The 55,823-nt window shown below is 34.7% G+C and carries 68 protein-coding genes and 1 tRNA gene (1 of these 69 running past the window's edge); 26 read left to right on the top strand and 43 right to left on the bottom strand.

Annotated features, from left to right (window positions below; translation table 11 throughout):
• Both ACW9W3_RS07730 and ACW9W3_RS07725 read left to right on the top strand, forming a co-directional pair.
• Positions 1-1,319, top strand: the 3' portion of a protein-coding gene (locus ACW9W3_RS07730) for an SLC13 family permease (protein ID WP_457765573.1). It extends 100 nt beyond the left edge of the window; 1,319 of the gene's 1,419 nt are visible here — the last part of the coding sequence; its start codon lies off the left edge, out of view; its stop codon occupies positions 1,317-1,319.
• A 43-nt stretch (positions 1,320-1,362) separates the two neighbouring features.
• Complete coding sequence (locus ACW9W3_RS07725) at positions 1,363-1,839, top strand: universal stress protein (RefSeq protein ID WP_457765572.1); 477 nt, start codon at positions 1,363-1,365, stop codon at positions 1,837-1,839.
• Between the two features lie 41 nt (positions 1,840-1,880).
• Here the strand turns inward: ACW9W3_RS07725 and ACW9W3_RS07720 are convergent, their stop codons facing one another.
• Positions 1,881-2,021, bottom strand: a complete 141-nt coding sequence (locus ACW9W3_RS07720; RefSeq protein WP_182130103.1) for a hypothetical protein — start codon at positions 2,019-2,021, stop codon at positions 1,881-1,883.
• A 276-nt stretch (positions 2,022-2,297) separates the two neighbouring features.
• Between ACW9W3_RS07720 and ACW9W3_RS07715 the strand changes: the two genes are divergently transcribed.
• Positions 2,298-3,245: a calcium/sodium antiporter gene (locus ACW9W3_RS07715; protein WP_457765571.1), complete on the top strand. Its 948-nt coding sequence runs from the start codon at positions 2,298-2,300 to the stop codon at positions 3,243-3,245.
• Between the two features lie 131 nt (positions 3,246-3,376).
• Here the strand turns inward: ACW9W3_RS07715 and ACW9W3_RS07710 are convergent, their stop codons facing one another.
• Entirely contained in the window at positions 3,377-3,901 is a 525-nt protein-coding gene (locus tag ACW9W3_RS07710) for an Lrp/AsnC ligand binding domain-containing protein (RefSeq protein ID WP_457765570.1), read from the bottom strand.
• Between the two features lie 276 nt (positions 3,902-4,177).
• Between ACW9W3_RS07710 and ACW9W3_RS07705 the strand changes: the two genes are divergently transcribed.
• Positions 4,178-4,513, top strand: coding sequence for a winged helix-turn-helix domain-containing protein (locus ACW9W3_RS07705; RefSeq protein WP_457765569.1), 336 nt, complete (start codon positions 4,178-4,180; stop codon positions 4,511-4,513).
• On the opposite strand, the gene ACW9W3_RS07700 is transcribed toward ACW9W3_RS07705, so the two are convergent.
• Positions 4,499-4,834: a hypothetical protein gene (locus ACW9W3_RS07700; protein WP_457765610.1), complete on the bottom strand. Its 336-nt coding sequence runs from the start codon at positions 4,832-4,834 to the stop codon at positions 4,499-4,501. The genes ACW9W3_RS07705 and ACW9W3_RS07700 overlap by 15 nt on opposite strands.
• Positions 4,835-5,579: 745 nt before the next feature.
• On the opposite strand from ACW9W3_RS07700, the gene ACW9W3_RS07695 reads away from it, so the two are divergent.
• Together ACW9W3_RS07695 and ACW9W3_RS07690 are read left to right on the top strand one after the other, a co-directional pair.
• On the top strand, positions 5,580-5,744 hold the full coding sequence (locus tag ACW9W3_RS07695; RefSeq protein WP_457765568.1) for a DUF1059 domain-containing protein: 165 nt from the start codon (positions 5,580-5,582) through the stop codon (positions 5,742-5,744).
• Between the two features lie 22 nt (positions 5,745-5,766).
• On the top strand, positions 5,767-6,423 hold the full coding sequence (locus ACW9W3_RS07690) for an EMC3/TMCO1 family protein (protein WP_457765567.1): 657 nt from the start codon (positions 5,767-5,769) through the stop codon (positions 6,421-6,423).
• Positions 6,424-6,442: 19 nt separating this feature from the next.
• On the opposite strand, the gene ACW9W3_RS07685 is transcribed toward ACW9W3_RS07690, so the two are convergent.
• A complete protein-coding gene (locus ACW9W3_RS07685; RefSeq protein WP_457765566.1) occupies positions 6,443-6,598 on the bottom strand; it encodes a hypothetical protein in 156 nt (51 codons plus the stop codon).
• Positions 6,599-6,681: 83 nt separating this feature from the next.
• Between ACW9W3_RS07685 and ACW9W3_RS07680 the strand changes: the two genes are divergently transcribed.
• Complete coding sequence (locus ACW9W3_RS07680; RefSeq protein ID WP_457765565.1) at positions 6,682-7,170, top strand: cupredoxin domain-containing protein; 489 nt, start codon at positions 6,682-6,684, stop codon at positions 7,168-7,170.
• Here ACW9W3_RS07680 and ACW9W3_RS07675 read toward each other — a convergent pair.
• Both ACW9W3_RS07675 and ACW9W3_RS07670 read right to left on the bottom strand, forming a co-directional pair.
• Positions 7,160-7,468 carry a hypothetical protein gene (locus ACW9W3_RS07675; RefSeq protein WP_457765564.1) on the bottom strand — a complete coding sequence of 103 codons (309 nt, stop codon included), beginning with the start codon at positions 7,466-7,468 and terminating at the stop codon, positions 7,160-7,162. The genes ACW9W3_RS07680 and ACW9W3_RS07675 overlap by 11 nt on opposite strands.
• 57 nt (positions 7,469-7,525) lie before the next feature.
• Positions 7,526-7,813 (bottom strand): hypothetical protein, encoded by a 288-nt coding sequence (locus ACW9W3_RS07670; protein WP_457765563.1) that lies wholly within the window; start codon positions 7,811-7,813, stop codon positions 7,526-7,528.
• 86 nt (positions 7,814-7,899) lie between these two features.
• Here ACW9W3_RS07670 and ACW9W3_RS07665 point away from each other — a divergent pair, with 86 nt between their 5' ends.
• Together ACW9W3_RS07665 and ACW9W3_RS07660 are read left to right on the top strand one after the other, a co-directional pair.
• A complete protein-coding gene (locus ACW9W3_RS07665) occupies positions 7,900-8,367 on the top strand; it encodes a hypothetical protein (RefSeq protein WP_457765562.1) in 468 nt (155 codons plus the stop codon).
• Entirely contained in the window at positions 8,364-8,771 is a 408-nt protein-coding gene (locus tag ACW9W3_RS07660; RefSeq protein WP_457765561.1) for a DUF6659 family protein, read from the top strand. Before ACW9W3_RS07665 ends, ACW9W3_RS07660 begins: the two co-directional genes overlap by 4 nt.
• On the opposite strand, the gene ACW9W3_RS07655 is transcribed toward ACW9W3_RS07660, so the two are convergent.
• Positions 8,763-8,996, bottom strand: coding sequence for a hypothetical protein (locus ACW9W3_RS07655; RefSeq protein WP_457765560.1), 234 nt, complete (start codon positions 8,994-8,996; stop codon positions 8,763-8,765). The genes ACW9W3_RS07660 and ACW9W3_RS07655 overlap by 9 nt on opposite strands.
• 62 nt (positions 8,997-9,058) lie before the next feature.
• On the opposite strand from ACW9W3_RS07655, the gene ACW9W3_RS07650 reads away from it, so the two are divergent.
• Positions 9,059-9,295, top strand: a complete 237-nt coding sequence (locus tag ACW9W3_RS07650; protein WP_457765559.1) for a hypothetical protein — start codon at positions 9,059-9,061, stop codon at positions 9,293-9,295.
• Between the two features lie 200 nt (positions 9,296-9,495).
• Positions 9,496-9,681: a hypothetical protein gene (locus ACW9W3_RS07645; protein ID WP_457765558.1), complete on the top strand. Its 186-nt coding sequence runs from the start codon at positions 9,496-9,498 to the stop codon at positions 9,679-9,681.
• Here the strand turns inward: ACW9W3_RS07645 and ACW9W3_RS07640 are convergent.
• The 6 genes from ACW9W3_RS07640 to ACW9W3_RS07615 form a co-directional block, all read right to left on the bottom strand.
• A complete protein-coding gene (locus ACW9W3_RS07640) occupies positions 9,676-10,380 on the bottom strand; it encodes an adenylate/guanylate cyclase domain-containing protein (protein WP_457765557.1) in 705 nt (234 codons plus the stop codon). The two genes, ACW9W3_RS07645 and ACW9W3_RS07640, sit on opposite strands and share 6 nt — an antisense overlap.
• A gap of 72 nt (positions 10,381-10,452) precedes the next feature.
• Positions 10,453-11,085 (bottom strand): trimeric intracellular cation channel family protein, encoded by a 633-nt coding sequence (locus ACW9W3_RS07635; RefSeq protein ID WP_457765556.1) that lies wholly within the window; start codon positions 11,083-11,085, stop codon positions 10,453-10,455.
• A gap of 96 nt (positions 11,086-11,181) precedes the next feature.
• Positions 11,182-11,487 (bottom strand): 50S ribosomal protein P1, encoded by a 306-nt coding sequence (gene rpl12p / locus ACW9W3_RS07630; protein ID WP_457765609.1) that lies wholly within the window; start codon positions 11,485-11,487, stop codon positions 11,182-11,184.
• A gap of 58 nt (positions 11,488-11,545) precedes the next feature.
• Entirely contained in the window at positions 11,546-12,055 is a 510-nt protein-coding gene (locus ACW9W3_RS07625; RefSeq protein ID WP_457765555.1) for a hypothetical protein, read from the bottom strand.
• A gap of 155 nt (positions 12,056-12,210) precedes the next feature.
• Positions 12,211-12,969 (bottom strand): CFI-box-CTERM domain-containing protein, encoded by a 759-nt coding sequence (locus ACW9W3_RS07620; RefSeq protein WP_457765554.1) that lies wholly within the window; start codon positions 12,967-12,969, stop codon positions 12,211-12,213.
• Entirely contained in the window at positions 12,966-15,035 is a 2,070-nt protein-coding gene (locus tag ACW9W3_RS07615; RefSeq protein ID WP_457765553.1) for a plastocyanin/azurin family copper-binding protein, read from the bottom strand. Before ACW9W3_RS07615 ends, ACW9W3_RS07620 begins: the two co-directional genes overlap by 4 nt.
• Positions 15,036-15,241: 206 nt before the next feature.
• Between ACW9W3_RS07615 and ACW9W3_RS07610 the strand changes: the two genes are divergently transcribed.
• Both ACW9W3_RS07610 and ACW9W3_RS07605 read left to right on the top strand, forming a co-directional pair.
• Positions 15,242-16,090: a hypothetical protein gene (locus tag ACW9W3_RS07610; RefSeq protein ID WP_457765552.1), complete on the top strand. Its 849-nt coding sequence runs from the start codon at positions 15,242-15,244 to the stop codon at positions 16,088-16,090.
• 15 nt (positions 16,091-16,105) lie between these two features.
• Entirely contained in the window at positions 16,106-16,843 is a 738-nt protein-coding gene (locus tag ACW9W3_RS07605) for a peptidase (protein WP_457765551.1), read from the top strand.
• Positions 16,844-17,387: 544 nt separating this feature from the next.
• Here the strand turns inward: ACW9W3_RS07605 and ACW9W3_RS07600 are convergent.
• The 3 genes from ACW9W3_RS07600 to ACW9W3_RS07590 all read right to left on the bottom strand — a co-directional run bounded on the left by ACW9W3_RS07600 (position 17,388) and on the right by ACW9W3_RS07590 (position 19,331).
• Positions 17,388-17,891, bottom strand: coding sequence for a hypothetical protein (locus ACW9W3_RS07600; protein ID WP_457765550.1), 504 nt, complete (start codon positions 17,889-17,891; stop codon positions 17,388-17,390).
• Between the two features lie 48 nt (positions 17,892-17,939).
• Positions 17,940-18,953 (bottom strand): hypothetical protein, encoded by a 1,014-nt coding sequence (locus ACW9W3_RS07595; RefSeq protein WP_457765549.1) that lies wholly within the window; start codon positions 18,951-18,953, stop codon positions 17,940-17,942.
• Between the two features lie 90 nt (positions 18,954-19,043).
• A complete protein-coding gene (locus tag ACW9W3_RS07590; RefSeq protein WP_457765548.1) occupies positions 19,044-19,331 on the bottom strand; it encodes a winged helix-turn-helix domain-containing protein in 288 nt (95 codons plus the stop codon).
• A 679-nt stretch (positions 19,332-20,010) separates the two neighbouring features.
• Between ACW9W3_RS07590 and ACW9W3_RS07585 the strand changes: the two genes are divergently transcribed.
• Positions 20,011-20,703, top strand: a complete 693-nt coding sequence (locus ACW9W3_RS07585; RefSeq protein WP_457765547.1) for a hypothetical protein — start codon at positions 20,011-20,013, stop codon at positions 20,701-20,703.
• Positions 20,704-20,754: 51 nt separating this feature from the next.
• Positions 20,755-21,354: a DUF998 domain-containing protein gene (locus tag ACW9W3_RS07580; RefSeq protein WP_457765546.1), complete on the top strand. Its 600-nt coding sequence runs from the start codon at positions 20,755-20,757 to the stop codon at positions 21,352-21,354.
• Positions 21,355-21,638: 284 nt separating this feature from the next.
• Here the strand turns inward: ACW9W3_RS07580 and ACW9W3_RS07575 are convergent, their stop codons facing one another.
• From ACW9W3_RS07575 to ACW9W3_RS07565, 3 genes are read right to left on the bottom strand one after another with little or no spacing between them, the layout of a single operon-like run.
• Positions 21,639-22,415, bottom strand: coding sequence for a DUF2971 domain-containing protein (locus ACW9W3_RS07575; protein WP_457765545.1), 777 nt, complete (start codon positions 22,413-22,415; stop codon positions 21,639-21,641).
• Positions 22,416-22,439: 24 nt separating this feature from the next.
• Positions 22,440-23,129, bottom strand: a complete 690-nt coding sequence (locus ACW9W3_RS07570; protein WP_457765544.1) for a TIGR02391 family protein — start codon at positions 23,127-23,129, stop codon at positions 22,440-22,442.
• A gap of 23 nt (positions 23,130-23,152) precedes the next feature.
• Positions 23,153-23,458 (bottom strand): hypothetical protein, encoded by a 306-nt coding sequence (locus tag ACW9W3_RS07565; protein WP_457765543.1) that lies wholly within the window; start codon positions 23,456-23,458, stop codon positions 23,153-23,155.
• Positions 23,459-23,551: 93 nt separating this feature from the next.
• Here ACW9W3_RS07565 and ACW9W3_RS07560 point away from each other — a divergent pair, with 93 nt between their 5' ends.
• Positions 23,552-23,752, top strand: coding sequence for a hypothetical protein (locus tag ACW9W3_RS07560; RefSeq protein ID WP_457765542.1), 201 nt, complete (start codon positions 23,552-23,554; stop codon positions 23,750-23,752).
• Positions 23,753-23,767: 15 nt separating this feature from the next.
• Here ACW9W3_RS07560 and ACW9W3_RS07555 read toward each other — a convergent pair whose 3' ends face one another.
• Complete coding sequence (locus ACW9W3_RS07555; RefSeq protein ID WP_457765541.1) at positions 23,768-24,484, bottom strand: hypothetical protein; 717 nt, start codon at positions 24,482-24,484, stop codon at positions 23,768-23,770.
• A gap of 174 nt (positions 24,485-24,658) precedes the next feature.
• Positions 24,659-25,876: a hypothetical protein gene (locus ACW9W3_RS07550; protein WP_457765540.1), complete on the bottom strand. Its 1,218-nt coding sequence runs from the start codon at positions 25,874-25,876 to the stop codon at positions 24,659-24,661.
• 417 nt (positions 25,877-26,293) lie between these two features.
• Between ACW9W3_RS07550 and alaS the strand changes: the two genes are divergently transcribed.
• Positions 26,294-28,963, top strand: coding sequence for an alanine--tRNA ligase (alaS, locus tag ACW9W3_RS07545; RefSeq protein WP_457765539.1), 2,670 nt, complete (start codon positions 26,294-26,296; stop codon positions 28,961-28,963).
• 9 nt (positions 28,964-28,972) lie between these two features.
• Complete coding sequence (gene leuS, locus ACW9W3_RS07540) at positions 28,973-31,840, top strand: leucine--tRNA ligase (RefSeq protein ID WP_457765538.1); 2,868 nt, start codon at positions 28,973-28,975, stop codon at positions 31,838-31,840.
• A 261-nt stretch (positions 31,841-32,101) separates the two neighbouring features.
• Here the strand turns inward: leuS and ACW9W3_RS07535 are convergent, their stop codons facing one another.
• Positions 32,102-32,299 (bottom strand): hypothetical protein, encoded by a 198-nt coding sequence (locus ACW9W3_RS07535; protein WP_457765537.1) that lies wholly within the window; start codon positions 32,297-32,299, stop codon positions 32,102-32,104.
• Positions 32,300-32,412: 113 nt separating this feature from the next.
• Between ACW9W3_RS07535 and ACW9W3_RS07530 the strand changes: the two genes are divergently transcribed.
• A complete protein-coding gene (locus ACW9W3_RS07530; protein ID WP_457765536.1) occupies positions 32,413-32,613 on the top strand; it encodes a C2H2-type zinc finger protein in 201 nt (66 codons plus the stop codon).
• Positions 32,614-32,694: 81 nt separating this feature from the next.
• Here the strand turns inward: ACW9W3_RS07530 and ACW9W3_RS07525 are convergent, their stop codons facing one another.
• The 4 genes from ACW9W3_RS07525 to ACW9W3_RS07510 all read right to left on the bottom strand — a co-directional run bounded on the left by ACW9W3_RS07525 (position 32,695) and on the right by ACW9W3_RS07510 (position 34,373).
• A complete protein-coding gene (locus tag ACW9W3_RS07525) occupies positions 32,695-32,871 on the bottom strand; it encodes a hypothetical protein (RefSeq protein ID WP_457765535.1) in 177 nt (58 codons plus the stop codon).
• A gap of 272 nt (positions 32,872-33,143) precedes the next feature.
• Complete coding sequence (locus ACW9W3_RS07520) at positions 33,144-33,278, bottom strand: hypothetical protein (RefSeq protein ID WP_457765534.1); 135 nt, start codon at positions 33,276-33,278, stop codon at positions 33,144-33,146.
• Positions 33,279-33,543: 265 nt separating this feature from the next.
• A complete protein-coding gene (locus tag ACW9W3_RS07515; RefSeq protein WP_457765533.1) occupies positions 33,544-34,140 on the bottom strand; it encodes a hypothetical protein in 597 nt (198 codons plus the stop codon).
• A 56-nt stretch (positions 34,141-34,196) separates the two neighbouring features.
• Positions 34,197-34,373: a hypothetical protein gene (locus ACW9W3_RS07510; protein WP_457765532.1), complete on the bottom strand. Its 177-nt coding sequence runs from the start codon at positions 34,371-34,373 to the stop codon at positions 34,197-34,199.
• Positions 34,374-34,486: 113 nt separating this feature from the next.
• Between ACW9W3_RS07510 and ACW9W3_RS07505 the strand changes: the two genes are divergently transcribed.
• On the top strand, positions 34,487-34,846 hold the full coding sequence (locus ACW9W3_RS07505; protein ID WP_457765531.1) for a hypothetical protein: 360 nt from the start codon (positions 34,487-34,489) through the stop codon (positions 34,844-34,846).
• Between the two features lie 300 nt (positions 34,847-35,146).
• Here ACW9W3_RS07505 and ACW9W3_RS07500 read toward each other — a convergent pair whose 3' ends face one another.
• The 6 genes from ACW9W3_RS07500 to ACW9W3_RS07475 all read right to left on the bottom strand — a co-directional run bounded on the left by ACW9W3_RS07500 (position 35,147) and on the right by ACW9W3_RS07475 (position 38,683).
• Entirely contained in the window at positions 35,147-36,169 is a 1,023-nt protein-coding gene (locus tag ACW9W3_RS07500) for a hypothetical protein (protein WP_457765530.1), read from the bottom strand.
• A 741-nt stretch (positions 36,170-36,910) separates the two neighbouring features.
• Positions 36,911-37,054 carry a hypothetical protein gene (locus ACW9W3_RS07495; protein WP_457765529.1) on the bottom strand — a complete coding sequence of 48 codons (144 nt, stop codon included), beginning with the start codon at positions 37,052-37,054 and terminating at the stop codon, positions 36,911-36,913.
• Positions 37,055-37,134: 80 nt separating this feature from the next.
• Entirely contained in the window at positions 37,135-37,401 is a 267-nt protein-coding gene (locus ACW9W3_RS07490; RefSeq protein ID WP_457765528.1) for a hypothetical protein, read from the bottom strand.
• 62 nt (positions 37,402-37,463) lie between these two features.
• A complete protein-coding gene (locus ACW9W3_RS07485; protein WP_457765527.1) occupies positions 37,464-37,907 on the bottom strand; it encodes a hypothetical protein in 444 nt (147 codons plus the stop codon).
• Between the two features lie 51 nt (positions 37,908-37,958).
• Positions 37,959-38,084, bottom strand: a complete 126-nt coding sequence (locus tag ACW9W3_RS07480) for a hypothetical protein (protein ID WP_457765526.1) — start codon at positions 38,082-38,084, stop codon at positions 37,959-37,961.
• On the bottom strand, positions 38,084-38,683 hold the full coding sequence (locus ACW9W3_RS07475; protein ID WP_457765525.1) for a nitroreductase family protein: 600 nt from the start codon (positions 38,681-38,683) through the stop codon (positions 38,084-38,086). The genes ACW9W3_RS07480 and ACW9W3_RS07475 overlap by 1 nt, the downstream gene beginning before the upstream one ends.
• Positions 38,684-38,984: 301 nt before the next feature.
• Here ACW9W3_RS07475 and ACW9W3_RS07470 point away from each other — a divergent pair, with 301 nt between their 5' ends.
• The gene (locus ACW9W3_RS07470) at positions 38,985-39,998 is read left to right on the top strand and encodes an NAD(P)/FAD-dependent oxidoreductase (RefSeq protein ID WP_457765524.1); all 1,014 of its coding nucleotides are present in this window, start codon (positions 38,985-38,987) and stop codon (positions 39,996-39,998) included.
• On the opposite strand, the gene ACW9W3_RS07465 is transcribed toward ACW9W3_RS07470, so the two are convergent.
• Entirely contained in the window at positions 39,995-40,699 is a 705-nt protein-coding gene (locus ACW9W3_RS07465) for a YkgJ family cysteine cluster protein (RefSeq protein ID WP_457765523.1), read from the bottom strand. The two genes, ACW9W3_RS07470 and ACW9W3_RS07465, sit on opposite strands and share 4 nt — an antisense overlap.
• 35 nt (positions 40,700-40,734) lie before the next feature.
• Between ACW9W3_RS07465 and ACW9W3_RS07460 the strand changes: the two genes are divergently transcribed.
• Complete coding sequence (locus tag ACW9W3_RS07460; protein WP_457765522.1) at positions 40,735-41,055, top strand: hypothetical protein; 321 nt, start codon at positions 40,735-40,737, stop codon at positions 41,053-41,055.
• A gap of 95 nt (positions 41,056-41,150) precedes the next feature.
• Positions 41,151-41,238, top strand: a tRNA-Gln gene (locus ACW9W3_RS07455).
• A gap of 19 nt (positions 41,239-41,257) precedes the next feature.
• On the opposite strand, the gene ACW9W3_RS07450 is transcribed toward ACW9W3_RS07455, so the two are convergent.
• The 10 genes from ACW9W3_RS07450 to ACW9W3_RS07405 form a co-directional block, all read right to left on the bottom strand.
• On the bottom strand, positions 41,258-41,857 hold the full coding sequence (locus ACW9W3_RS07450; RefSeq protein WP_457765521.1) for a 30S ribosomal protein S7: 600 nt from the start codon (positions 41,855-41,857) through the stop codon (positions 41,258-41,260).
• 2 nt (positions 41,858-41,859) lie between these two features.
• Positions 41,860-42,297, bottom strand: a complete 438-nt coding sequence (locus ACW9W3_RS07445) for a 30S ribosomal protein S12 (RefSeq protein WP_457765520.1) — start codon at positions 42,295-42,297, stop codon at positions 41,860-41,862.
• Between the two features lie 3 nt (positions 42,298-42,300).
• Complete coding sequence (locus ACW9W3_RS07440; RefSeq protein ID WP_457765519.1) at positions 42,301-42,765, bottom strand: NusA-like transcription termination signal-binding factor; 465 nt, start codon at positions 42,763-42,765, stop codon at positions 42,301-42,303.
• Positions 42,766-42,828: 63 nt separating this feature from the next.
• A complete protein-coding gene (locus ACW9W3_RS07435; protein ID WP_457765518.1) occupies positions 42,829-43,152 on the bottom strand; it encodes a ribosomal L7Ae/L30e/S12e/Gadd45 family protein in 324 nt (107 codons plus the stop codon).
• A 76-nt stretch (positions 43,153-43,228) separates the two neighbouring features.
• Positions 43,229-44,770: a tetratricopeptide repeat protein gene (locus ACW9W3_RS07430; protein ID WP_457765517.1), complete on the bottom strand. Its 1,542-nt coding sequence runs from the start codon at positions 44,768-44,770 to the stop codon at positions 43,229-43,231.
• A 51-nt stretch (positions 44,771-44,821) separates the two neighbouring features.
• Positions 44,822-46,003, bottom strand: a complete 1,182-nt coding sequence (locus ACW9W3_RS07425; RefSeq protein ID WP_457765516.1) for a hypothetical protein — start codon at positions 46,001-46,003, stop codon at positions 44,822-44,824.
• Positions 46,004-46,047: 44 nt separating this feature from the next.
• A complete protein-coding gene (locus ACW9W3_RS07420; protein ID WP_048117687.1) occupies positions 46,048-46,278 on the bottom strand; it encodes an LSM domain-containing protein in 231 nt (76 codons plus the stop codon).
• Between the two features lie 13 nt (positions 46,279-46,291).
• Positions 46,292-50,083, bottom strand: coding sequence for a DNA-directed RNA polymerase subunit A' (locus tag ACW9W3_RS07415; RefSeq protein ID WP_457765515.1), 3,792 nt, complete (start codon positions 50,081-50,083; stop codon positions 46,292-46,294).
• Positions 50,083-53,430, bottom strand: a complete 3,348-nt coding sequence (locus ACW9W3_RS07410; RefSeq protein WP_457765514.1) for a DNA-directed RNA polymerase subunit B — start codon at positions 53,428-53,430, stop codon at positions 50,083-50,085. The genes ACW9W3_RS07415 and ACW9W3_RS07410 overlap by 1 nt, the downstream gene beginning before the upstream one ends.
• Complete coding sequence (locus ACW9W3_RS07405) at positions 53,430-53,681, bottom strand: DNA-directed RNA polymerase subunit H (RefSeq protein WP_048117695.1); 252 nt, start codon at positions 53,679-53,681, stop codon at positions 53,430-53,432. Before ACW9W3_RS07405 ends, ACW9W3_RS07410 begins: the two co-directional genes overlap by 1 nt.
• 179 nt (positions 53,682-53,860) lie before the next feature.
• Between ACW9W3_RS07405 and ACW9W3_RS07400 the strand changes: the two genes are divergently transcribed.
• The 3 genes from ACW9W3_RS07400 (at position 53,861) to ACW9W3_RS07390 (ending at position 55,605) form a co-directional block, all read left to right on the top strand.
• A complete protein-coding gene (locus ACW9W3_RS07400; protein ID WP_457765513.1) occupies positions 53,861-54,694 on the top strand; it encodes a PEFG-CTERM sorting domain-containing protein in 834 nt (277 codons plus the stop codon).
• A 93-nt stretch (positions 54,695-54,787) separates the two neighbouring features.
• Entirely contained in the window at positions 54,788-55,246 is a 459-nt protein-coding gene (locus ACW9W3_RS07395; protein ID WP_457765512.1) for a hypothetical protein, read from the top strand.
• Positions 55,247-55,320: 74 nt separating this feature from the next.
• A complete protein-coding gene (locus ACW9W3_RS07390) occupies positions 55,321-55,605 on the top strand; it encodes a DUF7220 family protein (protein WP_457765511.1) in 285 nt (94 codons plus the stop codon).
• The last annotated feature ends 218 nt before the right edge of the window (positions 55,606-55,823 follow it).

Below are 55,823 nucleotides of genomic sequence, written 5' to 3'. Positions count from 1 at the left end.
AAGCAGTTTTTGCAATTTCAATATGGATGATTGTATGGTGGATCACAGAAGCCATTCCAGTTTATGCAACAGCTCTTCTTCCAATAGGATTAATTCCGTTACTTGGAGTACTACCAGTCAAACAAATTGCTGCAGAATACATGCATCCAATAATTGTGCTGCTGCTTGGAATGTTTATGATAGCACTAGCAATTGAGAAATCAGGACTGCATAAAAAAATTGCATTTGAATTAATATCGATATTTGGATATTCCCCAAAGAGAATAGTTTGGGGATTTATGATTACAACTGCGTTACTTTCTACAGTTGTGATGAGCACCACAGTTGTTTTGATCTTACTTCCAATTGCAGGAATAATTTTAGCAGCTTTGGATAAAACAAATTTTGTTACTACAAAATTCAAAGTTATCTTTATGCTATCCATTGCATATTCATCATCGATTGGAAGTGTTGCAACATTGATTGGCGCACCTCCAAACTTGCTTTATGCTGCAACTGTAATGGAAATGTTCTCACATAGAGTAACATTTGTTGAATGGTCAATGCTTGGAGCACCACTTGCATTCTCAATGCTAATACTTTGTGGGCTATACATGAACACTCAAATTAAAAAAAGCAGTTCAGAAACCACAAATGAAATCAAACGAACTATTTTGTTAGAAAAATCCCAGGTAGGAAAAACGACCATGGAACAAAAAACAGTGCTCGGAGTGCTTGTTGGAGTTTTGGTTTTAATGTTCACAATTCCTTTATGGCAGCCTGAAGGATCTTTTATCACAAATTCAGTAATTGCAATTTTAGGAGGAATTTCCCTCTTTATTTTACCAAAAACTCGCTCTGAGAGCTTGATGAATTGGGCCGGAATTGAAAAACTACCATACGGGTTGTTATTTTTACTGGGAGGAGGTTTTGCATTATCCTTGGCATTTGTAGATTCAGGATTAGCAAATTGGATTGCAAATTCACTTTCATTTGTTGGAGATTACCCATTTGAATTAGTAATTGTAATTCTTGTTGCAATGATTATGTTTTTGACAAATGTAAAATCAAATACTGCAACAGCTGCAATTTTCATCCCAATTGTTGGAACAATGGCAATGCTAAATGGATGGACACCTTTACCAGTTCTGTTTGCAATTACTGTTGCAACTTCATTTGCATTCTTGCTACCAATGGGTACACCACCTAATGCACTAATCTATGAGAAAGCACAAATTCCAATTAAATCAATGATAAAACACGGTTTTGTTCTTAATATGATGGCAATTGGTTTGATTTCAGCTGTCACAATATTTGTTTCATCTAAAATTCTAATTTGAGAAAAGTTGATGGGTTTATTTACAAGACATCAAATAATTGATCGTGTACAAAACAATTCTTGTACCTCATGGAGGCACAGAAGGAGGAGATGAAGCATTAAAGCATGCTATTTTTGCTGCAAGAGAATCATCTAAAATTATCATTTTACACATTGTAGAGGAAATACAGTCCCCACCATCATTTGCATTATCGTCATCTGAACGAGAAGGGTTACTCAAAAGCATTGATGAGGCAAATGAAGAGATTAGAAAAGACATGGAGAAGAAAATGGAAAAATCAGCTCAGTTATGCAAAGACAAAGGCATTGCAGTAAAAGTCAAAGTGGAGATTGGTGATGCAGCTGAGCACATTTTAGATTTTGTTGATAATAACAAAGTGGATCTGATTGTAATGACAAAGCGAAGAAAGCTCAAAGGAATGAAGAGACTACTTTCACTCGGTAGTGTTTCACGTAAAGTTGTAGAAAATGTCACTTGCCCTGTCACTTTAATTGACATAGAAAAAAGTGGAAAAAAATAGAGACAGAATATTTCATCTGTCCCAGAAAATAGGTATGAAAGCTAAATACTGGTTGCAATAAAGGCACCAATACCCATACCCATTACAACACCAATACCCATACAAATAAGATCAAATTTTACGACCTTTCTGAATGGCGCATGTACCATTTTATCCCATGTGCTGATTTTCTGAGTTTGCATATTTTTCACCTCGGAGACATTCTCTACACAATTAGATAATTAAACAACTAAGGAGTTGATTTAAATCAGAATCAAATCAAAAGATTATCAGTTTAAGAATTCGTTTACCATATGGTATTCTGAGTGAATCGTGATAAGACAGCTGCTCTAAATTGTTGTTTTACATCATTTTCAAAAGTGGGTCTGCCTTCATTTGCATTCACTCTTCAGATTGTTGAGTAATCATTAGCACAAAGAGTATTAGAATCCAAGTTCCTAGGCATTAATGATTCATCAATGGAGTTAATTTTCAACGTTTTATTTGTAGTTGCAGGTTTGGCCATGCTCTATTTTGGAGCAGAATGGTTAGTCAAAGGATCAATTGCCATATCAAACAGACTAGGGGTTAGTCAGTTGGTAATTGGATTGACAGTTGTGGCTTTTGGAACATCGACTCCAGAGCTTGCAGTGAGCATTTCATCTGCAATGCAAGGACTATCAGATGTAGCTTTGGGAAATGTGGTTGGAAGTAACATTGTCAATATTGGTGCAATACTAGGACTATCTGCAATTGTTAGTCCGATAATTGTTTCAAAATCCACCATAAGAAAAGAAGTGCCAATAATGATTGGAGTATCACTATTACTAGTAGCAATAATTATTGATGGGGAAATTGATTTTCTAGACGGAGTATTACTTGTTGTAGGAATTTTTGTTTTTACGTGGTACAGTTATCACAGTTCAAAAAAAGACATCGACATTGCAAGTATTCAGGTATCCCAGATTTTGCAAAAAAATATTTTTTCAAAATCAATTATTTTCATGATTATTGGACTAGGATTACTCACTGGAGGTTCATTTCTTACAGTAGATAATGCAGTAATTATTGGGGCTAGTTTTGGAATATCAGAGTTATTTATGGGATTGACACTAGTAGCAATTGGAACTTCACTTCCAGAATTGATTACATCAATTGTTGCTGCAAGAAAAGGTCATGCAGATCTTAGTGTGGGAAATATTGTCGGAAGTAACATTTTCAACATCATGGCAATACTTGGAATCTCATCACTAATTTCAGGAATTACAGTAAGCGAAAAGGTGCTAATCGATATTGGAATAATGATTGGATTCAGTCTTGTGCTAATTCCTATAATGCGCAGCGGATTTGTCATATCTAGAAAAGAAGGAGTGTTGTTAATTGCAGGGTATGTTGGATATGTGATATTTTTGTTATACCGACAATAGTTCTAAATTATTAAAATAAAAGATTTCCAAAAACTTGAACAAGAATTGCTATGATTCCAAGGATTAGAAGTTTAATACCTAATTTCATCTAAACCCCATCTCATTTTTTGCAATAATTTGATAGAATTTGTTTAACATTGTTCGTTGATTATGTTCAGAGTCATGCTGGATTTGATATGTGGAAGTGCTCGTATAGCTTTGGTAACAATTTTTTCCAATCGGCGATTATCAAAAGTTTCTATTTTACAAATTACATCATAGAATCCAAACACTACATCAGCTTCTTTTACTTCTGGTATATGACTGAGATTTTTTAATATTGGATATTCTTCTCCCTTATCACAGTGAATCACCACATATGCTTGAGCAAGATTTTGTCCAAGCATTGCTCCGATTAATTTCTCAGAAGATCGGAATAACTCTCCTGATTCTGAACGAGTCAAAGTTACAGTAGATTGAATTTTGGGCATTTTACGAATTATTCCAGTAACAATTTGGCGAATATCCTCTTCAGAACCTGATTCAATTTGAGCTACAATATCATAAAGTCCAAGAGTTCCATGAGATTCTTTAATACAATCGATTTTTTTTAGTGATGAGATGACTTCTTTTTCAGAACCCAAATCACAATTCATCATGACATAAGCTTTTGCCATTTTCAGCGTGTTTGTTTTTCACGTTTAGGTTTGGAGTGTGCTTTTATCATGTGTTTTTTTGTTCGTTCCGGATCAGTAAACTCCATATTACAAATTTTACACGTATTTGAAAAAACAGTTTCTCTTTTTAGAATGCTTTTTACCACATTCCGACTAAAAGGCAATTTTGGTTTCACAAAAAAATTAAAAATTTAACATTATAAGGCGTTGCTTAACATTGTTAATCTATCAAGACTGGTAACAATAGTTAAAGTCCCATCAAACATTCAATCAATATTGGCAGAATCCAAAAAATATAGAGACAGAATTTACATTGTAAAAGACATTATTCTCACATTATCAGAATATGGAGAACTGAATCAAACTTCATTATTTAGTTTTTGTGGATTAAACATTACAAAGCACAAAGAGATTTTAGATAATTTAGAAGAAAACGACATTATTCATAGAATAGAGACTGTAGAAGGGAAAAGAACCATAACAATTTTCAAAGTAACCCAAAAAGGGATGAATTTTTGCCATGAAATTCTAGAACCATATGAGCAATTATTCCCAAGAGGCGGAAAATCTTCAGATTCTTCAGTAAATCTAGGTTGTTTATTCTTCGTCTAAATGAAATTTTGATGAGATATCCTTATCCAAATCATCTCGTTTTCTCAGATAATTGTTGTATCTTTGGTTCCAGTTACTAAGGGATCGAAATTGTTGTATTCCTGCAACTAACCAAATTCCAGAAGTTACCAATACGGCAGTCAGCAAAACGGTAAGCAATATTGCAAATTCACCCTCATTTTCTATCAAATGAAGGAATTTTGGATGTGTTAGCATGTATAGCGATATCCCAATTGCAAGGGGTGCTAAAATTACTGCAGAAAATGAAACTCCCAACATCAACCCCTTGAGTTGCTGAATTTTTTCAATGAATAGATCCATTGAGCTTAGGATATTGTTGTGATTATCAGACAAATTCTTCCTCTCGTATATTTTCAAAAATTTGTTTTATGTGTTTTGAATTTTTCATAAATGGTGAAATAGTGAATTTTTCAAGCAATCTATATTCTATTGTATTATCAACTTGAAGTATATAGCAAATACTTAACAATGTTAATTCAGTTTTATTAGAAATTATACCAATTACTAGTATGAAGAAAAAAACAGAAACAGAAGATGATGATTTGGATAAAAGAAATGATGATTGGTGGAGATTAGAAAAGTTCCAAATAGGAAGGAGGCGATTTTGCTAGAGATGACTTTTTGTTGTAAGGGAATATGTGAAAGCTTAGAGTTAACTACAGTTCCAACTTCGTTGCGCTATCAATTAGGGCACAAAAGATGTACAATGTGTTCTATTTTTGTTGAAACAGAAAAACTAAGATGTCCGTGTTGTGGTGTACGGCTTAGAACTAAATCAAGAAACAGGAAATATTCAGAAGAAGGATTATCCCATTAACAATGTTAAGCATTATCTAAATAGTAATTTATCAATTATTAATTAATGCAGAAGCAACTACTCCAAATGGGAAATAAGAACTGTACTGTCATCCTCAATGCATGTCCTAGTTTTCGTTGTCTGCCTCTAAATGCGAGGTAATATTTCCAACTGCTTCTGCATTTTATTTTCTCTATAGTTAACAATGTTAACTGAACTATATTACTAAGAAATTTCCAAAATTGTTCAATGACAAAATTAAGTTGTGGAGATTATGGATTTGAGTGTGATTTTGTTTCAGAAGGAGAAATAGAACATGTTTTAGTAGAGTTTGGAGAACATACTGAAAACGAGCATGGAATAGATTATTCAAAAGAAGCACTGATGCAGTTAATCTTGAGAAAAAGTCGTTGAATGAATTTAAAGTGATGATTTTATGATTGAATGGCTAGATCATAATGTCATATTGTTATTCCTAGATTCTATCTTCTTGCAAGGAGATAATGGTGGAATTTTTGGATTTCTTGGGCAAAATAGAGGCGCATTAGGCAGTGATGATCCAATTGTGAAGGGACTAATTCCAACATTATTTGGCGTTACAGGATTTGGGGTTTTATTGAATTTTTTCAATTCCACTGTCAGGAAAAAATTAGTTGATCAGACAAAGCTGAATCGAATAATGAAGGAAACAAAGGCATGGCAAAAAGAGAGGATGGCTGCAATGAGGGCAAAGGATCAAGCCAAAATTGCCCAACTGAGTAAAAAATCATCTTACATGAACAAGATGTCAATGGAGATGATGCAGATGAACATGAAGCCAATGATGATTACCTTTGTGCCATTAATCTTAATTTTCTATCTTGTACTACCACAGTTATTTGCACATACAGTTGCATTATCTCCAATTCCATTGAATATTTTCCCAGGAGATTTCTTTCATCTTACATGTACTGCATCACAAGCAATGGAGGAAGGCAATGTCTGTTATGGTCATGAAAATGCATTATATCTTTGGGCATGGTATTTTCTTTCATCCATTTCATTTAGTGGAATTATAATGAAGGTGACTAAAACTTCAATGGGTTTATCTTAAGATCAAATAGTTTGGAAATTTAGTCATCACTTCTAAAAGACCATTTTAATTCGCCGCTGCTTTTTACAAATTCTTCTGGTCTAACTTTGTCATGATTAGTTTTGATATGAGACATGTAGTTTTCAAGGGATGCATAGTCGTGTTTGCATATGGGACAAGTTTTAGTAAATACCATAAGAGATATTGATAGATTTTACATTTAGTGCTTCCTTAACAATGTTAATTATTGTATATATTCTCCAAAATCATTTCTCATCATTGAATAAAAAGAAGAAGAAGCAATCAAAGATAACTAGGACAAACATAATTTCAATTGCAGTAGTTGCAGGAGTTATTGTCTTGATTGGCAGTATTGCCCTGAACTCTTTTAGTCCAGTTAATTCAGATGGTTTGGTCTTTGCCCCGTCATCAAATATTTTTCTAAAGGCTGTAAAATCTTCTCACGGAGGATATCATTATCAGCATACCAAAGGAGGCAAGGCACTCCCAACATCAGAGGGAACATCACCTCCAATTTCTGCATCATTGGGGAATCTAATTCAAATCCATTTAATCAATGAAGAAAAAAATGAAGGTGGAAATCCATCAAAGCACAATCTCAACATTGATGAGTTCAATGTGCACATCAAGGATCTAGGCTATTTTCAAAGCGAGTCAGTCACATTTTTGGCAGACAAGGAAGGAAGTTTTGACTATTATTGCACAATTCATCCAGAAATGAGGGGAACCATTACTGTCAGTAATTAATCTGCTTGATTCGAACAGAACTACCTTTTCCTTCTAAGTAGTGACCAATGAAATTAGTCATCTGTTCTCCAATTTTTCGCCCCAATGCACCCTCCATCATCCCAGATTTTTCTATGGTAATTGCCAACTCTTCGCTGATTTGAATATTAAAAAAAGTCCAACCAAATTTCTCAAATGGTTTTTCAATGGTAAAGCCATTTTTCACAAAGCATTCATTTTCCAAATCAGTTAGTGCTTGAGTTACTATTGAGATTTCCTTTTCATAACTTCGAGTGCTAAGCTGAAAAAGAGGATTCAAATAATCACACTCCAAATCATCATATTTTGTCTCAATTGAATTAGTTTTTCATTTATCTTATAACTTGTCATCAAAATGACTAGTGTGTCGAGTAACTCTGTCTTGTGTACTGCCTGATTCTTCAGGATAAGAATCCCTATGAGATCTTTCCCTTAACTCCTCTTCGCGTTCTTTTCGTGCATGGTGTAGTCTATCTTTTTCATGAATGAATTCAGCACCACATTTTTCACATTTTAAAATGGTTTTATGATGTTCATGTCTAACATGAACCACCAAATCATCATGGTTTGAAAATTTTTCTTCACACTGTGTGCAATTGTTCTTTTTACTAAATGGATTTTTCATTGTGGTTATAATACACCTACTCAGGATATAAGGATGGTTTAACTATGTTAATCGAAGGTTAATAGTAAAGTTGCCATAATTATCACATGGAAAAAACAATCAATGAAATTTCAACCAAACCCAAAATAATCAGAAAAGAGATTGTAGATGAAGAAAAATCTGTTTGTGGAGTTTTAAAAGACAATACAATGAAGATAATTCTAAAACTTGAATCAGAAATGCCTCAGTTATTTCAGGAATATTCTGATCTGTATACTAGATATCTGCATTCAATTAAAGACATTTTTGGAAATTGTAGTATAGCTGAAAAGCAATATTTTGACAAAATGAGAATAGATCAAAAAAGTCTAAACATCTATGACAGTTATTTAAAATCAGTTTCTAAAATATATGAATCTCAAATTGATATGGCAACTAATTTTGTAAGATCATATATTCAGTTTAGATTATCAACAATTGATGCTTGGGATAAATTCATGCATACGTCCGTGAATATGTGTGCCAAATCATTTTCAGAGCACCTCAAAAGAAATCTTGGAGATATTCAGAAATGATCCAAATATCAACGCAGTCATCGTACAAAAGAATATGTAAAAAAATTCTAGAAATTGATGAAACCATTAGATTTGCGGGAGTAATTAATGAAAATGGTAGATTAATCACAGGCGATGCCAAAAACAACATCCAATTTTATGTCAAAGAGAAAGACAGAGAGATGCTCTTTATGGAGGCCGCATTACGTACAAAAATGCTATGTGAGTTTGATTCTTCACTTGGACCAAATAATTTTTCCATGTATCACAGAAAAAATGTCATTATTCTAGAATTTCCAACAGGCAATGAAACAATATACGTTTCAGCTGAAAACAATTTTGAATTTACTAAAATACCATTTAAAATAATTCAAGCAATAAGAGAAGGAAATATCCAAAACAATTTTGTCAGCATATCAAACTGACAGAGTCTTTTCAAATTCAATAAATGCATGCTCTATAATATTGATATCATTGCACAAGTTGCCATCACATGAAATCGGTACATCTGAAAACTCTCTTAATTTTGTAATTCTAGGAACATTTAGTGTTTTGATATGATGAGCTGGACCAACTGCTGCCAAAGACACAGACATCAAAATAAGAGGCAAAATTACTAACAATGAGATTTCTTGGAATATCTTTTTCATACAAAAATTATCATGCTTGAATAATTAAACATCGATTAACATTGTTAATCTACAGTTATCTTATGAAACACATGATATCTGTAATGGGGTATTGTTCAGGCAAATGTAAAGAATTCAAAGCAATCAAACCAAGAAAAACTGGAAGGTATGCTGCGGGACAAAAGAGATGTAATTTTTGTGAAATATTCGTATATTTTGACGGATTTGTTTGTCCTTGCTGTAAAAAACAATTGAGATGCATGCCAAGAAGTAAAAAAGACAAAGAAGCATATCATTCTCAAATGATAAAGGTCGTTTGATCATTATTTCTCATTTCATAATTTTGTAATTTTCAAAATCAATAACTTCTATCTTTTAACAGTAATTGGAAGAAAGCCAGTGAATTATTTCTAAATATTGCAAAACAAGAAACTAAGAGCTATGCAGAAGAGGCCAACAAAAGTGTATATCATCTCTTGATGAAAAATATTATGTAACACAGCAATCAGGAGAACCAACAATGAATATTAATCTTACAAGTGATTCTATTGATCTTTTTTTGAATTATACAGTACATGTGCGAGAAAGAAGTGCAGTAAAAACTAGAATTGTCAAGGCCATTTTAGAAGAAATTCAAAAAGATGATGACATTGATACTTCGGCAACACAAGTAGATATTGTTGGTTTCCCAGACGGAAAATTATGATTCTACTGTACTTTGGTAGACTAGATAGTGTTTGTTTTTTAATTGTGCAAAACTCCATTTTTTAGGATCTGTTTTTTTATTTTTGAACAATTTTTTTGTTTTCAGAGTTAGCTTTGAATATACAAATTGACCAATTGTGATTTGATTTGGTTTTGTAATGTTTTGCATTTTTGAAGCTAAATTTAATGTCAAGCCAATCAAGTCTATATGAGACAAATTCTTGTCTGCCCCATATCTTACAATGCTACAATCACCAAAATCAATGGAAACTTTGATTTGTAGTATTGGGAATTTATCATCTTCTAGTACTTGGTTTATCACATTATCAACTACATTGTGCATCATATTGGCACATGAAATTACTCTATCTGCTAAATTTGGTGTTTTTTCTTGAGGGACAAAATAACCCAAGACTGCATCACCCACAAATTTTAGAACATATCCATCAAAACTCTCAATTACATTTGCCATCTCTTGTGAGAATGTTCTAATTATTACATTTAGAATATCTGGGCTCAAATTTGCACTCATCTTAGTAGAGCCGACCAAATCTACGAACATCACATACATTGGCAATCTTTCTGAATCATGTTTTCTAAGAAAGTTGTTTGATCTTGAAAGAGCAAGATGATGATATGCAAAATCACCGTCTAGTGATTTTTTTACCCTTTTTTTAGAAATAGAATCAGAAGAATTCATTATTAATTTTGTTTTTCTAAACATAAAAACAATTTCATTAAATGCAATTCTGAGTAACCCTATTCATTTAACTCAAGATTCTCGTACCTTTGGCAAATTCCAGTTAAACTTCATTGCAAGTAGTCGGATTCCAGTTGTTGCAACAATTCCAATAATTGATGCAAGCTGAATTTCCACACCAGAAGATAGTATAACATAGAATATCACAATTCCAATAATTGATGCAATGGCATACACCTCTTTTACAAATACTATTGGAATCTCGCGAACAAAGACATCTCTGAGAATTCCACCGCCAATTGCAGTAATCATTCCACCAAATAACATGGGCAGGAAATTCAGCCCCACAATCTGAAATGCAATTGATGCGCCCAAGATAGAAAACACTCCCAATCCCACTGCATCAAAGACCAACCAAACATTCATCTGCTTTTTCATTTTTGTAAACAAAAAAAACATCACAACTCCTGCAATTACAGTCAAAGAAACATAAATTGGATCAGAGAACGCAGTTGGGAACCGCCCAAAGATTACATCACGAGTTACCCCACCACCAACACCGACTACAGTTGCCAAAACAATAATTCCAAAAATATCAGCTTTGTGAGATATTGCTTTTGATGCTCCTGTTACTGCAAATGCAATTGTCCCCAAGTAATCTAAAATACTGATAAAGCCATCAATTGGAAAAGAAAAATCTACCAAACAATACTTTGGCAGAAAGATTACTAATAAGATTAATGAAAAGGATCAGATCTAAAAATTAGAAATTAAAAATTAAATTGAAAAAAGTAAAGTTGCTTAGCCAAATAGTGAGGATAATCCTTCCATGGCTGCTTCTTCAGTTTTGCCTTTTTCTTCAGGAGATTCTTCTTTCTTTGCTTCACCACCGGCTGCTGCCTCTGCTGGGGCGGCTGCTGCTGCAACTGCTACAGGTGCGGCTTTAACTGCCTCATCGATGTTAACATCGGCCAAGGCGGCTACCAGTGCTTTAACTTGAGCATCATTAACTTCTGCACCAGATGCTTTTACAACTGATGTGAGGTTTGCTTCGTTAACTTCCTTGTCTAATTTGTGAAGAAGTAAAGCAGCGTAAACATATTCCATTGTATCGAGATTTTCTTGGGGCATAATATAAAACTATGGAGAAATGACGCCTAGAAATTTAATTGAGAATCTTTAGACTTCGGCAAACAGCATAAAGTGTTCGTTTCAGATTTTTATCAATCAAAGTATCCATTCTATTTCGGAGTACTCTTTTTGCCTCATCTCTTTCTGCACCTGGCGGCAATGACAAAACTGCGTTGATAAATTCAGGGAGTGATTCGCGAATCCATCCATCAAGCATATCATAAATTTTTGGTGGCAAGATATCACACTTGTCAACATCAAGATCTAAAATTCCAGTATAATTCTCATGCTCTACTCTATACACTAAAGCCAGTACAACATTGTCCGGAGTTGGATGCTCTAGAATTTCACGGGAGCGCTCACCTGTTTTTCCTTGGGCAATCTTGTTTTTCAGACCAATCGGATTTACAATTACACCATTGACTCCAACTTTTCTTCCATCAACTCCAGTAACTATACCGAAGATAAAGTCATTGAATTCCCCATTTTTTTTGACTGAAAATATTTGAATACCTTCTTTGAGAACAGGTTTCTTGCCAAACATGGAATTACTGGCCTATGTATTCTATTTATTGTTGTTCAATCGGTCATAATTGCTTTCAATTAATTCCAATTCAAAATACCTAAAACCAAAGTAGCATAAAAATTTTTTTTCTGAAGACCTTTTTCCCGCAATATGTCAGATATATTTTTCAGGTATCAGAATCGCTTTTGTATTTTGTAAATTATAATTGCCGGAACTCCGACATACATTCCAAGATTAAGTACAATCAAAGAAATCCCATATCCTAATACGGATTCCTCAGAATCCATATCCACATGGTTCAATATGGAAAGTGAGCTTATCATAGGCGTGATTGCAATCCTTACCATCTCCCTGAATGCAGGATTCTCTCTTTCCATATCAGCAATGTATGGAGAGAAGGAATAGTACAGTTGGTTGAATCCGGCCACAAAGGATTCTCCAGAGTCAGTGTTTAACAATTGATTGTCTCTAATTTCTCTGAGTTGTTGAACTTGGGGTGCCATCTCAGAACCATATGTTGCAGTGGCAATGAGACATCCTCCGCCGCTAGATGAACTTGTGTCAGGAGATTTTGATACGGAATTACTCTGAGTGATTGTTTTAGTTTCAGTTATGGTTTGCTCTCCTTGTTTGGAATTTGCAACAATATCATAACTTCCTGCCTTTCCAGATTCAGGAATTTTGAATTTGAGATAAAACGAACCGCCATCACCCAAAGTAACAGTTCTGATAAGTATGGTTTCCCCGTCTGGGTTTTTAATTTCAAGTGCAACAAAATCACCGGCACTTCCGTTTTCAACACTGCCGTTAATTTCCACAGTATCCCCTCCTGCAAATTGTTCCTTGTTGGTGTTAATTGTAATAGTTTCAGAAAACGAAACAGGTATTGCAGATACCAAAATTATTGCAGCTAAAAACAAAACTATCTTCATTGAATTCTCACCTGTGTTGATGATTCACCTGTAAGTGGAACGCCTCCCTGACTTGGCCAGTCAGAAAACACGTTTGCATAAATGTCCCCATTTCCAGATGATGCGTCATTTGGAATAAAAAAGGACAAGGTCATTTCGGATTGTCCAGAACCCAATGTAGTCTTGAACGATCCAATGCCAAGACTGGTAAGTTCATCATCAAAGAGATTGATTGTTACAAGAGAGCTTGCATTTGAATCCGAATTAAGCATAACTTTGACAAATCCCAGTTTGCCTTTAGTAAATGAAGAAACAGCATTTCCCTGCTGATCAGTTGGCTGTAATGAAACAATATCCATTCTGACAGCGTTTGATTTTACTGTAAATGACATGGAATCTGAAACTTTGTTTCCAGAAATAGTTGCAGTTGTATCAACCCTATAGGTTCCGCTAGCAGATGAATCAGGCAGTTTGAATTGCAAAGAGCCATTGCCTCTAGAATCAGTTGAGACTGATCTTGATACTATGCTGTCACCGTTTGGACCAACTACACTTACTGCTACATTGGCACTTTGTGAAGTAGATACTTTGACTGTCACAAGATCACTTGGACTGTATTGGAAACCATCAGTTGAAACTGAAATTGTTGGTGTAGGGGTTGGTGTTGGAGTAGGGATTGGTGTTGGAGGTGAAGTTATTGGCCCACCACGTTGTACTATAACATATCCACTCATCCAAGGATGAACCATGCAGAAATAGGGATATGTCCCATTATCGCTGAATTTGTGGGAAAATGAATTGCCACTCATAAACAAACCACTGTCAAACTCCCCACTTGGACCGCCTTCAGGAGTGCCGCTAGTTACTGTATGGGCTGCAGTATCTGCATTAAACCACGTAACAGTAGAGCCTACGCCAGCACTAAACTTGTATGGCAGATAACAGGATTGTCTATCTTCACATCCCGGAGCTCCAGTTCCGCTAGGAATTATAATATCAGCACTTGATGGAATAGATGGTGTTGGAACATAGGGTTTTGGAGTAGGAGCAGTATTTACAGGATTAGAAATTACAAAAGTTCCAATAACTTCAATCTCTTCAGCTCCTGCGGGAAATGCTACAGTTAGTATTCTGTTTGTTGACTGAGTTGTTTCATTAAAGTCTACACTTTCCCCATCAATTAAGACAAAGAAATCATCATCACTATTTCCTATTTTTGCATCAATTAACGTTCTAGGCAAATGAAGTTTTAATGATCCATCACTAGTTGCATCGATTGAAACAATCAGAGAGTTTGCATTGATATCAGGTATTATACTGTACAATTTTCCACCAGTCATTGAATAAGACACAGAAATATCAGATACAGTAATTTTTCCACTAGAACTGGATGGCGGTGGAGTTACAGGAGTTCCTGAAAAATAAAAACTACCGCTAGCAGAGATGTTTTCTGTTCCATATTGTGTAACAAAAGTATAGGTTCCAGAAGACTTCATCAAAGTACCACCAGCATCCAGAGTTGCAGAAAATGCACCATTAGATGCTACAGTATGTTGTGAAATAGAAACAAGATTACCATTAGAGGATTTTAAAATTAGGCTGACTGGAATTCCTGATTTCTTATTTGTCACTTTGCCTGAAATTTTTATTGTATCTCCATTTTTGTATGATGATTTATCAGACCAAACAGAAATTGTAGGTTTTGGTTCACTAGATTCTTTTACAATTATCAAACCCTGCATCCAAGGATGAACCATACAGAAATAATTGATTTCCCCTACTGTACTTGGAGAATATTCAAATGAATTTCCTGCCATTAGCAATCCAGTATCAAATTCCCCACTGGGTCCATCCTCACCAGTTCCTGCAGTGAATGTATGTGCTGCAGTATCAGTGTTTTTCATAATTACTTTACCACCAACATCAACAGTTGCAGTGCTTGGATGGTAGCATCCTCCTGCAGATTCACATCCGGGAGCGCCAGAGCCTGCAGCAGTAGATATTGTCACATCAGTTGCAGCATAGGCAGAATTCATTCCAAAAAACAAGACAAAACCTAAAACCAGAATAAAATATGAATTTCTCACTAAATGTTTTTCAGATTGATAGTTTTTAAATGGATCTAATATTATTGGTGAAAACATTATTTTGCAAACGATGAAAAGAATTCTTTATCCTAATTTTATAATGAATTAATTTTCCTCGAGACTCTATGTTGAACAAGGAAGATTGTACTGGTTCATGTTTAGAATGTACCAATTTCGTTTTAATCATAATTGATGTTTTTCATTCAATGACTTTAAAAAATATCTTGATGATATTGCCAATTATATGCGCAGTTTCACTTTTGGTTGTTCCATATGATGCTTATGCACATAACGGTCATAATCATGGTAAAGGCGGCGGATGTACATCATGCACTCCTCCAACTTTGGGTGTGGATGGCGAAGGACAAAGATTGGTCTCAGGCGGAATTACAATTCTTGATCAAACATATGATGTTGAAATGTTCAAGCAGGATCTTTATCCTCAAATTCTCACAGTTGGCGAACCTGCAGAAATCATATTAAAAATATATGATGATGCCGGCTATGCTGCTCTAAAACATGTAGAGTTATCTTTGGGTAATGAAGAAAAGATGATTTCAGGAGTAATGGTTCCTCACAGTCCAGTAACTATTGAATGGGATAGAACATTTGACGGGATTACTACTGTTTCTGAATACAACAAACAAAATCTCATAAAAGATGTTGCAGTGCAGGTTGTGGATAATTCCCCTGTCATAGGAGTAAAATTCACATTTACCCCCACTCAAGAATTTAATGCAAATACAATTCTTGTAAAAACATGGGACCAAGAAAGAAATGCAAGCATAAACTACTTTCATGATGCATTGAACATAGTTTCATCTGAGCCTTTATTGTTAGAAACTCCATCTGAATCGTTACCTACTCTGGATTCTGATAACGACCAAGCAGAATTAACTTCTGATGAATCAGCAATTGATAAAATTAACCTAGAGATTCAATGCAGTTCAGGTCAAGAACGTATGTTGCGAGTGTCTGACAATAGTCCTGTATGTGTTAACGCATACCAGTCATCTGTATTAATTGAGAACAATTGGGCAGTCTATGCTCAATAATTTTTTTTGATTAATATGGCTCCTTTTTTTATTATTCTTTTTTCTGCAGTTTTGATTTTAGGTATGATTCCATTTGCAGATGCACACACTGCCAAAGTTGTTGGTGATTTCAAAATCGACATCGGATGGGAAGTCGAACCCCCAATACAGGGTGTCGATAATTCTATTGTGATTGCCGTGTCAATAGCTGATGAATCAGACAAACTTCTTTATGATATGATATTTTTCAATAAAATTGACAACTCTAATGATGAAACCACAGAACTACATCTTTTGGGTTTGGCTGATACTCTAGAGCCTTATGTCAAAGTAGGAAGTTTGAAAACTCTGTTACAGCTAGAAGAAAACGATATAGTCGGAGTGTATAGTGCAAAATACACTCCTGCAGAGATTGGTACTCCTGCAATTCATCTGTCAGGTGTGATAAAGAATTTGGAATTCGAATTGACATCTAAAATTGAAAAAATAGAAGCATCAGATGTGAATGCAATTCCTGATTGGGTGAAAAACAACGCAAAGTGGTGGTCTGAGGGAACAATCTCAGATGATGACTTTGCAACAGGGATTGAGCACATGATAAAAAATAAGATAATAGACGTGCCATTTACAGAGACAAACAATTTCTCTGCCGAGCAAAAGATTCCCGACTGGGTGAAAAACAACGCAAAGTGGTGGGCTGATGAAATGATTCCTGATGAGGAATTTGTTCGCGGATTGCAGTTTCTAGTCAAAAACGGAATAATTCGAGTTTGACTTTGAAAATGTTGTCTTGAATTGTTAACGAGTAACTTGTTTTAAACAGGAAATCAGGGTCAGTTAGAAAATAAAACAGTGACTTGAATTCAATCAAGGCATCAATTTGAAATCAAAACTGAGCAAGAGGCTTTTTGTTTCCAAAGTAATGCGATATAAAGTGGCCTTTATACAGCAGGCATCTTTTTTCATCATCAGCGCACTTGGCATTGCATCTGTCTGGCGGATTAAACGGCATAGAATAAAAACTCAAATGTCCATATTTAGATCAATCGCTTGGATTTTTTAATTACATGATAGAATCTTTTGTGAATAGATGGTGTGAGGTAAACGGTCTGGAATTAGCCCCCAACCTATCTATTGTGATTGGTATATTTCAAATCACAATAAAAGCAACACGAATGAATCGTTCATACAAGTTCTCAGCATTTGCCAAATACTATTTTATATAATTAATTGTAATTGGAACTCTCACCAAGTATCTGATTTGATTTTGGTCAAGATCTAATAATCAAAATTTTATTTTTTATTATGTTCTTAATAATTATGGTAGAGAGTCATTTTTATCATAAAATTTCTCAGGATAATCGGGATCATTGAAAATCGCAACAGCTTTAATTGGATCAGCATTGGACAAACGCATAACAGAAGAATATTCATCCCTAGTAAATCCATGATTTACATTTTCTTTAATGTATGAATAGTTATCACTTAATCGTTTAAGAATTTCAGGGTATATTTCAGACTTTTTTTCATCTGGAAGATACCCAGTTTCATCATAAAATTTTTGTGGGTAGTCAGGATCATTGAAAATTTCAATAGCCTTATCAGGATCATCATTTACCATATTCATAACCACGTAATACTCACGTTCAAGTAATGCATGATTGGTATTCTGTTTGACATACAAGTAAGTATTATGAGCTTTTGCTATCAACTCATCCATACTTACTTCCTCAACTTTTGGCTCTGACAATGATAGTAATCCAATTACACTTGTAAAAATAATTATTCCCGAGATCATTATCAAAATTAGAATCTTATTCATATCTTGTTTACCTTAGTCCACCATATTAATTAAAAAAAGAAAAAGGAATTAGATTCCCAAGTGACTTGCTACTTGATCCCAAGGAGAGAAATATTTCAGACCACCATTGCCATATTGATCACACCAATATCCAAAGTTGGTACCACTATTGAGATCTACTTCACAAGCTCTTCCGACATGTTGACCTAAGAGTTTGACCGTTGAAGAACCAGTGATACTAAATATAGGAGCTCCACTATCGCCACCAGTACTGGAATAACTTCCAATGACTTGGTCATTTAAAATACCATCTGGATCTCTAGTAGTAACATCTGTATCTAGAATGTAACCACTACTAGTAGTCTGAATTCCTGCAATTCTGATAAATTTGTTATAGGTGATATCAGAGGCGGTTCCATATGTTACAGAGTATGTGTTTCCATTGAATCTTAGAGAGTCATTGATGTAGTCATGATCACAATTTTGATTGTATGTGTCAATACCATAAGCTGCATCAGCGTATGCTCCACTATAGTTATTGTCTTTTGTGATTTTCACTTCTTGACATGATGTGCCACCTACTAATCCTGCATTTACAACATTGTTCAAACTAAAGGCATGGCCAGTAGTTACGATTTTGTCGTTTTTTACTACAGTGATAGTAGCTGCATCAATACCATAGGTTAAAGCATCTCCAGCTCTAAGTGATGATTCTCTTCCAAATTCAAAGTATCTAACTTCTAGATCTGTGTTTGTATCAAGATCAGATTTTACTTCATCTACGGAATATTTTTTATTAAATTCTTTTGCCTTTTTAGCATCTATTCCTACAACTAATTTTCCATTATCTTCGAATATTAGATTGTATGGAATTCCATAGTCTTCTGAAGTATGTTTTGTGTTAGTTTCTTTCTCTTTTTTGTCTTTGTCGACTAATTTTGTCATTTTATCCTTGATTTTTTCCTTAATCAAAGAGTTATCATCTGCTTGCTTTGCGTCTGCAAAATTCATTCCTGAGAAAGGAAGAACCATAGCAGCTATCAAAGAAGCAAACAATATTGTTTTGATTGTTTTTGATGTCATTAATATGCATAACATCATATGTTATTATTATAGTTCGCTCCCTGTAGACATACTCACTGATCACATACTCATCAAACAAAGAGAAAACAATCACACTGTGAATATCATGTTATCTTTTTTTTGAGATTTTACATCAGTTATCTTTTGGAAAAAATTTATCCCTATACTAGTAAGACTGTAAAAGACATTTTTCCCGTTGTCATTCTTTTTGACAAATCCCATCATCTCCAAGACATCAAGATACAACACACACTTGTCATAGCTCATTTTAGAATTTCTTGCAATGTTTGTTTTTTTCTCCTCCACATTTTCGTAAAGAACTAAAATGAGACGCTCCAGTACATCAAGATCGATTCTTTTTATCCTTTTTACAGTCATTTAATATCCTCATAACTTAATATTTTCTAATTTTTGGGCATTTAAAACATTACTGATGTGTTCTACGGAAAACATGGATCAGTAAATAGTATTATTTTTGTTATAATGCATTGGTAATTCTGTAATTACATAGTCAGTTTTGTCCGATCTGAAATGAAATTAATGCTTTGTCAAACTGGAATTTATGATGTTTTTTCTTTCATAATATCATATTTTAATAATTAAAATAACGACACCAACAGATAATGATTGCCTTGAGGGAATTTAAATGCAAAATATGCGGCGTGATATTAACTGGCGAAGGGTTTCTGAGAAGGCATTACAAAGTGGTACATAAAGAAGAAAATGATGTAAAATAAGGGTAGTTTCTATGACAGTTTTTTACCGCATAAACACAAAATTTGAGGCTAAAATCAGGAATCATTACCCATAATCGTCGTCTGTACAGTCAGGATCAATGTTCAAATGGTACAATATCGCATTTCGTTCAGACATTAATGAATATCAAGTGTTTTGATATTTGAGTAAATCCAATAGGTTTCGGCATGCCTTGAGTTGTATATGTAGTCACCATATAAGCAATTACAGCAACATATGCTATAGCATTCATTTTTCAGAAAAACCAAATCCGTTGCAAATTCCAATTAATTACTTTATATTCACCAATTTTTAGTATCTTATGATGTTAAGATTATCATTTTTGTTGGCGATTGTTGTTCTTTCAACCACGGTTATTCCGGCATATGCCAATCACTGCGGTGATCTGGATGTTGTTTGTTGGATAAAGGAGGCCATTGATGGCGTTGAAAAGATACCTAAAGACATAGAGTCTGCGGCAACTGATGTGAAAAATGATGTCAAGAAGGTAGAAGACAAGGTTGACTCTATTGAAAAGTCAATTGGCAGTGATCTTAGCGGTGCTGTAACTGATGTAAAAAATGATGTCAAGAAGGTAGAAGACAAGGTTGACTCTATTGAAAAGTCAATTGGAAAGGACATTGGGGATGAAATAAGTGACATCAAAAAAGATGTGACAGATATTAAAAATGATGCAGAGAGTTTGGAGCATACAGTTGTAAATGAAATTAAAGAGGATGTCAACACCATAAAAGAAGATGTGAACAGAATCAGCGAATTTATAAAAACTGATGAAAAGAAACTTGAAGAGTTTGTAGAGACTGTTGAAAAGCTAGAAAAAATAATAGGCAATGATGTCTTTGAATATTTCTGGTATATTGTAGGAGCTGTAATTGCAATTTTGGCAGGCATCCTTGGAATTAAAATCTATGAGTCATACAGAAAACACGAAGTGATTAATGCCATCTTGGAAATAAACAAAAACTTGGCAAAACTAGCCAACAAAGGCCAATGAGCAGTGTGGGAATTGTGTAACTTTACTTGCATTGCCGGACTATGTGGAATTGTGGGAAATGTTGTCGCAGTGATGGCAATAGTTGTTGCAATGTTTGTGTATCCTTGGTCTGACTTTTCTTGGGATGCAAATTCCATAAGCAGTCTTGGTGCTGTCGGTCCGCCATACCTTAATGGCCATGTTGTTTTGTTTCCTGAAATTTTAGATTACGGATTGATGGTTGCAGGAATTCTATTGGCAATGTTTTCCTTGGGTTTGTTTTTTGGCAGAAATGGAGACGTCAAAGAAATAAAATCCACAGTTGGCAGCCTTGTTTTTTTCGTTTCATCCATAGGTGTTTTTGGTGTGGGATTATTTTCCTTACCTCATGACATACCGCATGGAATTTCAGCTCTTGTGGCCTTTGTCGGCATAGCTGTGGCGCTGTTCTTTTTCTTTAGACAATCCAAAATATTACCTACATTGGCCGGATTGTCCGGAGCAGTATCATTGGTGGGAATAGTGTTATTTGCAGTAGTGGACTTTGTGCCAGGTGTGAAATACGGGTTGGCAGCGCCAGAAATGGTCATTGTGTTTCCCGCAATTTTTTGGGTAATTCCAGTATCAATAGCCATGATTAAAGATAAGATTGGTACATCAGATAAAATATAATTTAACACGTACTTGGGTTCATAATCACATCTCAACATGTTTGAACTTGATAATCAAACGAATTAGATATCTCTGAGGTTCTAGGAGTATTCAAAGAAGATACTGTACAGTATGTGGATTTTCAAAAGAAACTAAGAGACATAATTGAGAAATTGACTTTGGAGAAGGCGTTAGAGATTGGAATTTCTAGAAGAGAGTTTTATTATTTGAAAAAGAAAATTAAGAATATTATACCAATCAGAATAAAAGAAAATCTTCGAAATAAATTATGCTTAATTGACTCACTAATATGGTGATGGTTGTACATCCAATGTTGAATTTATTATTGGCTTGTTAAAACTATATTTCTTACATAATGATTCTACAAGTGGTTTAAACCATGAAGGTGAATTTGGTGCAACTACAATTTTTTCTATTAAATCATCTAGATTGATATTTATTTTCATGCCATTTGGAATTTTTCCCCAATCCACTTTATCCGGATCATCTTTTGTTTTTATTATGTTGTTGGATGGTTTTTCAAGAAATATTGCTCGTAATTCATTTTCATGTGAAAAATTTTTTCGCTTTGTCAAATACTTTCGAAAAAGATTCCCGCTATTATCTTCATTTTCATAATCAATGTAATCAACCATTCCGGCATAGACTATTTCTTGTGTTTTTTTGAATGATTTAATTAATCGATTCCACGAACTTTGAATTGAAATTCCTTCATTTGTTTGAGTATATGTTTTCCACATGTCATATGGTTCATATTCATTTCGATGCCAACAACTGATAAAACATGATTTTTTCCAAAGATCATGCATCATTTTATCATTTTTCATTGCAGATTCAAAAAACGCATTATCCTTATTTAGGAACAATTGTTTCAATGTATCTTTTTTCTTATCAAATGAAAATTTTGTATATGTTCCTTCAAATGAATCTCCCAATAAATCAGATCTGCAAAAGTACAATGCATTGGAATCTAGCATACTTACAAATTTTGTAAAATTCATAAATCTCCATAATTTTGGATTTTTCGACGGTTCTTTGAATTCAGTATGAGTTTCAAACATATGCAAAAAAATAGATGATTGAATTTAAATCGTTGATTCATCTAATCTTTTCATAAGCAAACTGAGAAATGAAAGATACTCTATTGCTTTGAAGGAATCATCAAGTTTTGGATTGTCATGGGATTTTGGATTTTTTATTCCAAGAAATGCCCCCATGAACAAAAATCGAAATCCCTCTCTTTCATCTATTTGCCAACTTTCATCACCCTCCACTATTTTGATTATTGGTGATTCTTTATTGAAAACATGATTGACTAAAGATACACCACTTTTATCTCGAACTCCACTTTTTACTTTAATTTCCTTTTCTAAAATTTTCACAGCTTCAAAAATTGCTTGGGAATAATGTTTATTGTCAAATAATTGTTCACATACCTGTTTTATTTTAGGATGTAATTTCAAACCATCTGGAAGATTACTGTTGTATGTTGATTCTTCTTCTGATTCCTCTAGGTAAACTTGAAGAATTTGTTCAAATCGTTTCAATGCGTTCTGAAGGCTTTCCTGTAATTGATCCTCAGATGCTCCAATGTCTATAGGATAGTATTTTGTTTCGCTGTAAAACTGTGTATAATAATCTGATTCTTCTCCAAATTCATTTTTCAGAAATCGTAAAACCTTATTGATCCAAAGTGGTATTTTTGGATTGCTCCATTCTAGTTGTTTGAGTGCATCTATTTCATCAATTATCTTTTTTAATCGTGTTGAATTCATCAATTTTGCATCCCATTAAATTTTTAAATTTTATTGCCGTTAAGTTTGGATAGAATTTCATCTACTTTGTATTCCATACGAATATCTCTGATGGATTTTTCTTCTTCATGTTTGATATTGATATATCTCGTTAGGATGTTAGCACCTACTGCAATGTAGATAGCAGCAATAATGCCACCAGTCACTGGTGCCATTCCATTACCTTGAGATAACGCAATACCAAACCCAATTCCAACAGCAATTAATAAAATTCCAAAAACTTGAGTTTTCATTCTTAGGTGTTCATAATGTTTTTTTTCTTTAATTATTTTTGACTCTAAGGTTTCCATAGCCACATAAGAAATTGTATGAACTTAAGATTATCTAAATTAGTGCAAAATCTATGGGGCTAACTTATTTACTATTCAGATGTTCATTTTTTATTGAAAACGTGGATCAAGGTTCTCATCATAGGAGTAATCATACTGTTCATCGGCATGATTTTGGCAGGTAATGCCATGAATACAAAACAATTTCAGTATGGAGGACTAGGATGGGGTTTGTTCTATCTTGGGGCAATCTTGATTATGGTTGCTATAATAGCTGCTGCCAAAAGGTTGTTTAGAAGAATGGTTAATGATTAATTTTTACTCTAAAACCTAATCCTTTTTGGATTGATTTTTTATTTTGGAATATTTAGTCAGAGTTTTTTCAATTAAATCAAACCCTTCTATTGGGTAATTATTTGTTCTATCAAATCTTTCAAATAAACTCGGTACTTGTTCAGTCATTTTCTTAGTTTCTTTGAAATCTTCTTTGAACAGATCTACAAACCATGCTGTATTTTCATTTCTAAATTTTTTGAGTTGAGTAACCATGTTGACCACATTTGCAATGCCTAAAAGTATTGCAAATACACCATAATTCTTTACTATTTTTAATTCAATATATCCCAAATCAGCAAAATTAGAAGATACGAATGATTGGGATTCTGCAATATTAATCCGTGCTTCATTAGTAATTTGTGAAATAAAATTGAATGCTTCTTCAATTAGACTTTCTATACGATTAAAAAATATGTAGTTTAAAATTGAGATTCCAGCTAAAATAGCCAGAGATAGATAAAACATCCATTCAGGTATCGAATAAAATGAATGAATACTAAGAATTCCCGTCAATATTACCCCTAAAATAGAAAATCTCCTTTTTCTTTGAGATTTTATTTTTGCTAGAGTTTGTTCTCCAGCTGTTTCAAAGATTCTCTTACTACTTTCGATGCTTTGTAAATTAATTTTATGATAAAGATCAATCCGAGCAATAAACCACTTTACACGTTCCACTTCTGGAATGCCTTTTGGATTATCATTGTCCTCCATTTCTTATTCTAAGTAAAGACGATATCACATAACTTTATTGATATAAATCCTCAAATTTGAAAATTAAGGGATTTTAGTGCAAAATGTGCGGCACCAACTATATCCCCCAACACAAAGTGCTCCCAGTTAAATTTGAACCAATATTCAAATCTTGACAGATTTGCACATGTTTTATTAAAAACATATTTTCTCTGCCCTTCTTGCAACATCTTGCAGATTTTTCTCAGAAGTCTTTGAATACCAGTTTTTTACAACATCAGAACTTCTCCACCCAAAAGAATCTGCAATCTCCTCATTTGTAAAACCTGAATCCTTGAGTTGTTGGACTAGAGTATGCCTTAGCATATGATCAGGTCTTTTCATCATATACTCTCGAGTTTGTGGTGGAACTAGATGAGATATTTTTAAATAGTATTTTTTGAGATTTTGAGACATTTGTAATTGGATTTTGTGTGCTTCGTTTTGGTTTGATGGGTGTGAGGTTTTTTCTGCAAACCAGAAAAAACAGGAATTTGGGGAAATAGTTTTCCATTGAAGTAAAATTTTTCTCAAATCCTCTGGGACATACTTTTGTTTCCACTCGCCGTCTTGGCCCAAATGGATGTGTCCTCTAGGATCTTTGGTCTCGTGCTGTTCTAGTTTGAATGGGTGTGAATCCAGATATACTCGATCCCAAGTCATTGTAGAGATAGCACTGCTTCGTGCACCTGTTCTTAGTGCAATTCTCCACCAGACATACAGCGCAAAGTTACCATCTTCCAGAATCATGTCACTGATCTTTTTTGTGATATCAGATGTGAAATGCACTCCAGCATAAGGTGCAAACCTGTCATGAGATGAGGACAATCCGTAAATTTTGCCCATCCTGTTTGCAAAAAAGATATTGTGTGCCGCAAGGAGATTCTTGTACGTTACCCTGTAGCACTGAGTTCCCTTTGATGGGTGATGTCGTCTGAAATCTGCTGCAAAGGAAACCCAGAACTTTATCGCCATATCCTTTGATGTCAGAGCATTTGAAGGGTTTTCAGACATGAAATTAAAGATAAATTTTGCATAAGAGATGTATCGAGAGATTGTTTTGAATTTCAGCCCACGTGCAAGACATCCGTCAATCCATTGCTTTATCTCCGGAATTTGTACGAATGAATCCCGTGAAATTGTGTTAAAGTTGTGTTTTTTTATCTGGTCTTGGGATTTGTCCAATCTCTTTGAATCAGTAAGTGAGATCATTTTTTGTTGTGACATTGCAACTAGGTAGCGGCGTGTCTGGCGTTCAGAGCGGTTAATTTTTTCTGAGATATCTTTTGTTCGAATTGTTCCATCTGAGATTAGTTCACGAATATGCAACATCAGTTCAAGCTGATCATCTTTTGAATGCATCCTTAATTTCAAAATGCAATCTCCAAAAATGAAATGGTTAATTGTTGAAAAAGGTCATTTCTGAAATTCAGAGAAGGTGAACAGTACATACTCTTTTTCATGAGTGAAAAAACATTGTTTTTCATTCGTGAATTTGTAAAATGAACTGTTTTGAACTTATTTTTCACGCGTGAATTCAGGAATTCAGGAATTCTGAGTTTTTTCATGCGTGAAAATGAACTGTTCAGAAAAGCACTCAAAAGTATTTTGAACAAATGAACAAATGAACTGGTTTTGTTGTTTACGAATGAAAAGTAGTTCAGACAATTATGACAGGTATTATGACAGGTTGAGACACATGGTTTAGGAACATTATGTCCGATTGAACAACAATATTTAATGTATTATTAATCGACAATTCTTAATATCGGAATAGGACAGCCTTCATCGTTGGATAAAAAAGAGATTCTAAAAGAATTTTCATCAGATCCTGATAGATATTACAATGTCAAGTTATTCGCAGAGCAGGGATTTGTCAGAAAATCTTGCACAAAATGTGGCAGATTCTTTTGGACGCTGGATTCAGGGCGAGATTTATGTCCTGATGATGGGACAGACACGTATTCATTCATCGGAGAGCCTCCAACCAAAAAGAGATTTGATTATACTGAATCTTGGAAGCAAGTCGAAGAGTTTTTTGTAAAAAATAATCACAAATCAGTTAGCCGTTATCCTGTAGTTTGCAGATGGCGAGATGACTTATTTTTCACAATCGCATCAGTTGTTGATTTTCAGAGAGTCATGGGTTCAAAGGTAGTCTTTGAGTTTCCTGCAAATCCACTAGTAGTTCCACAGACTTGTTTGAGATTCAAAGATTTAGAAAATGTAGGAGTTACAGGCAGACACTTTTCAAGTTTCTGTATGATTGGACAGCACAGCATTCCAGAAGGAAACGGATACTGGAAAGATGAGTGCGTTGATTTGGATTATAGATTACTTACTGATCAGTTCGGAATAAAGAAAGAAGAAGTTGTTTTTGTTGAAGATGTTTGGGCCGGTGGCGGCTCTTTTGGTCCGTCTTTAGAGTATTTCGTCAGAGGTCTAGAACTTGGCAATGCAGTCTTTACTGAATTTCAAGGAGAGCTTGGACAGCACACAACACTTGACCAGCGAGTAATTGACATGGGTGCAGGCTTGGAGAGATTTGCATGGATTACCATGGGAACTCCAACTGCATATGATTGCTGTTTTGGTCCAATTAATCAAAAATTATTTAACACCATTGGAATTGATTCGGATTCAGAAATTTTAAGAAAATACTTTACAGAAATTGCAAAGGCGTTAGATAGTTTTGAGGATCTAAATGATGTAAGAAGACATGCAATAAAGAAAGCAGGACTAACTGACGACCAACTAAACAAAATGATAACACCACTGGAAGGAATGTATCTGATTGCAGACCATCTTAGAACTTTGATATTTGCAATTACTGATGGTGCACTGCCAAGCAATGTTGGTGGCGGATATAATCTCAGAATGATGTTGCGAAGAATCAATGCAACAATTAGCAAATTAAATTTGAAATTAGACATTGATGATTTGATTGATACTCATATTGATTATCTCAAGGATACATACCCAGAACTTGATGAGAAAAGAGATGATGTCAAAAAAATTCTAAAGATTGAAGCTGGACGATACGAGGAATCCAAAGTCCACATGAAGAAAAAGGCAGAAAAGATTCGAGAGAGAGGAGTTCCAACAGTTGATGAGCTAATCACATTATACGAATCAGATGGAATTACGCCTGAATACCTCAAAGAAGTCAATGCAATTGATGAAATTCCATCTTCTTTTTACTCTAAACTCTCAGACTTGCACCAGTCTGAAAAGAAAAAGGCAATTGCAGAATTGCCACTTGAGGATTTGCCTGAAACGGATACTCTGTTTTACAAAGATGACCCAATGGAGTTTGATGCCAAGGTAATCAAAATATTTGATGATCATGTTGTACTAGATAGAACCTCATTTTATGCCAGAGGCGGAGGACAAGAACCAGACCATGGAAGCATAGCAGGATTCAAAGTGATTAATGTAGATAAACACGCAAACATTATTGTTCACCAGCTACAAGGTGGCACTCCAAAAGAAGGAGATATTGTGAAGTGTATTGTAGACGCAACAAGACGTGCAAACATTACAAAAAACCATACCAGTACCCATATCATTAACGCATCATCTCGAGGAGTGCTAGGTTCATGGATTTGGCAGCACTCTGCATTCAAAGACGATGATCATGCTAGACTTGATATAACTCACCATTCATCACTAACAGATCAGCAAGTACAACAAATCGAAGATGCTGCAAACAAAATGGTAAAACAAAATCTTACAGTAAACATTGATTACTTTGATAGAGGAACTGCAGAGCAAACATATGGATTTAGAATTTATCAGGGAGGAGTAGTTCCAGTAAAGTCAGTAAGAATTGTATCAATTGAGGACCAAGATGTAGAGGCTTGTGGTGGAACACATGTCAAAAAGACTGGAGACATTAAACTAATCAAAATTACAAAGACTAAACGAATTCAAGACGGTGTGGTTCGTCTAGAGTTTGTCTCAGGTCCTAATGCATATGAGTATGTAAAGAAACAAGAGATTATTTTAAAACAAAAAGAGCAAGAAGCTGCTGCCAAAGAAGAACTAGAAAAGAAAAGAGAGGAAAATAAACAAAAAGCAAGAGAGCAAATTCCCATTCTATTAGAAAAAATTCTATCTGGAGAAACAGGAGAACTAGATGGAATAAGTGTCAAAAACAAACTATGTTTTACAGCAAGCGAGAATTATGATGAGTATTTTCATCTCAACTTTGGCAAAAAGATAGTATCTAAAGACAGCACTGCAGCATTTTGCGGGATTTTCGAGGCAGGTCCAACTGTTAGAATTTTGGTGTATGCAGGAGAGCAGTCAGGGATTAATGCAGGCGTGATTGCCAAGGAAATTGCCACAATTTTAGGAGGTTCAGGTGGGGGGGATGCCAAATTTGCCCAAGGTGGAGGAAAAGACACATCTAAAATGGAGCAGGCAATAGCCAAAGCAAAATCAATGATTTTAGGATGAATGAAAAATATGGAAATTAACTGGAATGAAATTGAAGAAAAGTGGCGAAACAAATGGATTGAAAACAAGGACTTTGAGACAGAACCCAATGACAAACCAAAAAAGTTCATTACAGTTGCATATCCGTATCCCAACTCACCTCAACACATAGGACACGGAAGAACATACACACTAGCTGATGTTCATGCTAGATTTTATCGAATGAAAGGCTACAACGTTTTATTTCCAATGGGATTCCACTACACTGGAACACCAGTACTTGGCATGGCAAAGAGAATCCAATCAGGTGAAAAAGAAATTCTAGATGGACTAAGAAACATTTACCATGTTCCAGAAGAAGATATCAAAACATTTGTTGAACCAATAAAGATTGCAGACTATTTTCATGAAGAGATAAAGTCTGGCATGATAGAGATGGGTTATTCCATTGATTGGCGTAGAGAATTTACAACCATAGTTCCAGGTTATCAGAAATTTATCGAGTGGCAAATTACAACACTCAAAGAGAATGGTAAAATCATTCAAGGCAGTCATCCAGTTGGTTGGTGTCCACGAGATAACAATCCAGTGTCACAGCACGATACAATGGGAGACGTTGAACCAAAGATTGATGACAAAAATTATCTAGTTAAATTCCAGTTCGGTGATTTAATATTTCCAATTACAACATTAAGACCTGAAACAATTTTTGGAATAACAAATTTCTGGATTAATCCAAATGTAATTTATAAAAAAGTTACAGTAAATAATGAAAAATGGATAGTATCTGAAGAGTGTGCACACAAGCTAGAGTTTTTCGAGAAAAAGATTACAGTTGATGGAGACATTCCAGGTAGTCAACTAGTTGGAAGATATGTAACATCACATAATGGAGAAGAGATTCCAATTTTACCTGCAGACTTTGTAGAGCCAGCAATAGGAACGGGACTTGTAATGTCAGTTCCAGCTCATGCTCCAAAAGATTACCAGGCATTAATGGATCTCAAGGCCAAAAAGCATGATTTAGCCTCAAAAATAGAGCCCATTCCAATAATTACCATAGAAGGGTATGGGGAAATTCCAGCAAAAGAGATTTGTGAAACAATGGGAGTATCAAACCAAACAGACCAGAAACTAGATGAGGCAACAAATGAATTATACAATAAAGAGTTCACCACAGGAAAATTAAATGAAAAGTGTGGAGAGTTTGCAGGAATTAATGTAGAGTTTGGACGAGATAAAGTAAGGGAACGGTTAGAAAAGAATGATCATCTAGAAAAATTCCCAGTACTTGAGAACGGCCCTGTGCGTTGTCGTTGTGGAACTGAATGTGTTGTAAAGATACTATCAAATCAATGGTTTCTCAATTACGGAGATGAAGAGTGGAAAGCATTGGCAAGACAATGCTTTGATGAGATGAATATTCTACCAAACAAAATCAAAACAGAGTTTCATGATGTAGTTAATTGGTTACATGAGAGAGCATGTGCAAGACAGCAAGGATTGGGGACTAAACTACCATGGGACAAAGATTGGATTGTAGAGTCATTATCAGATTCTGTCATATACATGGCATATTATACCATATCACGATTTGTAAATGAAGATAAAGTAAATCCTGAGAATCTTACAAAAGAACTCTTTGATTTTATTTTACTTGATAAAGGAGACATGACATCAGCTGCCAAATCATCCAAGCTTTCTGAGAATATTGTTAGTGTAATGAAAAAAGAGTTTACATATTTCTATCCAGTAGATTCAAGACACTCAGGACGTGATTTGGTTCAGAATCATTTGACATTTTTTGTTCTCAATCACGTTGCAATATTTGATAAAAAGTATTGGCCACAAGAAATTGTAGTTAATGGTAGTGTCATGATGGATGGCGCTAAAATGTCAAAGAGTATGGGAAATATCATTCCATTACGCACTGCAATTAGAGAGCATGGTGCAGATCCGATTAGACTGGCAATAATATCATCAGCTGAACTACTCCAAGATGCTGATTTTAACATGGAGTCAGTATCAGGCATTCAAAATAAACTGCAATCATTATTGGAGGATTGTAGTAACGTAAAACCAGGAGAAATTGGAAATCTTGAGCCTGAGGATAGATGGATTTTATCGAAAACCCAGAATTTGATTAGTCAAGTTACAGATGCAGTCGAGAAAATGAGATTAAGAGAGGCGCTACATGATATTTTGTTCTCATTTGAATCAGAATTGAGCTGGTATAACAAAAGAGTACAAGCCAAAGGAAGAGAGAACAATTCAGGAATTTTGCATAAAATTAATTCAGACAGAGTTGCAATGTTGTCCCCATTTGCACCGCATGTAGCAGAAGAGATGTGGGTAGCATTAGAGAATAAAGAACTTGTATCAAAGACACAGTGGCCAGAATTCTCAAAAGACAAAGTTGATGCAACTGCAATACAATCCGAAGAGTTACTCAAAGGAACAATTAATGATATTGCAAATATTCTCAAAGTTACAAAAATTACTCCAAAGAAAATTGTAATCTATGTAAATTCAGATGAGATGAAATCCAAAGTGTATCGTAAAGTTTTAGGAATCATGGTTGGCGGTCAAAACAATATGGGAGTAGTGATGAAGGAATTAATTGCAGATCCTGAAACGGCAGAAGCTAAAAAGATGCCAGATTACATACAAAAAGTAATCAAAGACTTGCATTCAGAATCTGAAGATATCAAAAGTATGAAATTAGAATCGGATTCATTTGATGAAAAGGAATTCTTGAAGTCAGAGTTATCAAGTATTGGTAAAAAGGAATTCGATGTAGAGATTTTAGTATTTTCAGAAAATGACGCAGACATCTATGATCCAAAAGGAAAGGCCAAACATGCAAGGCCGTTCAAGCCTGCAATTTTGATTGAATAAAATTCAAGGTTTGAAATCGACAGGACCAGTAGAGCAAGTGGCATCTAGAAAAGATCCACTGCACTGGGACTCATCTACAATTTTGGGAATAAAAATGGATGCAGATAGGTATGAAATTTAATTTATTTTATTCAGACTTTTTTCATTTTTCTAATAATCTTTTTAATTTGTCTATACCCTAAAACTGGAATGATACAAGTAGGACATCCGATTTTAGATATGGAACAGCAACACAGACATTCGCATTCTCCTTTTTCGTGATTACATTCTTGGCATTTCATTTTTTTTACTCCTGGGACTTGATCTTAATCGTGTTTTGCAACATGGACATGTACTTTCTTTTGTCATAAAAAATAATGCGCAAAGGGAGCACCACTTCTGACCAATCTTGTATCGCAGATTGTTTGTAAATGAATTAGGTTTGAATCTATCACATAATCCTGTACATACTTGAGCCATAATCTTGTCAATTCAAAAATATATTTAAGAAAATTGCCAAATTCCTTTCAAATTAATTTATTTTATCATAAATGTGGGAATCATCTTTAGTAATAGAAGATACCAAACAAAGTATGGCAGATTTAGATGTAGATAGTGTAAGGAAACTAAAATGCGATAAATGTGGCTCTAGGTTCAAGTATCCTGAAAGGTTAGAAAAGCATAAGGAAATTGCACATAAAAAGAAAAAGGAAAAATGCAGAGCTTGCGGTGCTGAATTTCACTCTACGGAAAACCTAAGAAAACATAAAAAAGTTTGCAAGGAAAGAGTGTAAGGTTGCAAAATCAAGCGGAATTGATGTAGTCAGTATTCAGATTTTAATGAATTACTAAAACAGTACCAAAAAAGAAATATCCTAGTCTAGTTTTTCCCAGATACCACTGCACTGACCACACTTTGATTTCTCGCACCATTTCTCAAATGTCTTACCAGATGGAATTTTGACTACTGTAATTCGATTACATCCAGTACATTGAACCTTTACGGAATAATTCCCACTGTTATCATCTACAAACCAGTCTTTGAATCCCATGTACACAAATTTATTGCATTTTGAATATACATTTTCTCCTAGAATTAGCCCATAGTAACATAGGACACTACAAGGTAAAGGGCAATTGAAATTAGCATAAATCCACTGATGCCTATTGCTTTTTTGTCATTTACTGTTACTATCATGATGAGACTCAAAAGATAGCATCTTAAGCGTTTGCAACATTATGGGTAAAATGTTCCAATTAAAATCAAAAATCCAACAAGCAAAGACAGTGCAATAATTCTAATCAGAACAGATGACAGGATATTCTAGTATTTTGGCTTTTTTCTTTTCTTCTTTTTTTGCTGCTCGCTTTTGTATTTTTGAACTCGCTGTTTTGCAACAGCTGCCTTTTGTCCCTTTTGCATTCGCCCATCTTTTTTCTTTGGTTTTTTCTCAGTCACAGAATTACTACAACTTTTTCAAACTTAAGCCTGTTGGAATGTCTAATTGTCCGCCCTTTATCTATGAGAAGCCGCCAAGGATATTATGATATCAAAAGAACAAAAATTAGAAATCTTTCAAAGTACATTTGCAAGACTCAGAAAAATAGCCATTACAAACAAAGAAAAACTAGTAGAAAATTATCGAAGACTACCTCTAGCCTAAATTATTTAGATAGTTGTACCACATTGGGATTTATTCAATCAGATAAAAAAGAAAAGAGGCCTAGTTTCCTCTAAGTGATTTTAGTGAGTTTCTAAGATCTTTTGCTAAATCATAGTCACCGTTACTAATTGCATCTCGAATTTGCAACAAGATATCTAAAAATTCTGCCTTGTTATCATCAGGATTGTTAGACAATCTTTCTGATATTTTGTCGATTTTCTGGTCTAGTCGGTCAATCTTTTTTTGAATTCTATCAGTGTTGTCGATTTCTTGTGTTACTGTGGTAACATTGGAAATGTCTGCTGCGTCAACTATATGAAAATATTTTACTCCAGTAAAGGTCTCAGGGTTATACTCTCTTTCAACTACTACCCATACTAGGAATTTGTCATCATTTTCATTAACTACTACTCCAATTCTTGCTCTATTAGAATCAGGATATAGTGAAGATGCTTCACTAAGAGATACTGTTACTTGCTCTCTAAGATCTGCTCGTCTGGTATCTTCTGTGATTTGGATTTTTCCAACAAAGTCAGTTACTTCAATGTGTCGTTGTTTGAAGTGATTTGCATCAGAGTCAGCCATGGCTGATGGTAGACCAACTGATATTATTGCAACCATTGCAATTAGTGAGGTTATTGCTAGTTTTGATTTCATTATTACATAAAATGAAAAATTTGCTTATAATGCTCACGTAGAACTTATCAGTTCCACTATACCCCAAAGGTCTTGTTGCATTTAGGACAAAGCATACCACCCGTCTCAGTTCCACACTTTTTGCATCGCATATTCATGCCGGCAATTTCGCGTGGATTAGTCCTTGTAGCCTTTACAATTAGTACTGCGACAATTAAAATTCCAACTGCAATTCCAATCCAGACTAGCACCATACCATACTAGCATACATCATCAGCATAAAAACCACAAGAATAACAACCAAACATCACCATTTAGTCAAGAAAAATTTTTCCCAGGCTCTAATTTTTCAAAACCAATCAAAACAGTGCAAGTACAAAGACTAGAAAACAGGCTTTGCAGTGAATTTCTCAGCATAGATAGTACCATTAGATTTGTAGGGATTTTATGCAAATGTGGCAGACTAAAAGCATATGACAGAAAAAAAGGAATCACCCCACAGATTACAGTTCCTGAAACAAAGCTAGTACACAGAGAAGCACTACTCAAGGCTAAAATGAACAAAATATTTGATGGTAAGCTGGGCAAAACAAACTGGTCAGTAGAATCAAGGGATAATGTAAAGTGGATTACCGTATATCACGGAAAAGACCTCATATTGATGTCAACCGAGAATTCCTCAGATCACAACAGAATAGTAGATAGAATTTTGCAGATACTAGATTAATCAGACTTTTTTGGCGGTGTAATACCCAAAATTCTTTCATGGAATTCGTAGATGAATTCGTCTACTTCTTCAATGTCCATAATGTTCCATAAATAATTTCAGCATATAGGAAATATTCTGTTCAAATTTTACATACACTTAGCATTCTTGATATACTGTTGATACAATAATCACTCTCATGGACCAGCAAGTTTTCTCATGTGGACATAAACCCATAGTATTTACACGACAGTCAAAACAATTTCCAAACATTACAATGAGATTGTGTCAGGATTGCCTTGACATGGATTGCCAAAATGATTAAACACAAAGCGAAGAGGCTTGTAACTGTACAGTTTTAGTAGATAATACAGAATATTGGTTTGACATTATAATATAGTATTCCCCTGATTCTAACAACAAATCAAATTGGCCAGACTTTACCTTACCGCTATCATAAAATGATAAAGCACTTTGATTATTTTCAAATTTATTAAAATTATAATCATCCATTACAAGTACAATAATGTCATCACCTAAAATATCACTTGCAATAAATCCACCTTCAACTTTGGCATCACAAGGTAAAGTAAACGCAACATAGGTAAAAGATCCTGGACCCACCTCATACATAGAGTCTACAAATTTCTGGCCAGATAAAGACAAATCTAATTTCTGTCCACCAAATAATTCGTTTACAATGCTGCCAAGGGTACTCTCTATGGATTTCCCAACAGAGGAAATAACAGAGTTTTGCATCTTGTTTTTTTGAATTTCCTCATTGATTCTATTTCGCACCTCATCATAGACAGAAATGGTCCTATACGATTCAAATGGAACAGGAATACCTTGCCCGAAGAATTGAAAATATGCAATTCCTTTGACTCTAATCTCCATCACACCTTGGGATTCAATGACTGAGGAAACTGCAGGCATCATACTTTCTTGTGTAATATTTTGAAATGATGAGATAACTTTGATTTGTCCGGGATTAATTACAAGATCAACATTGCTAGTTCCCTTGCCAATTAAGATTCCATTAATCAAAACATCATAGGACAAATCAGGAATGTATACTGGTAGGAGTCCATTATTTGCAATTCCAAAGAATAAATTTAAATTAATTCCTTCAATTAGCTCAAACGCTGCACCAAACCATTCACCAGTTAGAGTAGATAATCCAAGATTGAGTAGTTTATCCCATGTTAGCGGTGCCCAATCTATGCTGTGAAATTTTACATCATTGAGATTAACTGAGAGTTGAGTGTATGAATATACAAACAGTCCAACTATAATCAAAAACATTACAAGAAGAATAACTCCTATTGCAACTAGTTTGCCCATTGTGATTATGAAATAATTATCAAATTAAGTATGTTGATAAAGTCATCTGCGACTAAGAGATAGTTTGTTTTTGAGTTTCCTGGCACGGGGCTTTGTTCGCAGTAATCGCCCACAGCAAGGACACCAAAGGCCCTCCCATAAAATAAAAAGCTCACATTCAGGACATCGCTTTTGGCCTTGCTCGTATCTACCGCCCTCGGTAGAGTTGCTCTTTGCAACATATTGTTTGCAAGTACTAGTACAATGCACACATAGTTCACACATTTCTCATAGAAAATATTGTCGGTTTTTTCTAATTTTGAAAAGTTAGAATAATTTCTGATTTTGCAGTTTTACTCTATTTCTATATGTAGTTAGATGGTAATGAATAATGTTTTTTAGTTTCTCCTCAACAGATAACTCCTCTTCGAAATGGTAAAATATTTCTTGGACATATGCCTGTGTTGCACCCCAACATATTACAAATCATGAGAGAGTATCTAGGAAGAATCAAGCCTAAAAGGGTAGGTCATAGTTATAACAAAAAAACAAAGACAGATCATTAACTAATAGTGTACTGATATTGCAAAGTCAACATTATCAGAATCAAGATCACACCAAAAATATGAAAACTGCAAAAGAGATCTATGAATTTAAAAAAGAATTGATAAAAAGATTAGAAACAGGAGATAACCCATACTATGGATTATCACTTGAGAGTCTAGTGAAAAACTAGCGTTCATACTGAATTAATTGTTGTAATTATTTGAGAGTTTTTTTGAGTTCAGTGTTAACCACACTTGAAAAACTCACAGCACTTGCAGATTTACTAATTTGCTTTGCTTGAATAATTCTCAATTTTTTTACAATATCATCATCCAATACAATTGTAAGTCTTTTTCCCATGAAAAAATCATGGTTTTGTCACAACATATAATCTAAGTAAACATGAATGCAAATTCATACTTGAATAAACGATGAAAAAATTAGAATGTAGATTTGGAATTAATCGCGTTAATAATCCCATCACGTTTTTTGTATTCAATTTGTAAATTGCGCTCTAATCGCTTCATAGTTTCATCTGTTGTTGGATTTTTCAATTCTGCTTCCTTGTGTTTTAATAACTTGTTAATTCTTCTATCATTTACTTTTTTTTCTTCATCTAGCAAGTCTAGTTGAACCTTACAATCAGGACAAATTAGTTTTCTATCAGTATGAATTGAAAACTCAGAATCACATCTCTCACAAATCAATTACAAATCGTATGAAAATATAATGAACTTAAGGGTATTGGAGTGAAATTGGTTTTTTTAAACTAAGGAAATTGTAAATTAACATCATCAATACATTCATTGATTTTTTGAGTTTGGTTTGACCATTGTTCGTGGCAATCTTGAATTTGAGCATTTTTTAGTTGTGCGTCAATTTCTAATCGTAATGGATTTTGTTGCTTTTCTAATTCCCAATTTTCTTGTTGTTTTAGAGTACCATACACAATTACGGCATTATTAACACAGTATTCCCAATTAATTGCAGTCAACAATACTTCAGCATCATATAATGTAAGATCATCTAACAAAGCAAGTTCATCTTCCATAATCAAACTACATTCACTCAATGCTAATTCAAGATTTTCTTGTTTTTCAAGTATAGAAGGGTCTATTTGTTTAGCAACATCAAGACTGTATTGAGTAAGTGCTGCTGAAACGGCAATAATTCCAATCACTACTGCAACTACAATAATGATTAGTAATTTCATAAAATTGCTCTATGAATTAGGAACTTAAGCGTTATTGAAATGATCCAGAATTCAGTTTGGTTTTTTAAATTTCTGTCTCTGTCTAATTTTATCACATTTATCACATAGTTGATAATTCTTTCCAATACCACGAGATGCACGACAACCTGTTCCACAATTTTTGTAAATGTATTCCATCAGAAGGAATTCTCAAAGACCACATCAGATAGAGGTAATTGTCCACCACGAGGTGTAGGATCCTTTGCAGATTTTCCAAGTACCACCATCATTGTAACTATATGATCATCAGGAAGATTGATTAGTTTTCCAACCTTATCATAATCAAAGCCCTCCATAGGACAGCTGTCATATCCAATAGATTTTGCTGCAAGCATAATGGTTTGAGCAGCAATTCCACAAGAACGAATTGCCTGGTCTTTTTCAAGTTCAGGATTTCCTGAATATGCTTGCCTGATTCCATTGACTAGGAAATTTCGAGATTCTTCTGAAACGTTTTTCCAATAGCGCTCAGGGTTTTTCTCCCAGGCCTTCAAGTCAGCACAAAGTACTATGACTAGAGAGGCTTCTGCAACTTGTTTTTGTCCATAGGATAGCTGAGACAGTTCATCTTTGAGTTTTTGTTCTGTAACAATTACAAATCTCCAGTTTTGAATATTGTACGAAGTTGGAGATAAAATAGCTGATTCCAAAATTTGATTAATTTCAGATTTAGTGATTTGGTGATTTTTAAAACTCTTAATTGAACGACGAGATTTTATTGCGTCAATTGTATCCATGGTAAAATAACCTGTGTTACCAAATTTAACTTTATGAAAAGGTGAGTGAGCTTAAGATCAACTCCCGAAAGGATGTTGATGACAGCTCGTCGCTTAAGATCAGAAACATCTGTTACCTGATGACAGCGATTGTCTTTAGGCCTGAAACTATTGTAATCAGACGAAAGACTTACCTTTCAAAATCAATATGGAAATTTCATATTTAACCAGTACTACTTTTTCATACTAGTGTCAATCAGGTTAACACTAGCAAAATTTCCAGATAGTGTATTTATTAGGCAAAAGGAAATTTCAAGACATCTTGAAGATTGCAGTAATGGGAATGGGGGTTGCAGGATCATATCTTATGGCCAGACTAAAGGACTCAGAGCATGAAGTTGTAGGTTATGAAAGAAGTGTTGAAGAAAAACACGATTCAATTTGTGCATGGGGAACGATAAAACCAGTATTGGCAGATTTTTGCAAAAAAACTGGAAGGGACTTTAATGACTTTTTAATTCATGATGGCAAAAACATGCATGTCAAAATGAACAACGACGTAAAGTTTGACATTGGATTAAAAGGACTTTGTACATATAACAAATTAGGACTAATCAAAGATTTCATTAAAGATTCAAAGATAATCTATGGACAAGCTCCAAAGATTGAAGAATTAGAAAAAGAGTACGACATGATAGTTGACTGTACTGGCTTTAACAGAGTCTATCTACCAAAACTAAAAGAAGATTTCTTTTTACCAACATACGAGTATAAAGTTGAATATGAAAACGGGGTACCCTATGATGATTTTTACATAGAACCATTTCCAGGAATGTCAGGATACTTTTGGTATTTCCCATTAGGTGAGAAATGGGCACATATCGGAGCAGGGGATTACAATAAACAACACATCAAGGCAACTGATGAATTTTTACAAAAACATGGAGGCAAAGTAATTGCAACAAAAGGCAGACCGATTAGACTTGCAACACCAGATAGATGCAAGCCATATTATTCAGGTAAGGTAGTTGGGGTTGGCGAATCAATTGGAACAGTTTATGCATTATTGGGGGAAGGAATTATTCCATCAATGCAATGCGTTGAGATATTTCTAGAAAATATGAATGATTTCAAAGCTTATGAGAAAGCAGTAGAAGAGCACTACAAAGTTTATGCCAAAGTGTTTAATTTTGTTCGAGCAAAAATTCACAAGAACTTTAGTTTCTTCAAGGCACTACCAGATTTCATTGCAATATTTCGTTATATGAAAAAGCATGAAGACAGATTTGGAATGAATATAAAAATTGCAGATCTGATGAAAGTAGCTAAAGCCTAACTAAAACTAACAGAGCCAAATCCTTCTCTATTTGTTCTATTTGATGCCATGTTATAATCGTAAATTGTTTTTGAATAATCCTTGAATTCATCTTTCATTGGATCCAGAGTATCTGCCAAGTAAAATCCAGGGCAGTCCCCTGTAAACTGATAGGTGGCATGAACACGTGCAGTGCCTTTTTCATTTTCAAGCCAGCTAGAAAACGGATAGAGATAGCAAACACCAGGTCTGTCTGGATGCATACTACATCCACCTTTTTCATCTAAGAATCTACAAGATATGTGAGTTCCATCATCAGCTGCTGTTTCATCTTTTTTTCTTTTCAGATTAATTGTAGTCATTGTAGTTAGTTGTCCTGAAGGTCCAGGTTCATGATACGTTACTGTAAGTGTCTCATTTTTTATAAAATCAGAAGGTTTTTGATATTTCAAGCCTTTTCCAATTGTTATCAAATCATCAGAAGTTAGTGGGAGTCTCCCTTGTCTGTCACAGCAGTTGTGACAATCAGGCCAATAACACTTCCACAGAATAAATTTTTTCTCAGAATTAAGATATGGGACATGAAATACTACATCTTTGACTTTAAGTGGATAGTCAGACACATCAGTAATTTTCCCAAGCATGAATTTACGCAAAATTGGATCAATATCCCAATCTTTTTCCAACAAGTTTAATGATTCTTCAATTTCGTTTTGAGACAACTATTAAGATATAACATCTGTGAGTCATGTTATTAATGTTGAGTGAAAAAGGAAAGCATGCCTCAGCTACTCAAAACAGAAGATGGGTATGGAGTGAAATAATTTGGCCCCTAGTTTTAGAAGTCAATGATGTATCATTTACACTGAAACAATTTCAAAACAAACGTCAAAAAATTTGTCAAGAACAAAATGTTTCAATCAATGTTCCATCAAGAGGACTAGTGTCATTGATGCAAAAAGGTATTTTGTTAAAAGAAGGAGAAATTTATTCTATCCACTATAGACTAATTCCATACATGCGATTAAAAGCAGAATGTGATTATTCAACTGCAATTCATGAAGTCAGAATAAAATAATCATATCATTTCAAGATATCTAAAAAATAATTCATTATAGAAAGTAAACATAACAACAAATGATTATATTCTTAAACAGGAAAATTTCTTCAAGTAGCCCGATAGTCTAGCGGTCAAGGATTCTGCCCTCTGGATCTCAAGAGTGGATAGGCGGAGACGGCAGTTCGAATCTGCCTCGGGCTACTGAAAATTTCTAAAATATCTATCTAGATGCTTGTGCTATTCGTTCTAGCTCATTTTTCTTCTTTACAGAAGGAGCATTAGGATCATTTGCTGCTGCAAGCATTATTTGCTCTGCCATATGTTCCTCTATTGGTTTTGGATTGGAAAATGTTGCCTCTTTGATTGCATCAGCCATAAACTTTAGTGCCAAGTCAACTCTTCTGATGGGAGCAACATCAACTGATACGTGATAAACAGTACCACCATAAACAATTCTAGTAGTATCTTCGTTTGGTGCAGAAAATTCAATTGCTCTAACTAAAACTTCAACTGGGTTTTGTCCAGTCTTTAGAGCAATAATATCAAAAGAAGTTTTTACAGTGTTTAGAAGTTTAGTTTTCTTTCCAGTCATTCGTCCTGTGTTCTTTGCATATTTTTTTCCAAAGTGCATTGTTTTGTTGATAAATCTCTCAACAATGTTGACATCTGCTTTATTGAATCGTTTTAATGCAGAACGGCCATAAGTGTAAGGCAAAATTTGTTTTCTCAGAGAGATGGCAGTTTTTAGTCCAGGATCTTTGATTTCAATATCAGATAAATCCCATTTTCTAAATAATAACAAGTTTTTAGTTTGTGCCATTTCTATCTCCTTGGTTTCTCTTTCTTTCCAATTACTAGTTCGTGAAGTGATGTACCGTTAACTTTGAAAACTTTGAATCTAACACCAGGAATATCTCCCATCGCACCACCTTGTGTTGCACCCATTCCTTGAATGTGAACCTCGTCGTGTTCATCAATAAAGTTCATTGCACCGTCTCGGGGTAAGAATGCTGTAACTGTTTTACCATTTTTAATTAATTGAACTCTAACACATTTTCTAATAGCAGAGTTTGGCTGTTTTGCAGCAATCCCTACTTTTTCTAAAACAATTCCACGTCCTTGTGGAGCTCCTCCAAGCGGATCTGCTTTTTTATCAATTCCAAGTTTTCTTCTCTTGTATGTTGAAATTGCCCATCGCTGCTTTTTCTTTTTAGAAGTTAAAACTCTGCCAGCAAATAATCCAAGTGGTGATTTTCTCATATCTCACATCTCCATAGTAGCACGTTCAGGACTGTTAATCAGAACACTGGTAATATCAAAATATCGCTTTGCAAGCAATCTTGCTTTCTCAGCATTTCTGCCTTCTCTTCCAACTACGATTCCTTTCTTTCTTGGATCTACCATAACGATTGCCTGTTTTGTCCCATCTGCCCGTGTATTTATTTTTACTTCAGAAATTAGTTTTGAATTAAGCAAGGAAGACAAGAATTTTACTGGATCCTCGTCATATTCTACCAATTCTACATTTCTTTTAACAATATTTTGCAATGATTTGATATGAACTCCGCCTTTGCCAATTGCTAATCCCATTTTACCAGTATTAACTACAAAAATTACTCTATCTTGTTTCTCATCTTCTACACAATCACGTGCAGTTGCACCAGTTACATTTTGGAAAAGCGACATCATACGCATTTGATCTGTTGAGAGTTTAATTGACTGTGTCATTAGAAATCCTATTTATCTCCGACCAGAATTGTCTCATTTAAACTTTCATTAACTATAATGTAACTATTCATTTTTTTCCTCAGCTTTTGTATCTTTTAAAATTGATTTTATGTTTGCATCTGTTATTGATGTGAATGAAATTGTTGAGATTCTAAATTGCAAGCCGCATAATCTTCCTAGTGCGACTGAAGTCCCTTGAAAGTTGACTAGAGGTACTTTTTCTTTTTTTGCATCTGATTCAATTTTCTCAACCATTTCTTTACTTACTGATTGAGATAATACAATTAGCTTGGAATTTTTTAAAGAGTTTAAAACTTGTTTTGTACCGAAAGTTAATTGATCTTCTTTTCGGGCATCCTTTAATGATTTTTCAAGTAGTTTACTCATGTATGTTTCCTTAGATCGATCGTCATCACAGGGCTTTATAGGTTTATTGAAAAATCAGGCACAGTATTTGAAAAAATTAGTTCAGGAAATTAAACACTGAACCCAAATTTGAAAATACTAAACCAATTTCATCAAATAAGGAAATTGGTTTTTCCTTTTCGTTGTTTTCAGTACTAGTTTCTTTAGGTAAAATCGATTCAGAGTAATCTATTTTTTTGATATTTGATTGTGCTGGCTCATCTGCTAAAGTTACAGTTGGAATGTTCAAGGAGGATGCAATTTCAAGATTTTTTCTAGCTGAAATATAATTAGGATTTTTCTTTAAAATTTCTTCATAAATGGAAATAGCTTTATCGTAATCTTTCAAATTTGCAAGTGCATTTGCTTTGTTATTTTTAGCAGGTAAAAATTCAGGATTAATTTTGATAGCATGATCATAGTATACGATAGCTTCAGTGAAATAGCCCAATTTCCCCAAGGCAGAACCTTTGTTTACGAGAATTTCTACATCATTTGGATCATCAGATAGAGATTCATTAAAAATTTCTAAAGAACCATCAAAATCACATAATCTATACAATGCAGGTCCCATTCCATCATAGTATGATATAGTATCAGTAAACATACTTTTGTCACATTCCAAATTAATTTGGTTTAGAATTAGTCCTAATTCAATATCCTCTACAGTTAGATTTGTTTGTTTTTTGATTTCTGTGGGAATAGTTTTTTCTTGAATAGTTTTTTTGATTTCAGTAGTATTAGGTTTTGATTCGGAAGTTTGACCAGTTTCTTTAATTGTAGACTCTATAATCGGATTCGATTTATCAATTGTTTCTTCAATTGTTTCTTCAATTGTTTCTTCAATTGTTTCTTCAATTGTTTCTTCAATTGTTTCTTCAATTGTTTCTTCAATTGTTTCTTCAGTTACAATTTGAGGTTCTTTATAATAATCAAAAAATGATATAGCTTCAGATTCACCATAATGAGCTTTAATGGAGTAAGTTCCTTCTGTTCTAAAATTAACACCATCTTTTACAAGAAAATTAGTTGAGAATTCCAAATCAGAATTTACTGTTCCAAAATAAAATCCTGCAGGCATTCCAAATGGATCATAAACTCCAATCAATGAAGTAGGAGATCCCAATGCAGAAACAAGACCTGTGATGTGTATTACATCATTATCGGCGTATTGATTTTTGTCAGTGTAAAGAAGAAAAATTTCTGGTTCCTCATTTGATTGAATTGGGATTTCAGGTGAAGAATTATTCCCGATTGTAAAATAATGATTCTCAGAGATTTGTCCATAATCTAGTTTTATTTTGTATTCCCCAGTTTTTTCATAAATTGGAGAGTCAAGTTGAATTGTCTTTGTGAATGTTTTTTCAGGTGAAATTTCCAAATTGTTTGCAGATAAAATTTTTCCATCAGGATCATAGATGCTCATTGCAATTATTGGCATTCCAAAATCAAGAATTTCACCTGAAACAGTAAGAGAATCACCAATATTGTAGGATATCTTATCTGCACTTACCAGAAATGTTTCTGCAAAGACGTCAGATACAACTAAAGGGGATAATACGGTTAACACTAAGGTAATTCCAAGTAAATATCCTAACACACAAAAAATTTTGTAATTTTGTATTTAATTATCACGTAGGAATGATACTTTTCATTCAACTGTAATTAAACTCGACATTAGTGGTGCCAATACAGTTGGATCACCTAGAGAGTTCCAAACAAATGTCTCTATTTTATAATTTCCAGAGTTTTTTGGGATCCAAGATTGTGAGACATCAAGACTTTGTCCAGAAGAGAGTTCACCTTGAACCCATGAGATAGACTCTACTAAATTATTTTCATTTTTTACTTGAAACAGATATACAAATTTCTGATCAAATTCATTTGGATTAACTATAGTTCCAACTATTTGCAATTGATTATCAGGTGAAAAGGATTGCAAAGAATTCCCAAGTGCATCAGAGAATTTGATTGGAAGGTTATCAATTCTATCTATTGGGGGAATTGAGGAATCAACTAGTGCAAAAGTTTCAATTGACATATTATCAGAAATTGAATATGGTTTTGGCAAAGTATAATCATCATATTTTGCAGAGATGTTATCACCAGGAATGGAATAAAGTCGACTTCCACTAGTCGTTGAACTCTGAGATAAAGAAAAGGTTGCAACAAACATCCCAGAGCTTTCTGATGTCTCAATTCCATCAACTTCAAATCCTGCAATGTCAGAGTCTGAAGATATTTGAATCGGAATATGATCTAATGCTTCAGGGTTGAGATTCATATCTGAATCAATGATTCGCACAGTTACAGTTTCATCTAAGAGAAAAACTTCTTGTGTGAATTGAATAGTTCCTGTATTCCAACGTACAGATGCAGATTCAGTTAAGATTACACCGTCTGCAAATTCAAATGATATTGTAACTGCTGAATCCCTATCCACTTCTAAAAATCCACTAGTAGGACCAGTACCCATAGTTCTCGGAGTTGTATCTATTTTACCATCACCGTCTACATCATGTGCAAATCCTGTAAGTATTACTTCAGCGGTAAAAACTCCAGAGTTAACATCAGTTTCTGTGAACCTATAAGGTTCAAGTGAATGCTCTCTTGTAGAAATTTTAATTGGATGGTCTTGCGTATTGCCAATTGAATCAATCAAGTCTCTATCAGTATTCCAACTAGGAGCAATGATTGTCATTTTTATTTTGTCAGTCCAAGAATACATTGGTTTGTCTGTAAATATTGGAGAGTATGGTTTATCATAATCAGGAATTGATTCACCAAATACAGGAAATAAAATCAATGAAATAATCATGAAAAAAAGATACATATCATAAATTATCAAATATGGAATTTAATGTTTGATGGAATATTCTATGATTCGTCTTCAGGAAGAGAGACTAGTAAAATATTATCTCCACGCAATAGAGTCTTGCCAATCTTTTCATGTTTTTCTTCAGTTACATCTTCAGCATCCTCTAGTGTCAAATTCATGTGAATGTCAAAGTCTTTGAGAATCCCTTGAATAGTTCGGGTGTTTCTTAATCGAAGTAAGACAAGCTTATCTTTGCTGTTGTTCATTAGATTTGTAATTTCATCGGCCATAATTTTTACCAGTTTATTTCTTCTTGCTTACTTGCATGTACAAGTCAACAGTTCCACTTCCAATTGGAATGTTACTACCGACAATTACATTTTCAGTTATACCTTTGAGTTGTTCAACTTCTCCTCCAAGTGCAGCATGTGCTATGGTTGGAACTGTAATTTCGAATGCAGCTCTTGCAAGAACACTGTCTTTGGTACCTGCAATTCCGTGTCTACCGATTTGTTGCATGTAACCTCTTGAGCACATCAAATCAGATACTAACATAATGTATCTATTATCTACCTCTAATCCTTGGTCCCCTAGTGTGTGATTGAGTTCATCAATCAATGCATTTCTTGCAGCCTCAATTCCCAGAGTTCCTGCAATTTCAAATACATTGTTTGTTCTGACATTTGTTTTGTCAATACCTTTTACTTCAAGAACTTTAGCAATATTGGAACCTGTTGTCTGAATAACCCATTCATCATCTTTTTGAACCAGGGTTACACGTTCAACGTCTGGAACTCCCTTTACTGTAGTGTTCAGGACTTTATTTCTAATTGCAATTACTGTTGCTGTATCAGACTCTTCAACAAGCTTGAGAGTAATTAGTTCACCAACTGTCTCCATTTTGAATTTCTTGTTTGATGCAAGAGATGCTTCAACTTCAGCAATGGAACATCCTCTTTCTTTGAGTCTATTTTCACTAAGGATTAATTTGATTTCAGTAGAATAATCAGTTTCACTGGTTGCAATTAATGCACTGATTTTAGTTTGTAATACATTTCTTGCAACTTCGATTGCTTTTTCTCTGGATTTCTTTGATTCGTTGTCAAGATAGATATCCATAGTTGGGGTAACTGGTTTCTTTCTTGCATCAACTAGTTCAATTAATCTTGGAAGACCCAAAGTAACGTTTCTTTCTTTAATTCCTGCAAAGTGGAATGTTCTCAAAGTCATCTGGGTACCAGGTTCACCAATTGATTGAGCAGTGATAATTCCTACTGCTTGTCCGGGTTCGACTTGGGCTTTGTTGTAAAGTAAAAGTCCTTTCTTACATACTGCCTCCACACCATCTTTACTTAGATTAGATTCATGCAAGGCATCAGATACGAGTGAAGTTAATCTTGGATTAAATGTCTTGGTGTATTTCTTGGTGAGAGTATCAATTTCATCTTTAGTTGCCTTTTTACCAGAATCAATCATGGTTTGAGATTCAGCTAATCTGCTAGCGTTAAATGCTTCACCGTGATCACTTTTTTGCACATCTATTCCATCTTCACCATAAAGGAATTGTACAATGTGTCCGTGTGGGTCCCTTACTGTTCCGTCATATTCTAATCTAATGTGTTCTAATGCGTTGATCAATCTTCGCTGCATGTAACCACTTTGTTGTGTTCTAACGGCAGTATCTACGAGTCCTTCACGACCACCCATTGCGTGGAAGAAGAATTCTAATGCAGAGAGACCTTCTCTGTAATTGGATTTTACAAATCCATGTGCATCTGGATTATTATCATGTTCTTGGAAATGGGTTAATGCACGATTGTGATAGCCATCATTCATTCTATTTCCTCTTCTTGACTGTTGTCCTAATGCTCCGGCCATCTGACCTACGTTTAATGATGAACCTCTAGCACCTGTTGTGGCCATAATTTTGCCAGCATTAGAATCATCAAGGGAGTGATTTGCAGTAGATCCTGCCTTGTCTCTTGCTTTACCCAATTCATTTACTATGTAAGCTTCAAGTGCTTCTTCAGGTCTCATTCCTCTTGTGAGTTTTAGAGTTCCTTTTTCATATTGATGGGTTAAATCAGATACAATATCATAAGTTTCTTGAATATCATCTAGAATCTGTTGTTTCTCTTTTTCTGGTACTTCAAGATCACCAAATCCATAACTGAATCCATAGCTTGTGATGAATTGTTTTACCATGATTAGAATAGAATTTAAGAAATTCTTTCCAACTGCGTTTCCATAGTCTTTTGTAATTCTGTGTAAGACACTTTCTGGCTCTTCTGCACCAATTGATGTTTTATCAATTACACCGCTGATGAGTTCACCTTTTTTAATTACAACATCTTTTGCAGGACCATTTGTCCCCTTTGACCATTTTGATGTAAGGACATAGTTGAAGTCTTTTGGAAGAAATAGGGAAAATAGTTGTTTTCCAGTGTATGCAGGTCCGTCTTTAGTTTTAGTACCAGGTTTTGGAAGTGCATCTTTGTAACCACCAAGCATTGCAAGGTTTGAGAATTCTTGAACAGAAAGAGTTGTTCCATCTTTTGTTAGAAGATATGCACCAGTTACAAAGTCTCTGAGTGCTCCAATGATCGGACCACCATATCTTGGAGAGATTAATTGATCTTGAACTCTCATTAAGAGAATTGCTTCTGCTCTTGCTTCCTCACTTTGAGGAACGTGGAGGTTCATCTCATCACCATCAAAGTCTGCGTTGTATGGAGGACATACTGAAGGGTGTAATCTGAAAGTTTTACCAGGAAGTACTCTAACATAGTGAGCCATGATAGACATTTGGTGAAGTGAAGGTTGTCTGTTAAACATGACAATATCACCGTCTGCAAGGTGTCTTTCAATTAGGTAACCAATCTCAAGTGTTTCTGCAATAGTAGAACGGTCTTCTACAAAATCTAATCTAATCTTAACACCATCAGGTCTAACGATGTAGTTAACACCTGGGAATTTTTCAGGTCCGTTAATCACGAGTTTTCGCATTCGCTCAATATTCCATTCTGTAACAATTTCAGGGATTGTTAGTTTCATCGCTACTTGTTCAGGAACTCCAACTTCAGACAAATCCAAGTTAGGATCAGGTGAAATTACAGTTCTACTTGAAAAGTCAACCCTCTTTCCAGAGAGTGATCCTCTGAATCTTCCTTCTTTTCCTTTTAGTCTTTGAGTTAATGTTTTGAGTGGACGTCCAGAACGATGATGAGCTTGTGGAATTCCAGAAACTTCGTTATCAAAATATGTTGTAGAGTGGTATTGTAATAGATCAACTAGATCTTGTACAATGAGTGGCGGGGTTCCAGCCTCCTTACTTTCTTTTAGTCTTTGGTTAACTCTGATGATATCTACCATTTTGTGTGTCAAGTCATCCTCAGATCTAATTCCGGTTTCAAGAATGATTGAAGGTCTTACAGTTACCGGTGGTACAGGTAATGCTTGAAGAATAAACCACTCAGGTCTTGCAGTTATTGGATCATAGGACAATAGTTCCAAGTCCTCATCAAGTATTTGTGAAAATCTTTCTCGAATTGTAATTGGAAGTAATCTGTGTTCACCAATCTCTGTTTTCTCAACGAAGATGGTTGGTTTTGTAAAGACTAGTTCATACTGTGTTTTTCCACAGTGAGGACATTCTTTTGCTTTCTTTGCTTTCTCTATGATTTGCTCTGGAATACGTTTTTGAGAAATTACAGTGTATGCAGCATGTTTGTCTTTGATTTTTTTGAATTCATCTAGATCTTCTTGTGGGACTTTGAGTCTAGCACATGAACGACAGGTTGATTGCAATAGTTTGTAAATATTATCAATGAATGCAATATGCAAAATTGGTTCTGCAAGTTCAATGTGTCCAAAGTGTCCAGGACATCTGGCTGCAGTATTTCCACATGTTAGACATTTTTGTCCAGGTTCAAGAGTTCCAAGTCGTCCATCCATAAGACCACCTTGAACTGGCATTCCATCTTCATCATATGTTTCAGGAGCAGTGATTTCTGCAACAGAGTATTTTCTAACTTCAGTTGGAGACCATACTGAAAAACGAATTCCATCAATTGATTTGATTGCTTGAAGCGACATTAGATTTTCTCCTTGATCAATAGACGTGGTGCAACGTTAAGGCTCTGCATTTCTTGCAAGAGTAGTTTGAATGCATATGCTACTGATACTGATGAGACTTTGGCTTTATCACCACAGACTCGGCAGACATATTTTCTTTGTTTAACATCATGATAAGCAACTAATCCACATCTTTCACATACAAAGATATCAGATTTGTCAGATTCATCTAGCAATCTATCTTTTAAAATCATTGAAGCCCCATAAGCAATTAAGCAATCTCTCTCCATTTCACCAAATCTTAATCCACCACCTCTTGCCCTACCTTCAGTTGGTTGTTTAGTTAACATCTGAACTTGTCCACGTGCCCTTGCATGTATTTTATCTGCAACCATGTGATGGAGTTTTTGATAGTATACAACACCAATAAAGACATCAACTGGAAATGGTTTTCCAGTTCTTCCGTCATACATTACTTCCTTACCAGAATATTTGAAACCATGTGCATCCATTACTTCTTTGACTTCATCCATTTTTTCTCCTACAAATGCTGATCCATCAAATCGCTTTCCACGAAATGCAGCAGCTTTACCACATATGGATTCCATCATCATTCCAACAGTCATTCTTGATGGGAATGCATGAGGATTAATTAAAACATCTGGAGACATACCTTCTGCAGTATATGGCAAATCTTCGGCTTTAGCTAAAATTCCAAGTACACCTTTTTGTCCATGTCTTGATGCAAACTTGTCACCAATTTCAGGGATTCTCATATCTCTTGCTCGAATCTTGTACATTTTCCCACCTTCGTTTGATTGAGTCATAACTACAGTGTCAACAACACCAGTTTCAGATGGCCTTACACCAATAGAAGTATCTCGTCTGTATGGACCTGAGGATTCAAACTCTCTGTATTCTTCCATAAATCTTGGGGGACTAGTTTTTCCAATTAAAATATCTCCACCTTTTACTGGAGCTTCTGATGCAACAACACCATCTTCTTCAAGTAATCTATATGCTCGCTCTCCCTTGTAACCTCTAATGTTATCTTCAGCATTAGGAATTTCAAAAGTATCACGCATTCCACCAGGATATTGTTTTGCTTCTGCATCATAAATTCTATAAAAGAAAGTTCTTCCCAAACCCCTGTCAACAGATGCTTTGCTGAGTACAATTGCATCTTCGATGTTATATCCGTCAAATGGCAACACTGCAACTATACAGTTCTGACCTGCTGGTCTATCTTCTAATCCTAAAAGTTTCATTGCTTTTGTATTTACAATTGGAACTTGAGGATATAGCATAAAGTGCTGTCTAACGTAAGTACTTGTATTCATCATTGGTGTTGAGAATCCTAAACTTTGTTTTGCCATTGCAGATTCGTATGTGTTTCTTGGAGACTGGTTATGTTCAGGATATGGAATGATGGAGGCTCCTGCACCTAAGATTGCTGGTGGGAATACTTCAAGGTGAGTATGTTTCTTTGTATCTTTTTCATCCAAAGTAACATAACAATTTTCTTCTTCATTAGCATCAATCATTTCTAAAACACCCATTCTCAAAAGATCAGTCCAAGAAAGTAATTTCTTGGATATTTTATCCAAAAGATCTTGTGTGAGTAATGATTTGTTATCTTTGATAATTATCAGTGGTCTCAAAACACGTCCAGCATTGCAGTTTACATAAAGTCTTCTTGTTGAACCTTCAATGTCAGATTTATGAAATGAGACTCCAACGTGAGGATGAATCTTAGAGTTTCGTCTAAGGTCTCTTAGAGATTCAGCAAGTTCTTGACCATCTTTGAAATATCCAATTAGACGACCATCAACAAATACTCGGGTTCCATCTTTCTTCAAATCTTCTTTTGCATCAAAGAAATGTACTGTTCCAAGATCATAGAGTTTTTCTACAATTTCTTCAGATGGTACGTTTACTGAAATAATTCCAGATAATGCAAGGTTTTTTACCAAACCACAGTTGGAGCCTTCTGGGGTTTCACTAGGACAAATTCTTCCAAAGTGAGTAGCATGCAAGTCTCTTGCCTCAAAGTTTGGCTGGGTTCTACTAAGAGGGGATTGAATTCTTCTCAGATGGCTAATTGTTGAGAGATAGTTTGTTCTATCAAGTAATTGGGTGACACCCACACGTCCTCGTCCCCAATTTCCTGTTGCAATTGCATTGTTTAGTTTATCAGTAATAATTCCCGGACGAATTGCAGCAGCTACTGCATTGATTCCTCGTTTTTGGCCTGATCTTTCTAATTGATATTTCATGTCTCGGACCAAATTTCTGAATGCAGTTCTAAATAGATCTGCCAACATTTGTCCTGCAAATTTGATTACTTTGTTTCCATAATGATCCTTATCATCAGGAGTAATCCAACCAAGTTTTAATTCTAATAATTTACAAGCTGCTTCACCTAAGAATTGTGCTTTCTCTTTTCTGTTCTCAGGATGTTTGCCCAAATGAGGTAATAGACCCCAATCAAGTAAAGTCTCAGCACGTTTGATTTGAAATTCTTCTAACATTCCAGGTGCGATTCTTTTACTGATGTAAACAATGGCGTCTTTTGATGTTGGGACATCACCGGCTTTTTCAAAAGAGCCTTCTAATTCATCTTGTAAGTCATCAACTAATGAAACAACTGCTGCAATCTCTCTATCTGATTCCAATCCAAGTGCCCTCATCAATGTGACAACTGGAATGTCAACTGGAGAACCAGGAATTCTAGCTACAATTAAACCATCATTTTTCATTACAAGTTCTAATTTTGCACGATAACCAACAATTGAAGAATATACTTTAGCTTTGAAAACAATGTTACCGCCAACAGTTTCTCTATCAACAATAATTTTGTTGTATGAAAGATCTTCTAATCCTACAATTACTCTCTCAGAACCATTAATGATAAAGTAACCACCAGGATCATTTGGATCCTCACCATGTTCTATTAATTTTTGAGTAGAGAAATTATGCAAGATACATGCATTTGATTTTGCCATCACTGGTACATCACCAATATGAACAAATCTTGATTCCAGAATTTTTCCATCCTCTACAACACTTGCCTCCATCATTACAGGTGCAGAGTATGAAACATTTCTCAACCTTGCCTCAGCTGGAGTAATATGAGTAATAGAACCATCAAGCTCCATCATTCTTGGTTGTTGAAGTTTAACTTTTCCTAGTTGAATTTTGTAAGGGTATTCAGCATTTTCAATATCAATTTGTCCTACCTCATTGATGATACTTTGTAATCCTCTTTCTAAGAATTCATCAAATGAGTTTAGATGTTGACGTGCAATACCTTCACGTTTTAAAATATCTTGAATTACTGGCCAACGTTTTGTAGAAGGATCTGCCATTATACTTCCACCACGTATCTGTAATAGAGACTCTCACCTGCAGTTGGACTTTTTCTAGTAATCTTTATCATATCACCAGGTTTTATTCCTAGTCCTAAAATTGCAGGATCGTTTACAAAGATTAAAGGTAATTCTGTAGGTTTACAGTTGTATTTTTTTAAAACTTCTTCAGCTTCTTGTTTTGAGATAATCTCATGTTTTGGTACATAGATATGATCAGGTACTAGAACTTGATTTTTTTTAGTTGCCATCTACAAAACCTCCACGTAGAACATTAAATGTAACGGAAAATAATATACACAAACTGTCAAAATCTCACGCTCGGGTTAATATATATCTAATCTGAAATTCGGCAGGGAATTGTGTTTTTTCTTTTTAGTCAATAAATTTTATCGCAACCTTAAATAGCATAATTTTTCGCCTAAAATTGATGAAAGCTCATCTAACGGTGTTCACCTTATCTGCAATTTTAATTGTAAGTATTGGTATGACACCAGCATTTGGACAAATACAAAACTCGATTGTTGTTACTACGGACAAATCATCATATTTAGAAGGTGAAACAATTCTAGTAACAGGGGAAGTGAAAGATCTGTATTCTGGCACTCCAGTAAGTTTGATAGTTAAGAATGACAATGCAATTGTTGCTCTTGCTCAACTAACAGTAGGAATTGATAAAAAATTCAGTACTGAAATTACTGCTGGCGGAACAATGAAAACTGCTGGAACTTATACAGTTGAAGTCACATACGGAACAGCAAATCGTTCAGCTACAACAATGTTTGAGTTTGGCGGATCAACAACAACTCCACCAAAAGACAGCACATCTAATGTAACGGATAAAACAGTTCTAGTCGAAGGGGCCAAAGATATGATAAGTTATTCAATAACAGGTGGGAAATTACTAAACATCACACCTGATTTTGATGCAAAATCACTAATCATTTCTATTGACGCCATGGATGATGGTGTGTTAACATTAACAATACCAAGAACAGTGTTCGATTCAGAAGAAAACGGCATTGATGCTGAAATATTCATCTTAATTGATGGAGAAGAAGCTGCAGACTTTGACGAAACAACCACATCGATAGACAGAACGATTACAATAGAATTCCCAGCAGGAGCTGAAGAGATCGAAATAATCGGCACGTTTGTAATTCCAGAATTTGGTACAATTGCAGCCATGATTCTAGCAGTAGCAATTATCTCAATAATTGCAGTTTCTGCAAAGTCAAGACTCAGTATTATGCCAAGATACTAAATTTCATCTTTTTTTCTATTTTTAAGATTATGTAAATGGGTACTGTGATGAAATATATCTCAAAATCAAAAGCGATAAAAAATATATCATGTTATGCCAGATGATTCATCTAGATTTTGGATTGTCTCACAAATAGCAGATATAAAATACACAGAAGGTGTAAGACCACTATTCAAAAAAAGTCAAGTTGCAGGAAAGAAGCGCAAAGTTTTGATCTCTGATAGTGCTAGAAATTTCATAAAAGCCCACAAAAAAGAATGGTGGACTAGATATGTTGAGGAAAAATCAATCCATATTCGCCATGTTCATTTCAAGGGAGATATGAACAACAACAAGATGGAACGCCTTAACGGAGAACTAAGAGACAGAGAAAAGGTGATGAGAGGATTGAAAAAAGATGATTCTCCAATAATTTCAGGCATGCAGATTTATCATAATTACATTCGTTCCCACATGGGAATTGATAATGATACTCCTGCTGATAGGGCAGGGATTAAGATCAATGGAAATAACAAATGGATAACCTTAATTCAAAATGCTTCAAAAACATGAGTTGATTTGATTCAGCATTAAATCAATTTACTACTAGGATAATTGTTCAAGAATCCATACTCGGGTGGTAAAATATGGCTGAACAGATTGATTCCTACAAAAAGAGTTTGATGGAGGCTTTTGCAAATTTGATGGGAGGATATCCAATGATATTCATAGTTGGACTGATAGTTTTACCATTGTCCGTAAATTGGATTAAAGAGGATCCTGTTATTGCAAATTTGGCTATCACTGGTGCATATGCATCAATCAATTTTACTAGGAGTTTTGTATTGAGAAGATTATTTTTAAAATATGGAATTTATGAAAAAATGATATCTTTCTTGAAAAGGTTATTTAAAAATAAAATCCTCCAATGAAACTCCTGATTGGTATTATTCCTTAAAATTTAACACCCGAAAGTAAACAGGAAGAATTTTGTGATCCGAACCACTCAGATTACCCAGAACCATTTTTAAATATACATAAATAACAAGATATCTGAAGTTGAATTAGGATGAATTTTAAACGTTCTACAACATCAATGGCGATAGCCCTCATGGCATTGTCATTAATTTCAATGACCTCAATTCAACAA

The organism is Candidatus Nitrosopumilus sp. bin_68KS (assembly GCF_054095825.1).
Note: the sequence above shows the minus strand (reverse complement) of the source record. Positions and strands in the feature narration are given on the sequence as shown.

Bases quoted from the DNA above. Each gene is read 5' to 3' on its own strand.
- ACW9W3_RS07720 (WP_182130103.1), bottom strand. From the start codon at position 2,021: ATGCAAACTCAGAAAATCAGCACATGGGATAAAATGGTACATGCGCCA.
- ACW9W3_RS07715 (WP_457765571.1), top strand. From the start codon at position 2,298: ATGGAGTTAATTTTCAACGTTTTATTTGTAGTTGCAGGTTTGGCCATG.
- ACW9W3_RS07710 (WP_457765570.1), bottom strand. From the start codon at position 3,901: ATGGCAAAAGCTTATGTCATGATGAATTGTGATTTGGGTTCTGAAAAA.
- ACW9W3_RS07700 (WP_457765610.1), bottom strand. From the start codon at position 4,834: ATGGATCTATTCATTGAAAAAATTCAGCAACTCAAGGGGTTGATGTTG.
- ACW9W3_RS07695 (WP_457765568.1), top strand. From the start codon at position 5,580: ATGACAAAATTAAGTTGTGGAGATTATGGATTTGAGTGTGATTTTGTT.
- ACW9W3_RS07690 (WP_457765567.1), top strand. From the start codon at position 5,767: ATGATTGAATGGCTAGATCATAATGTCATATTGTTATTCCTAGATTCT.
- ACW9W3_RS07685 (WP_457765566.1), bottom strand. From the start codon at position 6,598: ATGGTATTTACTAAAACTTGTCCCATATGCAAACACGACTATGCATCC.
- ACW9W3_RS07670 (WP_457765563.1), bottom strand. From the start codon at position 7,813: ATGAAAAATCCATTTAGTAAAAAGAACAATTGCACACAGTGTGAAGAA.
- ACW9W3_RS07665 (WP_457765562.1), top strand. From the start codon at position 7,900: ATGGAAAAAACAATCAATGAAATTTCAACCAAACCCAAAATAATCAGA.
- ACW9W3_RS07660 (WP_457765561.1), top strand. From the start codon at position 8,364: ATGATCCAAATATCAACGCAGTCATCGTACAAAAGAATATGTAAAAAA.
- ACW9W3_RS07655 (WP_457765560.1), bottom strand. From the start codon at position 8,996: ATGAAAAAGATATTCCAAGAAATCTCATTGTTAGTAATTTTGCCTCTT.
- ACW9W3_RS07650 (WP_457765559.1), top strand. From the start codon at position 9,059: ATGAAACACATGATATCTGTAATGGGGTATTGTTCAGGCAAATGTAAA.
- ACW9W3_RS07645 (WP_457765558.1), top strand. From the start codon at position 9,496: ATGAATATTAATCTTACAAGTGATTCTATTGATCTTTTTTTGAATTAT.
- ACW9W3_RS07640 (WP_457765557.1), bottom strand. From the start codon at position 10,380: ATGAATTCTTCTGATTCTATTTCTAAAAAAAGGGTAAAAAAATCACTA.
- rpl12p (WP_457765609.1), bottom strand. From the start codon at position 11,487: ATGGAATATGTTTACGCTGCTTTACTTCTTCACAAATTAGACAAGGAA.
- ACW9W3_RS07625 (WP_457765555.1), bottom strand. From the start codon at position 12,055: ATGTTTGGCAAGAAACCTGTTCTCAAAGAAGGTATTCAAATATTTTCA.
- ACW9W3_RS07620 (WP_457765554.1), bottom strand. From the start codon at position 12,969: ATGAAGATAGTTTTGTTTTTAGCTGCAATAATTTTGGTATCTGCAATA.
- ACW9W3_RS07610 (WP_457765552.1), top strand. From the start codon at position 15,242: ATGACTTTAAAAAATATCTTGATGATATTGCCAATTATATGCGCAGTT.
- ACW9W3_RS07605 (WP_457765551.1), top strand. From the start codon at position 16,106: ATGGCTCCTTTTTTTATTATTCTTTTTTCTGCAGTTTTGATTTTAGGT.
- ACW9W3_RS07600 (WP_457765550.1), bottom strand. From the start codon at position 17,891: ATGAATAAGATTCTAATTTTGATAATGATCTCGGGAATAATTATTTTT.
- ACW9W3_RS07595 (WP_457765549.1), bottom strand. From the start codon at position 18,953: ATGACATCAAAAACAATCAAAACAATATTGTTTGCTTCTTTGATAGCT.
- ACW9W3_RS07590 (WP_457765548.1), bottom strand. From the start codon at position 19,331: ATGACTGTAAAAAGGATAAAAAGAATCGATCTTGATGTACTGGAGCGT.
- ACW9W3_RS07585 (WP_457765547.1), top strand. From the start codon at position 20,011: ATGATGTTAAGATTATCATTTTTGTTGGCGATTGTTGTTCTTTCAACC.
- ACW9W3_RS07575 (WP_457765545.1), bottom strand. From the start codon at position 22,415: ATGTTTGAAACTCATACTGAATTCAAAGAACCGTCGAAAAATCCAAAA.
- ACW9W3_RS07570 (WP_457765544.1), bottom strand. From the start codon at position 23,129: ATGAATTCAACACGATTAAAAAAGATAATTGATGAAATAGATGCACTC.
- ACW9W3_RS07565 (WP_457765543.1), bottom strand. From the start codon at position 23,458: ATGGAAACCTTAGAGTCAAAAATAATTAAAGAAAAAAAACATTATGAA.
- ACW9W3_RS07555 (WP_457765541.1), bottom strand. From the start codon at position 24,484: ATGGAGGACAATGATAATCCAAAAGGCATTCCAGAAGTGGAACGTGTA.
- leuS (WP_457765538.1), top strand. From the start codon at position 28,973: ATGGAAATTAACTGGAATGAAATTGAAGAAAAGTGGCGAAACAAATGG.
- ACW9W3_RS07535 (WP_457765537.1), bottom strand. From the start codon at position 32,299: ATGGCTCAAGTATGTACAGGATTATGTGATAGATTCAAACCTAATTCA.
- ACW9W3_RS07530 (WP_457765536.1), top strand. From the start codon at position 32,413: ATGGCAGATTTAGATGTAGATAGTGTAAGGAAACTAAAATGCGATAAA.
- ACW9W3_RS07525 (WP_457765535.1), bottom strand. From the start codon at position 32,871: ATGGGATTCAAAGACTGGTTTGTAGATGATAACAGTGGGAATTATTCC.
- ACW9W3_RS07515 (WP_457765533.1), bottom strand. From the start codon at position 34,140: ATGAAATCAAAACTAGCAATAACCTCACTAATTGCAATGGTTGCAATA.
- ACW9W3_RS07510 (WP_457765532.1), bottom strand. From the start codon at position 34,373: ATGGTGCTAGTCTGGATTGGAATTGCAGTTGGAATTTTAATTGTCGCA.
- ACW9W3_RS07500 (WP_457765530.1), bottom strand. From the start codon at position 36,169: ATGGGCAAACTAGTTGCAATAGGAGTTATTCTTCTTGTAATGTTTTTG.
- ACW9W3_RS07495 (WP_457765529.1), bottom strand. From the start codon at position 37,054: ATGGGAAAAAGACTTACAATTGTATTGGATGATGATATTGTAAAAAAA.
- ACW9W3_RS07485 (WP_457765527.1), bottom strand. From the start codon at position 37,907: ATGAAATTACTAATCATTATTGTAGTTGCAGTAGTGATTGGAATTATT.
- ACW9W3_RS07480 (WP_457765526.1), bottom strand. From the start codon at position 38,084: ATGGAATACATTTACAAAAATTGTGGAACAGGTTGTCGTGCATCTCGT.
- ACW9W3_RS07475 (WP_457765525.1), bottom strand. From the start codon at position 38,683: ATGGATACAATTGACGCAATAAAATCTCGTCGTTCAATTAAGAGTTTT.
- ACW9W3_RS07460 (WP_457765522.1), top strand. From the start codon at position 40,735: ATGTTGAGTGAAAAAGGAAAGCATGCCTCAGCTACTCAAAACAGAAGA.
- ACW9W3_RS07450 (WP_457765521.1), bottom strand. From the start codon at position 41,857: ATGGCACAAACTAAAAACTTGTTATTATTTAGAAAATGGGATTTATCT.
- ACW9W3_RS07445 (WP_457765520.1), bottom strand. From the start codon at position 42,297: ATGAGAAAATCACCACTTGGATTATTTGCTGGCAGAGTTTTAACTTCT.
- ACW9W3_RS07440 (WP_457765519.1), bottom strand. From the start codon at position 42,765: ATGACACAGTCAATTAAACTCTCAACAGATCAAATGCGTATGATGTCG.
- ACW9W3_RS07435 (WP_457765518.1), bottom strand. From the start codon at position 43,152: ATGAGTAAACTACTTGAAAAATCATTAAAGGATGCCCGAAAAGAAGAT.
- ACW9W3_RS07425 (WP_457765516.1), bottom strand. From the start codon at position 46,003: ATGTATCTTTTTTTCATGATTATTTCATTGATTTTATTTCCTGTATTT.
- ACW9W3_RS07420 (WP_048117687.1), bottom strand. From the start codon at position 46,278: ATGGCCGATGAAATTACAAATCTAATGAACAACAGCAAAGATAAGCTT.
- ACW9W3_RS07415 (WP_457765515.1), bottom strand. From the start codon at position 50,083: ATGTCGCTTCAAGCAATCAAATCAATTGATGGAATTCGTTTTTCAGTA.
- ACW9W3_RS07410 (WP_457765514.1), bottom strand. From the start codon at position 53,430: ATGGCAGATCCTTCTACAAAACGTTGGCCAGTAATTCAAGATATTTTA.
- ACW9W3_RS07405 (WP_048117695.1), bottom strand. From the start codon at position 53,681: ATGGCAACTAAAAAAAATCAAGTTCTAGTACCTGATCATATCTATGTA.
- ACW9W3_RS07400 (WP_457765513.1), top strand. From the start codon at position 53,861: ATGAAAGCTCATCTAACGGTGTTCACCTTATCTGCAATTTTAATTGTA.
- ACW9W3_RS07395 (WP_457765512.1), top strand. From the start codon at position 54,788: ATGCCAGATGATTCATCTAGATTTTGGATTGTCTCACAAATAGCAGAT.
- ACW9W3_RS07390 (WP_457765511.1), top strand. From the start codon at position 55,321: ATGGCTGAACAGATTGATTCCTACAAAAAGAGTTTGATGGAGGCTTTT.